Annotated in this window: 63 protein-coding genes (2 of these 63 cut by a window edge); 47 read left to right on the top strand and 16 right to left on the bottom strand. The window is 37.9% G+C overall.

The annotated features are described in order from the left end of the window. The 3 genes in view from B1B04_RS03030 to B1B04_RS03040 are tightly spaced (at most 55 nt apart) and all read right to left on the bottom strand, a layout consistent with a single transcriptional unit that may run on beyond the window. Positions 1-428: the 5' portion of a PTS ascorbate transporter subunit IIC gene (locus tag B1B04_RS03030; protein WP_079559863.1), read on the bottom strand. 841 nt of this gene lie to the left of the window's left edge; only the first 428 of its 1,269 coding nucleotides appear in the window; it begins with the start codon at positions 426-428; its stop codon lies beyond the left edge, outside the window. Positions 429-483: 55 nt separating this feature from the next. Continuing rightward, complete coding sequence (locus tag B1B04_RS03035; protein ID WP_079559864.1) at positions 484-747, bottom strand: PTS sugar transporter subunit IIB; 264 nt, start codon at positions 745-747, stop codon at positions 484-486. Continuing rightward, positions 747-1,202, bottom strand: coding sequence for a PTS sugar transporter subunit IIA (locus B1B04_RS03040; RefSeq protein ID WP_079559865.1), 456 nt, complete (start codon positions 1,200-1,202; stop codon positions 747-749). The genes B1B04_RS03035 and B1B04_RS03040 overlap by 1 nt, the downstream gene beginning before the upstream one ends. Before the next feature lie 401 nt (positions 1,203-1,603). Here B1B04_RS03040 and B1B04_RS03045 point away from each other — a divergent pair, with 401 nt between their 5' ends. From B1B04_RS03045 to B1B04_RS03055, 3 genes are all read left to right on the top strand, one after another. Then, positions 1,604-2,929 (top strand): M48 family metallopeptidase, encoded by a 1,326-nt coding sequence (locus B1B04_RS03045; protein ID WP_079560349.1) that lies wholly within the window; start codon positions 1,604-1,606, stop codon positions 2,927-2,929. Positions 2,930-3,024: 95 nt separating this feature from the next. Continuing rightward, the gene (locus tag B1B04_RS03050; RefSeq protein ID WP_079559866.1) at positions 3,025-3,840 is read left to right on the top strand and encodes a YitT family protein; all 816 of its coding nucleotides are present in this window, start codon (positions 3,025-3,027) and stop codon (positions 3,838-3,840) included. Between the two features lie 131 nt (positions 3,841-3,971). Continuing rightward, entirely contained in the window at positions 3,972-4,340 is a 369-nt protein-coding gene (locus B1B04_RS03055) for an MmcQ/YjbR family DNA-binding protein (protein WP_079559867.1), read from the top strand. A 224-nt stretch (positions 4,341-4,564) separates the two neighbouring features. On the opposite strand, the gene B1B04_RS03060 is transcribed toward B1B04_RS03055, so the two are convergent. The 6 genes from B1B04_RS03060 to B1B04_RS03085 all read right to left on the bottom strand — a co-directional run bounded on the left by B1B04_RS03060 (position 4,565) and on the right by B1B04_RS03085 (position 8,460). After that, positions 4,565-4,906 carry a GIY-YIG nuclease family protein gene (locus B1B04_RS03060; protein WP_079560350.1) on the bottom strand — a complete coding sequence of 114 codons (342 nt, stop codon included), beginning with the start codon at positions 4,904-4,906 and terminating at the stop codon, positions 4,565-4,567. Positions 4,907-4,922: 16 nt separating this feature from the next. Continuing rightward, complete coding sequence (locus tag B1B04_RS03065; RefSeq protein ID WP_079559868.1) at positions 4,923-5,678, bottom strand: DUF2087 domain-containing protein; 756 nt, start codon at positions 5,676-5,678, stop codon at positions 4,923-4,925. A gap of 124 nt (positions 5,679-5,802) precedes the next feature. Further along, positions 5,803-6,678, bottom strand: a complete 876-nt coding sequence (locus B1B04_RS03070) for an ABC transporter permease (protein ID WP_079559869.1) — start codon at positions 6,676-6,678, stop codon at positions 5,803-5,805. Beyond that, positions 6,678-7,598 (bottom strand): ABC transporter ATP-binding protein, encoded by a 921-nt coding sequence (locus tag B1B04_RS03075; protein WP_079559870.1) that lies wholly within the window; start codon positions 7,596-7,598, stop codon positions 6,678-6,680. Before B1B04_RS03075 ends, B1B04_RS03070 begins: the two co-directional genes overlap by 1 nt. 6 nt (positions 7,599-7,604) lie before the next feature. Continuing rightward, positions 7,605-8,009: a DUF3021 domain-containing protein gene (locus B1B04_RS03080; RefSeq protein ID WP_079559871.1), complete on the bottom strand. Its 405-nt coding sequence runs from the start codon at positions 8,007-8,009 to the stop codon at positions 7,605-7,607. Position 8,010: 1 nt separating this feature from the next. Next, positions 8,011-8,460 carry a LytTR family DNA-binding domain-containing protein gene (locus tag B1B04_RS03085; protein WP_079559872.1) on the bottom strand — a complete coding sequence of 150 codons (450 nt, stop codon included), beginning with the start codon at positions 8,458-8,460 and terminating at the stop codon, positions 8,011-8,013. A gap of 223 nt (positions 8,461-8,683) precedes the next feature. Here B1B04_RS03085 and B1B04_RS03090 point away from each other — a divergent pair, with 223 nt between their 5' ends. The 3 genes from B1B04_RS03090 to B1B04_RS25270 all read left to right on the top strand — a co-directional run bounded on the left by B1B04_RS03090 (position 8,684) and on the right by B1B04_RS25270 (position 11,334). Then, entirely contained in the window at positions 8,684-9,712 is a 1,029-nt protein-coding gene (locus B1B04_RS03090) for an AbrB family transcriptional regulator (protein ID WP_079559873.1), read from the top strand. Between the two features lie 419 nt (positions 9,713-10,131). Then, positions 10,132-10,617 carry a YjdJ family protein gene (locus B1B04_RS03095; protein WP_079559874.1) on the top strand — a complete coding sequence of 162 codons (486 nt, stop codon included), beginning with the start codon at positions 10,132-10,134 and terminating at the stop codon, positions 10,615-10,617. Between the two features lie 519 nt (positions 10,618-11,136). Next, on the top strand, positions 11,137-11,334 hold the full coding sequence (locus tag B1B04_RS25270) for a hypothetical protein (protein ID WP_139376936.1): 198 nt from the start codon (positions 11,137-11,139) through the stop codon (positions 11,332-11,334). Positions 11,335-11,531: 197 nt separating this feature from the next. Here the strand turns inward: B1B04_RS25270 and B1B04_RS03105 are convergent, their stop codons facing one another. Further along, positions 11,532-11,825 (bottom strand): hypothetical protein, encoded by a 294-nt coding sequence (locus B1B04_RS03105; protein ID WP_079559876.1) that lies wholly within the window; start codon positions 11,823-11,825, stop codon positions 11,532-11,534. Positions 11,826-12,084: 259 nt separating this feature from the next. On the opposite strand from B1B04_RS03105, the gene B1B04_RS25515 reads away from it, so the two are divergent. The 4 genes from B1B04_RS25515 (at position 12,085) to B1B04_RS03120 (ending at position 15,990) form a co-directional block, all read left to right on the top strand. Further along, on the top strand, positions 12,085-12,225 hold the full coding sequence (locus B1B04_RS25515; RefSeq protein ID WP_166672191.1) for an RAxF-45 family protein: 141 nt from the start codon (positions 12,085-12,087) through the stop codon (positions 12,223-12,225). A 103-nt stretch (positions 12,226-12,328) separates the two neighbouring features. Then, the gene (abc-f, locus tag B1B04_RS03110; RefSeq protein WP_079559877.1) at positions 12,329-14,131 is read left to right on the top strand and encodes a ribosomal protection-like ABC-F family protein; all 1,803 of its coding nucleotides are present in this window, start codon (positions 12,329-12,331) and stop codon (positions 14,129-14,131) included. Then, positions 14,124-14,915, top strand: a complete 792-nt coding sequence (locus B1B04_RS03115) for a GNAT family N-acetyltransferase (protein ID WP_079559878.1) — start codon at positions 14,124-14,126, stop codon at positions 14,913-14,915. Before abc-f ends, B1B04_RS03115 begins: the two co-directional genes overlap by 8 nt. Positions 14,916-15,255: 340 nt before the next feature. Further along, positions 15,256-15,990 (top strand): hypothetical protein, encoded by a 735-nt coding sequence (locus tag B1B04_RS03120; RefSeq protein ID WP_079559879.1) that lies wholly within the window; start codon positions 15,256-15,258, stop codon positions 15,988-15,990. 461 nt (positions 15,991-16,451) lie between these two features. Here B1B04_RS03120 and B1B04_RS03125 read toward each other — a convergent pair whose 3' ends face one another. After that, the gene (locus B1B04_RS03125) at positions 16,452-17,522 is read right to left on the bottom strand and encodes a beta-propeller fold lactonase family protein (protein ID WP_346426980.1); all 1,071 of its coding nucleotides are present in this window, start codon (positions 17,520-17,522) and stop codon (positions 16,452-16,454) included. A 341-nt stretch (positions 17,523-17,863) separates the two neighbouring features. Here B1B04_RS03125 and B1B04_RS03130 point away from each other — a divergent pair, with 341 nt between their 5' ends. Together B1B04_RS03130 and B1B04_RS03135 are read left to right on the top strand one after the other, a co-directional pair. Beyond that, a complete protein-coding gene (locus B1B04_RS03130; protein ID WP_079559881.1) occupies positions 17,864-18,394 on the top strand; it encodes an NfeD family membrane protein in 531 nt (176 codons plus the stop codon). Positions 18,395-18,409: 15 nt separating this feature from the next. Then, a complete protein-coding gene (locus tag B1B04_RS03135; protein WP_079559882.1) occupies positions 18,410-19,975 on the top strand; it encodes a flotillin family protein in 1,566 nt (521 codons plus the stop codon). A gap of 52 nt (positions 19,976-20,027) precedes the next feature. Here the strand turns inward: B1B04_RS03135 and B1B04_RS03140 are convergent, their stop codons facing one another. Both B1B04_RS03140 and B1B04_RS03145 read right to left on the bottom strand, forming a co-directional pair. Beyond that, positions 20,028-20,579, bottom strand: coding sequence for a GNAT family N-acetyltransferase (locus B1B04_RS03140; RefSeq protein WP_079559883.1), 552 nt, complete (start codon positions 20,577-20,579; stop codon positions 20,028-20,030). 17 nt (positions 20,580-20,596) lie between these two features. Continuing rightward, positions 20,597-21,421, bottom strand: coding sequence for a methyl-accepting chemotaxis protein (locus B1B04_RS03145; protein WP_079559884.1), 825 nt, complete (start codon positions 21,419-21,421; stop codon positions 20,597-20,599). A gap of 286 nt (positions 21,422-21,707) precedes the next feature. Between B1B04_RS03145 and B1B04_RS03150 the strand changes: the two genes are divergently transcribed. Both B1B04_RS03150 and B1B04_RS03155 read left to right on the top strand, forming a co-directional pair. Beyond that, positions 21,708-22,913 carry an MFS transporter gene (locus tag B1B04_RS03150; protein ID WP_079559885.1) on the top strand — a complete coding sequence of 402 codons (1,206 nt, stop codon included), beginning with the start codon at positions 21,708-21,710 and terminating at the stop codon, positions 22,911-22,913. A 130-nt stretch (positions 22,914-23,043) separates the two neighbouring features. Then, the gene (locus tag B1B04_RS03155; protein WP_079559886.1) at positions 23,044-23,685 is read left to right on the top strand and encodes a peptidylprolyl isomerase; all 642 of its coding nucleotides are present in this window, start codon (positions 23,044-23,046) and stop codon (positions 23,683-23,685) included. Positions 23,686-23,752: 67 nt separating this feature from the next. Here the strand turns inward: B1B04_RS03155 and B1B04_RS03160 are convergent, their stop codons facing one another. Continuing rightward, a complete protein-coding gene (locus B1B04_RS03160) occupies positions 23,753-24,535 on the bottom strand; it encodes an enoyl-ACP reductase FabI (RefSeq protein ID WP_079559887.1) in 783 nt (260 codons plus the stop codon). A gap of 596 nt (positions 24,536-25,131) precedes the next feature. Further along, entirely contained in the window at positions 25,132-25,380 is a 249-nt protein-coding gene (locus B1B04_RS03165) for a ferredoxin (RefSeq protein ID WP_053584054.1), read from the bottom strand. Positions 25,381-25,489: 109 nt separating this feature from the next. Between B1B04_RS03165 and B1B04_RS03170 the strand changes: the two genes are divergently transcribed. From B1B04_RS03170 to B1B04_RS25275, 7 genes are all read left to right on the top strand, one after another. Beyond that, entirely contained in the window at positions 25,490-26,518 is a 1,029-nt protein-coding gene (locus tag B1B04_RS03170; protein ID WP_079559888.1) for a YpbB family protein, read from the top strand. Beyond that, positions 26,519-27,961: a RecQ family ATP-dependent DNA helicase gene (locus B1B04_RS03175; protein WP_079559889.1), complete on the top strand. Its 1,443-nt coding sequence runs from the start codon at positions 26,519-26,521 to the stop codon at positions 27,959-27,961. Positions 27,962-28,251: 290 nt separating this feature from the next. Then, positions 28,252-29,010 carry a LysM peptidoglycan-binding domain-containing protein gene (locus B1B04_RS03180; RefSeq protein WP_079559890.1) on the top strand — a complete coding sequence of 253 codons (759 nt, stop codon included), beginning with the start codon at positions 28,252-28,254 and terminating at the stop codon, positions 29,008-29,010. A 160-nt stretch (positions 29,011-29,170) separates the two neighbouring features. Beyond that, positions 29,171-29,926: a metallophosphoesterase gene (locus tag B1B04_RS03185; RefSeq protein ID WP_079559891.1), complete on the top strand. Its 756-nt coding sequence runs from the start codon at positions 29,171-29,173 to the stop codon at positions 29,924-29,926. Between the two features lie 510 nt (positions 29,927-30,436). Next, a complete protein-coding gene (locus B1B04_RS03190) occupies positions 30,437-31,402 on the top strand; it encodes a YpdA family putative bacillithiol disulfide reductase (protein ID WP_079559892.1) in 966 nt (321 codons plus the stop codon). Positions 31,403-31,602: 200 nt separating this feature from the next. Then, entirely contained in the window at positions 31,603-31,827 is a 225-nt protein-coding gene (locus B1B04_RS03195; RefSeq protein WP_079559893.1) for a glycerol-3-phosphate acyltransferase, read from the top strand. 220 nt (positions 31,828-32,047) lie between these two features. Then, entirely contained in the window at positions 32,048-32,260 is a 213-nt protein-coding gene (locus B1B04_RS25275; RefSeq protein WP_139376937.1) for a hypothetical protein, read from the top strand. A gap of 65 nt (positions 32,261-32,325) precedes the next feature. Here B1B04_RS25275 and B1B04_RS03200 read toward each other — a convergent pair whose 3' ends face one another. Then, positions 32,326-33,294 (bottom strand): asparaginase, encoded by a 969-nt coding sequence (locus B1B04_RS03200; protein ID WP_079559894.1) that lies wholly within the window; start codon positions 33,292-33,294, stop codon positions 32,326-32,328. 337 nt (positions 33,295-33,631) lie between these two features. On the opposite strand from B1B04_RS03200, the gene prsW reads away from it, so the two are divergent. From prsW to aroC, 26 genes are all read left to right on the top strand, one after another. After that, positions 33,632-34,306: a glutamic-type intramembrane protease PrsW gene (prsW, locus tag B1B04_RS03205; RefSeq protein WP_079559895.1), complete on the top strand. Its 675-nt coding sequence runs from the start codon at positions 33,632-33,634 to the stop codon at positions 34,304-34,306. 97 nt (positions 34,307-34,403) lie between these two features. Further along, entirely contained in the window at positions 34,404-35,225 is an 822-nt protein-coding gene (gene sleB / locus B1B04_RS03210) for a spore cortex-lytic enzyme (protein ID WP_079559896.1), read from the top strand. A 15-nt stretch (positions 35,226-35,240) separates the two neighbouring features. Beyond that, a complete protein-coding gene (locus B1B04_RS03215; RefSeq protein WP_079559897.1) occupies positions 35,241-36,524 on the top strand; it encodes a PepSY1/2 domain-containing protein in 1,284 nt (427 codons plus the stop codon). A gap of 85 nt (positions 36,525-36,609) precedes the next feature. After that, the gene (locus tag B1B04_RS03220; protein ID WP_079559898.1) at positions 36,610-37,269 is read left to right on the top strand and encodes a flagellar brake protein; all 660 of its coding nucleotides are present in this window, start codon (positions 36,610-36,612) and stop codon (positions 37,267-37,269) included. 319 nt (positions 37,270-37,588) lie between these two features. Continuing rightward, positions 37,589-38,263: a (d)CMP kinase gene (gene cmk, locus B1B04_RS03225; RefSeq protein WP_079559899.1), complete on the top strand. Its 675-nt coding sequence runs from the start codon at positions 37,589-37,591 to the stop codon at positions 38,261-38,263. Positions 38,264-38,365: 102 nt separating this feature from the next. Next, entirely contained in the window at positions 38,366-39,502 is a 1,137-nt protein-coding gene (gene rpsA / locus B1B04_RS03230; protein ID WP_079559900.1) for a 30S ribosomal protein S1, read from the top strand. 288 nt (positions 39,503-39,790) lie between these two features. Then, positions 39,791-41,101 carry a ribosome biogenesis GTPase Der gene (gene der, locus B1B04_RS03235; RefSeq protein WP_079559901.1) on the top strand — a complete coding sequence of 437 codons (1,311 nt, stop codon included), beginning with the start codon at positions 39,791-39,793 and terminating at the stop codon, positions 41,099-41,101. 142 nt (positions 41,102-41,243) lie between these two features. Next, positions 41,244-42,260 (top strand): NAD(P)H-dependent glycerol-3-phosphate dehydrogenase, encoded by a 1,017-nt coding sequence (locus B1B04_RS03240; RefSeq protein WP_079559902.1) that lies wholly within the window; start codon positions 41,244-41,246, stop codon positions 42,258-42,260. 531 nt (positions 42,261-42,791) lie between these two features. Next, the gene (locus B1B04_RS03245) at positions 42,792-43,004 is read left to right on the top strand and encodes a DUF2768 domain-containing protein (protein WP_079559903.1); all 213 of its coding nucleotides are present in this window, start codon (positions 42,792-42,794) and stop codon (positions 43,002-43,004) included. 21 nt (positions 43,005-43,025) lie between these two features. Then, positions 43,026-43,805, top strand: a complete 780-nt coding sequence (locus B1B04_RS03250) for a hypothetical protein (protein WP_079559904.1) — start codon at positions 43,026-43,028, stop codon at positions 43,803-43,805. A 91-nt stretch (positions 43,806-43,896) separates the two neighbouring features. Then, positions 43,897-45,375, top strand: coding sequence for a stage IV sporulation protein A (gene spoIVA / locus B1B04_RS03255; RefSeq protein ID WP_079559905.1), 1,479 nt, complete (start codon positions 43,897-43,899; stop codon positions 45,373-45,375). A 199-nt stretch (positions 45,376-45,574) separates the two neighbouring features. Continuing rightward, entirely contained in the window at positions 45,575-45,847 is a 273-nt protein-coding gene (locus tag B1B04_RS03260) for an HU family DNA-binding protein (protein ID WP_004232618.1), read from the top strand. A 560-nt stretch (positions 45,848-46,407) separates the two neighbouring features. Further along, a complete protein-coding gene (folE, locus tag B1B04_RS03265; protein ID WP_079559906.1) occupies positions 46,408-46,977 on the top strand; it encodes a GTP cyclohydrolase I FolE in 570 nt (189 codons plus the stop codon). 63 nt (positions 46,978-47,040) lie between these two features. Further along, positions 47,041-47,259: a trp RNA-binding attenuation protein MtrB gene (gene mtrB, locus B1B04_RS03270; RefSeq protein WP_079559907.1), complete on the top strand. Its 219-nt coding sequence runs from the start codon at positions 47,041-47,043 to the stop codon at positions 47,257-47,259. 82 nt (positions 47,260-47,341) lie between these two features. Then, positions 47,342-47,530 (top strand): hypothetical protein, encoded by a 189-nt coding sequence (locus tag B1B04_RS03275; RefSeq protein ID WP_079559908.1) that lies wholly within the window; start codon positions 47,342-47,344, stop codon positions 47,528-47,530. A gap of 276 nt (positions 47,531-47,806) precedes the next feature. Next, entirely contained in the window at positions 47,807-48,574 is a 768-nt protein-coding gene (locus tag B1B04_RS03280; RefSeq protein WP_079559909.1) for a heptaprenyl diphosphate synthase component 1, read from the top strand. A 15-nt stretch (positions 48,575-48,589) separates the two neighbouring features. After that, positions 48,590-49,294, top strand: coding sequence for a demethylmenaquinone methyltransferase (locus tag B1B04_RS03285; protein WP_079559910.1), 705 nt, complete (start codon positions 48,590-48,592; stop codon positions 49,292-49,294). A 19-nt stretch (positions 49,295-49,313) separates the two neighbouring features. After that, positions 49,314-50,288, top strand: a complete 975-nt coding sequence (gene hepT, locus B1B04_RS03290) for a heptaprenyl diphosphate synthase component II (RefSeq protein WP_079559911.1) — start codon at positions 49,314-49,316, stop codon at positions 50,286-50,288. Positions 50,289-50,374: 86 nt separating this feature from the next. Then, entirely contained in the window at positions 50,375-50,791 is a 417-nt protein-coding gene (gene ndk / locus B1B04_RS03295) for a nucleoside-diphosphate kinase (protein WP_079559912.1), read from the top strand. A gap of 363 nt (positions 50,792-51,154) precedes the next feature. Continuing rightward, positions 51,155-52,303 (top strand): thiolase family protein, encoded by a 1,149-nt coding sequence (locus B1B04_RS03300; RefSeq protein WP_079559913.1) that lies wholly within the window; start codon positions 51,155-51,157, stop codon positions 52,301-52,303. Positions 52,304-52,318: 15 nt separating this feature from the next. Next, positions 52,319-53,080: a 3-hydroxyacyl-CoA dehydrogenase gene (locus B1B04_RS03305; RefSeq protein WP_079559914.1), complete on the top strand. Its 762-nt coding sequence runs from the start codon at positions 52,319-52,321 to the stop codon at positions 53,078-53,080. A gap of 500 nt (positions 53,081-53,580) precedes the next feature. Beyond that, positions 53,581-55,206 carry a long-chain fatty acid--CoA ligase gene (locus B1B04_RS03310; RefSeq protein ID WP_079559915.1) on the top strand — a complete coding sequence of 542 codons (1,626 nt, stop codon included), beginning with the start codon at positions 53,581-53,583 and terminating at the stop codon, positions 55,204-55,206. A gap of 112 nt (positions 55,207-55,318) precedes the next feature. Beyond that, positions 55,319-55,561: a hypothetical protein gene (locus B1B04_RS26010; RefSeq protein WP_240518182.1), complete on the top strand. Its 243-nt coding sequence runs from the start codon at positions 55,319-55,321 to the stop codon at positions 55,559-55,561. Between the two features lie 447 nt (positions 55,562-56,008). Beyond that, positions 56,009-56,239, top strand: a complete 231-nt coding sequence (locus B1B04_RS03320; RefSeq protein WP_079559916.1) for a hypothetical protein — start codon at positions 56,009-56,011, stop codon at positions 56,237-56,239. An 84-nt stretch (positions 56,240-56,323) separates the two neighbouring features. After that, the gene (locus B1B04_RS03325) at positions 56,324-57,094 is read left to right on the top strand and encodes a CheR family methyltransferase (RefSeq protein WP_079559917.1); all 771 of its coding nucleotides are present in this window, start codon (positions 56,324-56,326) and stop codon (positions 57,092-57,094) included. 358 nt (positions 57,095-57,452) lie between these two features. After that, positions 57,453-57,671, top strand: partial view of a chorismate synthase gene (gene aroC, locus B1B04_RS03330; RefSeq protein WP_079559918.1) — the 5' portion only. The gene runs 963 nt beyond the window's last position; only the first 219 of its 1,182 coding nucleotides appear in the window; it begins with the start codon at positions 57,453-57,455; its stop codon lies off the right edge, out of view.

Raw genomic sequence — 57,671 nt, forward strand, 5'->3', positions numbered from 1 at the left:
CCGCTCATACCGCCAACAGAAAGTGATGCTGCAATTAAACACGCCATAAATAATGTATGATGACCAGTTAAAAAAATATATTTTAAAGGCGTAAATCGCGCAAATAAAATGTTCATAATCATACCGAAAACCATGATCATGGCGGTAGCTGTTCCGAAATTAGTTTGTGCGGCTGCTACAATCGCTTCATTATTGGGGATGACCCCTTGGACATTAAATGCATGATCAAACATATGACTAAAGTGATTTAAAGAACCAATTAAAACGGTAGCTCCCGCACCAAGAATTACAAAGCCCATAATCGTTTTTAACGTACCAGAAAGAACGGTTGAAGCTGACTTTTTTTGGATTAATAAACCGACAAAAGCGAATAGGCCGACTAATATAGCTGGTGTTCCCAAAATGTCATTCATCATAACATCTAACATATTAACACCTCATCCTATCCAATTTTTCATTCGTTTTTTCAAAAAATTTAATCCCTCATAACAACGGTTTCAGCTTTACTTTAATTTCTGAAATACTCATCATATTAACAATACTAACGATGTGACCTCTCTCTTCGGGCAATTGATTGACAATATCTTCTGCACCAATATAAATATCCGCTTTCTCGGCCTTGGCAGATGCTAAATCTGTATGAGTTACTTCTGCAACTTTTCCAAGCTCGGTTAATGCTTTTTTTACATTCAGCTCCATAATAAAGCTACTGCCTAAGCCATTCCCGCACACTACTAAAATTTTCATCAAGATGACTCCTTTGCCACAATTTGTTGAATTTCTTTAATAATCTCTTCTTTATACTGGCAGGCTATGATGCTTTCGATTTGTTTTGGTTCTCGCAAAATCTTTGTTAAGTCAACTAATGCTTGTAGATGTGAAGCATGACCGGTCGCAGCTAAGACAATAATTAAGAAAACAGGTTTTTTTGGTCCAAACAAGACAGGTTTTTGTAAGCTTAATAGGCTCATGGCTAGCGCGTTAACTCCTTCCGTGGGCCGTGCATGTGGAATCGCTACTTTTGGTGTAATGACTACATAAGGACCGTGTTTTTCAATGGAATGAATCATTGCCTCAATATAGCGTGCTTCGATTTTATTCTGCTTTAATAGTGGACTAGCAGCTAAATGAATAGCTTCCTGCCAAGTATTTACAAAATTTGCGAGTTGTATAGTATCTTTTGTCAGTAACTCAGTTAGCAAGTACAACCCTCCCTTCATAGGGATAAATAATCCCCATTCCATGTTATTATTGTTGATTACGGAATTATTCATAAGAGGATATATTTTTATTTGGCAAAATAATAAATTGTAATTTTTTACGTCAATATAAGTGAGCATCTACTAGTTATTTACATGATGATCATCGTGAGATTTGTAAAAAAATATAGTCTTAAAAAATTTGCGACATTTTGTGATTAAGGAACAAGCTATGAAGTTATAGCATTTGCATGACTTATCAAAGAAGTGAAGCAAAATATTTCTTGTTGGTGTGAATTATAATAGAAGGTAAATAAAAACAAAGAAAATTTTGTTCTAACTTTTTCAATTTAGCTTACACTTACTATAGGACGAACTTAGTGTTGAACAAGGGAGGAAATGACATAGCGAAAAAAATGGGAATTGTCGCGCTACTTATATTCGGTGTTTATGTGCTGTGTATGTATTGGTATATATTCCATAGCGGTGGTGGTACTATACCACGAGCGATGCAGGGGACAGCCGCAGATCCGGTGATGTTTATGTCTGAAAAAGAATTATATTTAAGTGGTGAATATTCGAAAATACGGAACTTCCTATTCTTTGTTGCTACACCTTTGGAATGGTTAGTCTTTTTCATGATATTAATAATGGGCGTATCACGTTATTTTGAAAAGGTAGCGACGTCACAAACAAAATGGAAGCTGTTACAAAATGCAAGCTACCTATTCTTATTATCATTTTTACTATATGTTGTACTATTCCCACTAAATTATTATCGTTACAATTTAAGCAAAACTTATGGTATTAGTACACAAGCATTTCCCTCATGGATGAGAGATAGTATTCTTGATTTTTGGGTTAACTTTGGCATGAGTTTAATTATCGTGTCTGTCCTTTACTGGCTTATCAAAAAAAGTGCCAAAAGATGGTGGCTCTATGCATGGTTTCTAACGATTCCATTCACAATATTTGTAATGTTTATTCAACCTGTAGTTATTGATCCTTTATATAATGATTTTTATCCGCTCAAAAATAAAGAGCTAGAGGCGAAAATTTTGTCTATTGCTGAACAGGCAAATATACCAGCAGAGCATGTATATGAAGTCAATATGGCAGAAAAAACAAATGCCTTAAATGCTTATGTAACGGGTATTGGCAGTAATTCGAGAATTGTGCTTTGGGATACAACGTTAAATCGTTTAACAGATAACGAAATATTATATATTATGGCTCATGAAATGGGACACTACGTTGAAAAGCATATTTATTTTGGTATTGCGGGATATCTTTTGCTGACATTGCTAGGGTTATGGCTATCAGCGAAATGTTTAAGGTGGTTGATTGGACGTTACGGACAGGTATTAAAAATTAAAAAAATCGGTGATATAAGCTCCTATCCATTGTTTTTACTCATAACATCCGTTTTATTATTTGCTTCAAGCCCTCTGTCGAATTATATTTCGAGGTATCAGGAAACGAGAGCTGATCAATATGCGATTGCATTAACGGGTGATCGAGAGTCCGCAGTTACTGCATTCCAAAAGCTAACGATATCTGGTTTAAGTGAAGTAAATCCACAGTTACTCGTAAAGTGGTTCCGTTATACACATCCACCAATGCTTGAACGTATTTCTAAGGTAGCAGAGAGTGTAGAAGAGAATAAAGAGGAGCCTTTAAAAGAAGTGCCGATAAAAGAGGAGCAGAAAAAAGAATATCAGAAGAAATAAATGTCGATTTTTTAATTGCAATACTCCAGGTTTTTTGAACGAATAAGTTGGGTATTCTAAGATTAAAACTGTTCGTTAATGATAGGGGAATTGTTATGCGTAATATTGTCGTTATTACACTTTCATCGATATTAGTCGCCTTTGCCTATAACTTTTTGTTAATCCCACATGAGATTTTAAGTGGGGGATTAAGCGGGATTGCTATCATGCTTGGTATTATTACGCCTTTAAATACAGGGGTAATAAATTTACTATTGAACTTGCCTTTACTTATTTTAGGGGTCTTAAAGCTGGGAAAACAATTCATAGGATATACCATTCTTTCAGTAGTTGTTTTGTCAGCAAGTTTGTATATTATTCCAATCCATAAAGCTACCCAAGACCCAATTCTCGCCTCATTATTCGGTGGTGTTATTGTGGGCTTAGGGATGGGCATGATTTATCGTGCGGCAGGTTCCTCGGGAGGTTTTGATATTATAGCGATGCTGCTAAGTCGCAAACGGGATTTTCCACTAGGTACATTAATCTCTGCGATGAACGGTATCGTTGTAGCTATCTCCGGATTCGTTTTTAGCTGGGATGCGGCATTACTGACGCTCGTATCGATTTATGCCACAGGGAAGGTTGTCGACACGATTCATACGAGTCATATTAAATTGACACTGATGATTATTACGAGCAAGGGTGAGGATGTCAAGCAGCAACTACTGGAAAAGCTTCATAGAGGTGTAACTATTATGGATGCGAAAGGTGCTTATTCAGGCGAAGGGCGAAAAGTTTTAATTACCGTCATTACGCGCTATCAGCTTGCTGAAGTAAAAGGGTTGATAAAAGAAGCAGATGCCAAATCCTTCGTCAATATATTGCAAACTACCGAGGTCATCGGCATGTTTGATAGGGGTATAAAGTAAAGGGTATTCTGGAAAATACGTTTATCTTACTAGAAGCAAATAAATATGTATTCCATCTACACACGTTGTGAATTATAATTAATATAATCGAACGTGTGTTTTTATATTTTTAAAGGGAGTGGGGTTAAATCATGAACAAAGAAACAATTCACGCATATTGCTTAAAGCTTCACGGAACAACGTATGATTACAAAGAAGAATGGCAGGCGGATCGCTATCATATTGGGGGTAAAATGTATGGGATGATGGGCGGCGATGCTACTGGTAGACCGGTACTTACGTTGAAATGTGAACCGATTCGAGCTGAAGAGTTGAGAGAAGCCTATGAAGGTATTATTCCAGGCTACTATATGAATAAAACACATTGGAATTCAATTTATATGGATGTAGATGATGTACCTATGGATTTAGTTGAAAATTTAATCAAACATTCTTATGAGCTAGTTTTCGGAAAGTTAACAAAAAAAGCTCAACTGGAAATTCAGTTATTGAAGAATTGAAGTGATAAATACCGGTGCGTCAAAGTAATGCCCTAGGCAAAGGAATGGGTGTAGAATCAGCGAAGAAATACTCCGATCCAGCCGATATTTACTCCACCGCCTAAAAGGAATAGGTGAATACCCGTGCGAACCAACACTATATATGAAATAAAAAAAGAATCTGTAAGTTTCTCCAGCTTAACTGCGAAAGAAAGCAGATTCTTTTTTGTAGCTTCCATGCATACTTAGTTATACCCTAGTTCACCAAATGGCTGCAGCTTGTCGAGCCATTTTTGTTCTAGTTTTTCTAGCTCTTTTTTGGCATCGAAATAACCTTCTTCTTTTTTCTTCAAATATTCCACAACTTCAATATCAAAAGCATCGTTGCCGAAAGTGTTGTAATCGGCTTGTAGCTCTTTATTAGTATGTGTATTTGTTTTTAACATAAACTGAAAGCCGTTTAAGCGTTTTAAATTATTGAAGCTACCTACAAACACTTTACCATTTTGTTTATTGGTCATTGTGAAAACACCAGCTTCAATTTTTATTTCTTTATACAGTTCCTTTAATTCTTTTTTATGGTCCATTGGTAACCCTGCTTTCTTATTTTTTGATCCAGTAAGCACTGCCATCCTCTTTTCGATCCATGAAGCCGTATTCGATTAAATAGCGACGTATTTGCACATAGTCCTCATATATTGGTTGAATCATTTCGTTTAATTCTTTTTCTGAATAATGTGTTGTTTCATCGAAAATCTTTGTGATTGCACGGAGGATGACAATTTTGTGCTTTTCACGTTTTGGGAAGCGGACAAGCTCCTTGCCGATGCCGTTTGGAAAGTACTTTTCAAGTAATTGCTGTTCTTCAGAAATTGTAATGTTATAGCGATCGTCGACCATCGTTGCCGTTTTGTGGATAGGTACAAAGCTATCTTCCTTTTCATTTTGTTCTTTTAATAGCTCCATCATTGCAAGAAAGGTTTTCGCTTGACGTTCCTTTTCTTTAAGAGTAAAGCGATGGTGACGTATCGTTGTTGCACTACCAATTTCCAGCTCTTCTTTAATTTCTTGATCGGTTTTTCCTTCATAAAATAAGCGTGAAATATGACTTTGATGATCAGTTAGACCTGTCATTTTTTTATGAAGGCCGTTTAAATAATGAAATACTGATTGATGTGCAGCAGTAATATGATGTTGCATAAATTTTTCTGCCTCGAAGAGAACGCCTTCATGTGGATAAATAATACCCTTTTCAATTTTTTCTCCGCAAAGTAAACAAGTGAAATGTGTTGCTTCATCATGGTAGCCTTTTTTTATGTCATGGATTGAAGCTTGCCAAAATAATTCATTTACATCCATTGGATATCCTCCTAGAAAAACAAACGATTTATAATTTTGTTTGCTTATTTATTATTAAGATAACAAATTGTTTAGGAGAAATCAATAAAAAACACATCGTTTTGTAAACGATGTGCGAAAATGTTTATTTATTTTTCTTTTTAAAAATAATGATAGATAAGATGGCTAGTACAATAATTGTTACGACAATAATGATAATGCTTGTTGAGGTACTTAGTATATTTCCGTGAAGGTCATAGACAATCCCATACATTATTTTATAATCCTCTACCTGTGAAGCAGGCGCACCTTCGAAAACCTTGGAAATTGAGTTGTCCATAAAGGCATTACGTAGTAGTAGCGTTGTATGACTGATAGGGAAATACATAATAAGATTTTGAGCAAAGGATGGAAGTGCACCAACAGGTACATAAACACCACAAAAGAAACCGAGTGCTGTACCGACGATTGTACTAAGAGTTGAAAATGAATGTTGGGTATTAGCAAGTAATACAAGGAACAGGTTAAAAACACTGGCCAGTAACACGGATATAAATAGTAATCCTACTACTTTGATGAAAGCCTCAAAGCTTAATAGCTGACCGCCAGTTGTTGCGATAAAAATTTCACAGCCAATAAGGGCGATAAAGGAAAAGATACAGCCAATGATAAAGGCATTTAATACATAGCTAAATTGAATGGTTGCTCGAGAGATCGGTGCTGTTAAAAAATCAGCTTGCGCTTTTGATTCAAGGTCCTTAACAGCAATTCCATAAGCGGCAAGTGTAGTCGAAACAGCTGTCATCGAGAGTAAACCAGCGACAATCCATTCATTGACCATCGTTATCAATTCGGGAGTAGACTTTGTCACTTGTTCTATTGCATTTACTTGCATTTTTTGAAGAAATACTGCGTAAAGGATAATTACGATAATGACGGAAAGCAGCGAGTAAAAGACTTGTGTTTTATCACGTCTAAAAACCTTGTTATTTCGTTGTACTAAGCTAAATAATGCTTCCATTAAGCTGCGCCTCCCTCGGCCATAATATGAAGAAAGACATCGTCCATCGTACCTTTGATGACTTCAAACGAAGCAATAAGCGACTCGGCTTGTTTTAATAGCGATAAAGCATGGAGTGTCGAGTCGACTCGGATGGAGAAGATACCTAGCTTTTCTGTATAAGAGATTGCATTGTCTTCGAGCCATTGTATTCCTTCCGAACTATTATGAAAAACAATTGCCATTGAATCATAGGCGTATTTTGTTTTAAGAGTATCTGGTGTTCCTTCTGCAACAATTTCTCCTTCTTTTAAGACGATGACTTGATGAGCGACAGCCGCTTCTTCCATATAATGCGTTGTTAAAAAAACAGTCATGTTTGTTTCGAGCTGAAGCTGCTTAATGGCTTGCCAAACGAATTGACGCGTTTGTGGATCAAGTCCAGTTGTTGGTTCATCTAAAAACAATATTTTTGGTCGATGGATAAGGGCTCGAGCAATATCAGCACGCCTTTTTTGACCACCCGATAAAGTCCCATACTTGCGCTTTTCTATATCAGCTAAATATAAATATGTTGAAACGAATTGATAGTTTTCGGTTAATTGTTTTTTCGATAAGCCATATGTTTTACCGCGGTGAAGTATATTTTCCTGCACTGTTAATCGTTCATCTAGTAAACTTTGTTGGAATACAACACCGATGGATTTTCGAATTTCCGCATTGTCATTGCTTGCATCAAGTGTATAACCATTAATGTTTACAGTACCGCTTGATTTTTTTAGCAATGTACAAAGTATTTCAATAGTCGTTGATTTCCCTGCACCATTTGCACCTAAAAAGGCGAAGAGGGAACCTTGCTCAACCGTAAATGAAATACCTTTTACGGCCTGATGATTGCCATATTGCTTACATAGATTTTCAACTTGTATAGCAAAGGTCATATTGTTTTATTCCTTTCTTTTTTGAATTACTTGATTGATTTTTGCAATATCATTTTTCTGGATTACATAAATAATGCACCAAGCGAAAAAGAAAATAATAGCTTCGCTTATAAAAATAGACGTAATGCTTGAATGTTCAAACCAGCGCCCGAAATAGCCTGCAATCAACACACACAGCGTAACTGTAAGTACATGTAAAATAAACTGAGCAATAAAAGGTAAACGCTCTATATCAAAGATGATGGACAGCAGACCTATTACAGCTCCAAGTATGGCGGCGATTATTATTTGTTCAAGTAATTCCGGCCCTGTGATCACAGCGTTATTAGATATGACACTTAATGTTACTAAGACGTAGGAAGAGCTAAGTGATATGAGTATTCCGATTATCATCATGCGAATAAATTTCATATTATGAGTCCCTCCCAATACCTAAGTGATGTTTTAGTTCTTTTAAATATTTGCGACTAACATGGACGGACACATCGTTTTCTAAAATCAGTTCTGTTGTACCGATTTTACCCATTTGAATAGAGGCAATTTTGTTAATGTTGACAAGTGTTGATTTGCTGACTCTGGCAAAGTCTTTCGCTAATTGCGCTTCTAGCTCATATAATTTACGCTTCGTTTCGAATTCCTGTTCCTCTGTCTGCAAAAAAACTTTTGCACCCTCTGCATAAATGGAGTAAATATCCGAAATTTTTAGCATATGAATTTCCTGTTGAAAGTAGCCATCTAGCATCGTTGTTTGTGAAGTTTGTAGCTGCTTCATCAGTCGTTCAATTTGCTCGGTGTATTCCTTTGCATGTATATGAACCTCAGTTTCTTCTAGCTCACTATTGATTGTTAAATGAATTTTCATTGGAGGCCTCCTTTACATATCTCCGCTTGGAGAAACACTGAATCAGGTAATAATAATGTAGCATAGAAAATTTTGGCTTGGAGAAAATCTTGGATAAGAGGTTAAATTTTGTAGATAACAGGTTCAATTTGAACGTTATATGACCTTGCAAAAAAGTGATGATGTAGAAAAATAGGCAGGTTCACGGCATAATAGAATGATACAATCATGAGGGGTTGCTTCTATGTTTATTTTTGACAAGCACATGTTCATTACATTATATATAGGGTTAACAGGTGCAGTTTTATTTAATTTATTACATATTCCAATGCCTTGGTTACTTGGAGCTATAGCAGCGGTGCTAATAGTTCAGTTATCAACAAAAGTACAATTGAAATGGCATAAATATTTTCGTAATTTTGGTTTAATCGTTGCGGGCTATTCCATTGGTTTTGCGTTTACGCCAGAAGCGGTGCAGGATATTAAACAATTTATAGGAAGTATAATTGTTTTAAACGTATTATTTATTGTATTGTTTTTTGGTGTTAGTTATTTAGTGGCCAAACGTGCGGATTTAGATTTTTCGACTGCGTTGACTTGCTGTGTCCCTGGTGGCATGTCTCAAGTAGTTGCCTTTGCCGAGGAGCAAGGGGACATGGATATGGTCGTGATTACGTTTTTCCAAATATTAAGGGTTCTTTTAATAGTCGGCTTTGTGCCATTAATGGTGTCAGGGGCTGGGGGAACTGGTGTAGTTGTCAGCGGAGCGTATTCATGGAGCTTAATAGGATTACTTGCTGTCTGTGGAGGAGCAGGTTGGCTAGCGCAAATGGCAAGAATTCCGACAGGCTTTATGCTTGGCCCAGTGTTTTTATTGATGGGTATCAATATAGCAGGGATTGACGTACCGAAATTGCCGTTGTCACTACTTCATATTGCACAGCTGATGCTTGGCATTTACATCGGACTTTTATTGAAAAAAGAGGATTTACATTTATCGAAGAAGCATGTGTTTTACGCATTTGTATCGGCAGGTATCTTTATTGGTGCAGCTTATGGTTTAACATTTGTTATGAAGAGCTTTTACAGCCTAGATTTTCGAACAGGCTTTTTAAGTATTGTACCAGGCGGACTTGATCAAATGGGGATTATCGCGGCTTCCGTGCATGCAAATGTCACGATCGTCACCGCATTTCAGCTGTTCCGAGTGCTTGTCGTATCCGTTTTCCTCGTACCGTTTGTGAAAACGTTTGTGAAAAAAGTGAAAACGTAGAGTACAGGTGGATATCACCAGTTTATTGTGTGGAAAATTTATGAAATATAAACACTGTATGTATATAAGTTGATCTTCGTTCTGGCTGTGAGACTCCTTGGGGATCAGCAATAGAGGAACGAAGGCTAAAACCATCACATTCTGTGATAACACCTTCGTGACCAACATTCTGTCGATGCCGCTACGTTAGCACTACGCTTTCGCACAGAAAACATTTGTTGCCCCAAGCGGCTCATCGGACGCCCACAGGAAGCTTTGCTCTGTGCGAAAGCGAAGCGTCAGTAACAACAAAAAGCCTAGCCGGAACGGAAATCAACCACACATTATGGTATCGATCCTAGTATTGTAATGTTTGTTGGTTTTGGAAACTAAAAACTTATTCTAACGTCTTTACTTCGAAGGGTGAAGGGAGAAGAACATTGTTTAAATATGTTATACAACCAATACTTGGTTTCTTGACTTTATTAATGTCAACAGCTATTTCTTGGTATGAGGGAAGTGAAATCATAGACGATTCAGTGGAATGGAAGTATTCAACACCATTTTCTCAGTTATTTAATATTGAGATAAACAATGGTCGGGATATTAGCCAGCTTGATTACTTTGTCTATGCGGCTAAATTTCAACCATTTTTTCCTACTATTATGACCGTAAGTGTTATTTATATTTTTGCAGTTCTTATTTTTTTCATTTACCAACTAAATCGTCAATTAGCCATTATCATGTCAGGAATTATAAGTTGTGTAGTTATTATTAGTAGTGGTATATTTCTTAACTCTACAACCAGTGGAGGGAATATATTCTTTTGGATTACAGCTGTCGGTGCATTAATTTTTATATGTATTACAATAAGTTTATGGTACAAGAAAAAATTACATTGTTTGCGTGCGAACACTAGTAAATAAGTATTTGTACTAGAGCTCGCATTTTTTCAATCTTATAGCTACTCAATTTAATATTGAACAAAATGAGGATATGATCGTGTTAAAAGCATTTTGTGTATGTAATGGGATACCGATAGCCTTAAAAGAAATGGGATGACGAATAAAAAAGATTGCCCATTAGATATTATCCTAATGAACAATCTTTCGAGCCACAAAGCCCTTACCATCTCTCCAGCACGTGCTATGTTGATTGATCAATGAGTGCCAATAAATTGTTTGATCAGCTAGCATGAATACTATCCTGCATAGCTTCCGCGTTTCACTAGCACTATGTTTTTGTGCTTGCGCTACTCGCTAATTCTTGCATATTAGCTGTAATAATCGCTATTCATCCAAACTCATTTAGAAATTTTTTGTTTTACACATCGTTTTATTATAAAACTTACTAAAACACTTATAAAAAGTATTACTAATGGAATGGATTGAATATTTAAAAATCCTTGAATAAAAGCAAGGGACCCTTTACTGGGGTCATCTGTTGTGAAGATGCCAATAAAGAATGAAATTGGAGCAACAGCTACATTAATTACTAAAGCAATACCGATGAAGAAAAATGAGAAACTCTTCTTTCCAACCGATATGATAATTACTACTACAATTAAAAATGCCAATACTAATACGAAAAGTTCTGATATATCTAAACACCTCTTGCCGTTAAAATATGTATATCTGAATTAATAATTCAAAGTATTTTTCATTATATATCATTGATCTATTATTATGTTAAAAAAGTTACTATCATAAGGCAATGCTTATAATTATATTAATACTATCCTTGCATAGCATCTGTATTTTTTACTGGTAATAAGTTTCGTGTGCTTGCGCTACTCACTAATTCTTGCATTGTCGCTGTGAAAATCGCTTTTATTTCAAACTCATTTATAAATAGTTTGGTTGACACCTTTCATTATAAAAGTTACTACAACACATATAAAAAGTATTAGCAATGGAATGGATTGAATAAATAAAAAGCCTAGAATAAAATCAAGTAATCCTGAACTGGGGTTATCTGTTGCCATAATGCCAAAAACTAATGAAATTGGAGCAATAAATGCATTAATTGCTAAACCGATAAAGAGAACTAAATAACCCTTTTTTCTAACCGGTTTGATACATCCTAGTACAATGAAAAAAGATGCCAGTACTCCTGAGAGGATAAAAATTATCAACTAAACACCTCTTTCTTTTAATAATTTAATTCAAAGTATTTTTCATTATATATCATTTATCTATTATTATATAAAAAAGTTACTATCTTTTTTGGTTTCATTGTTATAAAAAAGATAATAATAGCATCCTTATTAAATGATGATTCTTTATCTGCTTTAAAAAAAACGCAATTATCTTAAACTTTGAAATTTTTTCTTTTCCAATTTATCGGAATTATGGTATTATAAAGTTAACTATTATGAACGGAGGTGAAAAGGAATGAATAAAAACGCTACGAAAACATGTGTAAAAGTGGATACAGCTATGTATTTTGCACGTGTGATTACTTTCGATTTTGCGAACAACGGGATAGGTCTGTCCATTTTTAAGCAAAATCAAATATCAAACGTAGCGAATTAACCATTCTTTTTCACAAACTAATGAGGAAAAGACTGCTTGTTAATCGAGCAGTCTTTTTTGTGTCTAAAAATGTTTTTCGCACGTTTCTTTGGAGGAGAAAACGATGCAAATTAAAGCTGAGCAAATACAAAAAATTATTGGTGGAAATGTTTTATTTGAAGGACTTCAATTAGAAGTTAATACTGCGGAGCATGTTGCCATTGTTGGCGTGAATGGCTGTGGAAAAACGACTTTATTACAGTTACTAGCTGGTTCGGATACACCGGATAAGGGTCGAATCATAAAAAGCAAGGAAGCAACAGTTGGGTATTTACATCAAATTCCACATTATCCTACGTACTCAGTAAGAGCAGTACTGGAGGAGGCATTTGCGGAAATATATGCATTGAAGGCACACATGACAAAACTGGAGCAAGAGATGCTGTCAGCGGTAACAGATAAGGTACTCCAGCAATATGGTCATGTGCAGGAACAGTTTATGCTGCAGGGTGGCTATGAGATGGATGCCCAATTAGCCATGATTGCAAATGGCCTAGGTATTACACCATTACTTGAGCAGCGTTTTAGTAGCTTAAGCGGTGGGGAGAAAACAAAGGTGATGCTTGGGCAAATCTTGTTAAGCAATCCTTCTATTTTGCTATTAGATGAACCGACTAACCATTTAGATATGCAGGCAATTGAATGGCTAGAAAATTATGTCCGTAACTTTGTTGGAATTGTTATTGTAGTATCACATGATCGTCAATTTATGAATCAGATGGCTCACAAAATAATTGAGATTGAGGATGGAGAGGCATTTTCGTATATCGGTAATTACGATGCATTTGTAGCGCAAAAAGAAGCAAAGGTTGAACAGCAGTTTGCTGAATACGAAGAACAGCAAAAGAAAATTAAAAAAATGCAGGAAACAATAAAGCGTTTAAAGCAATGGGCAAATGAAGCGAATCCGCCAAATGCAGGGCTGCATCGACGCGCAAAAAGTATGGAAAAAGCACTAGCCCGTATAGAGCGTGTGAAGAAGCCTACAACGAAAAAGAAAATGAATTTAGCTTTAACAATGGCTGAGCGTAGTGGTAAAGAGGTTGTACAAATGAAGGGCATTAGCCATGCATTTGAAAAACCATTATTTAAGGAAAGTGATTTATCGGTTTACTTTGAAGAACGACTGGCGATTGTGGGTGACAATGGCAGTGGAAAATCAACGTTATTAAAAATGATGCTAGGTGAAGTAGAACCAAATGAAGGTGTTTGCCATGTCGGCAGTAGTGTTAAAATTGGCTACTTATCGCAACAGTTTGAGCATAAAAATCCTGCCATTCGTTTAATAGATGCCTTCCGTGAGACCGTCTCTGTGTCAGAGGCTGAAGCACGTCATATTCTTGCTCAGTTTTTATTTTATGGTTATGACGTCTTTAAAAAAGTGAAGGATTTAAGTGGCGGAGAAAAAATGCGCTTACGTCTAGCGCAGTTAATGCATGAGGATATTAATTTATTGATACTGGATGAGCCGACTAACCATTTAGATATTGAAGCAAGAGAGGTATTGGAGGATACACTGGAATCCTTTGAAGGGACTATTATTGGTGTTTCGCATGACCGCTACTTTCTACAAAAGATTTTTACGAAAGTTGCATGGATTGAGCATGAAACGATTCAAGTGTTTGAAGGGGATTATGAATGGGCAAGACAGAAACGTCGCTTAGAAATAGTAAATGAACCAGTTATAAAAGAAGCTCCTGAAAAGATCTACGCGACTAAAAAAGAGATATCCATTGAAGAACAAATTGAAAAGCTTGAAATGAAATTAAAGGAGCCGCTACTTGCTAAGGAGCAACGTCAAAAGCTTGAACAGCAGTTAGAGGGTTTATATGAAAGATGGATTGAGGGAGGAACAGAGCATGCATAAAATTGAACATATCATGCAGTTAGATATTGATTATATTAAAAGTTTTAGTGAGATAGAAACATGTAAGGAAGGAGTATTATTTTATAATAAGGAAATGCCAACCTATTACGACGCCAATCATGCACACATTTGGAAGAAGATAACCGAACCAGATATGTTTTTAAAGGAAATCAAGAATTTCTATCAGTCGAAATCTCTTATCCCTAGATTGTATTTATACAACGTGGAGGAAAATCAGTCATGTATAGAGGCATTGGAGCATCATGGCTTTCAATATGAAAGTTTTACAGATGATGTACAGTGTTGGAATGGTGAATACGCGCTATTATCACATAATCCAGCCATACAAATTGAACGTGTAACAGATGCCAATATGGAGGAAGCATTAGCCGTTGAAATGAGTATTTCTACATTTGGGGAGCCTGCATTAATCAAACAAGCTTTTGAGAAAACCTATCATTCTCCGCATTTTACGTATTATTTATTAAGAGTGGATGGCAAAGCATGCTGTACTGCCAATATTTTCATCTCAGGGAATCAAGGGAGAATTGAGAGTGTAGCGACGGTTGAAAGTTACCGAGGACGAGGATTGATTGGATATATTCTGCAACACATTCAGCGAGAGTCGGTAAAACAGGGGTTAGAATATCTCTGGATCTTGCCAATCAATGAGCAGGTTGCAAAGGTCTATGACAAGGCAAATTTCAAATCAATAGGTAAATTAAAATCGATTCATGCCTTTACTGAAGGAAAAAGCATTCATCAAATACGACAAGATGCTTAATTAGGATGAAAAATAAAAATGCTAGGTTCTAATTTGGGAGATCAATTAGGAATGTCTATTAGTCGTGTAAGGCGAGAGCCCCTTTTAGGGGGAGACAATTGTGCTTATTTTAGTCGTAGAATATGTTTCAAACCACGTGAGAACAGCTTGTAAAAGATAAAGTGGTAAAATCGCCCGTTTAATAAATATTGCAATCCTGAACAGTAACGACTACTCGGAATTTTCTGATAATTGTTCAAAAGAAGGATTTTTAATCTTTAAAAGTTTTTTACTTGAAAAAATAGCGTATTCGATTTATTGTCTTTAGAGATACTTGTTTAATGGACTTGGAGGATATGGAATGCACGGAATTTATATACGCTATAATGTCTCAGAAGAAACCTCAGCAGCACAATGGCCCCAAAAAATGGATGCATTTGCGTATGTTCAACGAGGAAAGCCACAACAAGATAATGACAACTTGCTGTCGATGGAAGAGCTAAAAAGCCACGCAATTCGCTATATTAAAAGCTTAAAAGACAATGCAAGCGACCATTTAGTAGAGCAACGCAACGGTGAAATTGAACACTTTGATCGACGCTATATAGAATCCTTAAAGTTAAAGGAAAGCATCGATTCACAGCTTATTAATCTAGAAGAAATTCGTCTACTTTTACAGTTAATGAATGTACTAAATTTATCACATGGTTTTGGAGAAAATGCTGGGAAGCTACTACGTCAAATTACCCCATATGCAAAAGAGGTAGAGCATCCAACATTCCAAACAACTCGTGTTGAGCGACATTTTTATTCAGAATTAATAGAACAAATTGAAGCTGTATATGCACGAATTATGCGTCAACACAACCCATCAACGACTGAAATGCAGCAATCAGAAAAGCTATGGACAACAGTTTGTGAGCAAGCTATAGAAAAGGTAGAATCACGAATTGAACGCTTGTCTTCTATCAAATTAAAGCATGAGAAAAATTTGCTAGAGTTTAATCAATTAAAACAGCAAAATATCGATGCAAAGGAACGCCTAGATATTGCTGTCAATGATCTCGATGCTATTTTAAATGTATTAGAATCTTAAAGGCATTGTGAATGTCTATATAATTTGTTTTGAGTGGGGGTAGCTATGAGCTAGCCCCACTTTCCATAGCGAGGTCAAATATGTCAGATTGACTCAGAAGAAATACCTATATATTTAGAAGGTAGTGAACAGCAAGGGACTGATAATCGCTAGGTGAAACACATAACAATATCAAAAAGACATACTTCAATTGCGCAAATGGCAATAGAAAGTATGTCTGCTTTTAAGCAGATGAACTAGGGATGCTTGTTTTAACTTCTTTCAGCAAATGTCTTTGGTAGCGTCAACTACAAATGTCTTTTGTGCCGATAGTGAAGCTCCAGGTAAAGAAGTCTACCGCCTCTATAAGTGGTGAGATGAATGTGGATTTAAGTTACTTTTCAGCGGGTGTTTAAACACCCGCTGAAAGAAGTTAAAGTCGATTCCGGATGCAATTATGCCGAGGTATATTTGATTTAACTCTAGAGCTCCGAAACTAGGCAGATTGTCCCTGTGTCTATGCCAGTTGGACCATTAAACCCTGGAATTGTATCGATTACTGTATTTGTTTCAATGTCTATGACAGAGACAGTATTGTCAAGTTGATTTGTGACATAAGCAAGTGTACCATCCGGCAAGATAGTTACTTGGTCAGGAGATAACCCTACTGGAATTATATCAACCACAATATTTGTTACTGTACTTATGACAGATACAGTATTATTACCTTTATTTACAATGTAAACAAATGTTCCATCAGGTGTAATGGCTGTTCCAACAGGTCCTGTTCCCACAGGGATTGTAGTAAATACCGTATTTGTAGCTGCTACAATTACAGATACGTTGTTACTACTTTCATTTGTAACGTAAGCAAATTGTCCGTTCGGTGTGAAAACGATTGATCTTGGGCGAGTTCCCACAGGGATTGGAGGACCAACCGTGGAATTTGTTGCTGTATTTATAACTGATATTGAATTTGAGTTTTCGTTCGCAACGTAAGCAAACGCACTATCCGGAGTAAAAGCTATGCCCTGAGGTTGGAGCCCTACTGGAATAGTGGCAATTACGGTATTTGTAGCTGTGCTAATGACAGATACAGAGTTAGCTCCAGCTCCATGATTTGATACATAAACAAGTGTTCCATCTGGTGAAACCGCTACACCAAGAGGTTGAAATCCTACTGGAATGGTAGTGACTACAGCGTTTGTTGCAGTATTAAAAACCGTTACATTATCAGAGAAGAGAGCTGGAACATAACCAAATGCTCCATCTGGTGTAATCGCTACTTCTAGTGGAGCCGTTCCTACTGGAATGTCAGCGACTATCGTATTTGTCGCCGTATCAATTACTGATACCCTTTTATCAGGAGTAGCTAACTGACCAGCGTCTGTAACATACACTAAAAAATGACAAGGTGGAGTTGGTGGTGGCTCAGGTATAAATGGTGGCTTACAACGACAAGGGCAACAAAAACCACAACAATGACAACGACAACTTGGGTTTGATCTAAACTTGAACCTGAACGTTTTATTATTTTTATGTTCGTTTTTCACGATACACACCCTTTCTATCATATATTGACACTATATGCAAATAGATTTATGTTGCTTGTGTGTTTTACCTAAACCAAATATTTCTGTGTCGAAAGGTTGGTCATATGAGTTGCCGAGCATTCTTCGAAGGGTTCTTTAACCACATTAATGTACTAGAATATAAGAAAAGTATGTCAGCCGATTGGAGCTTCTAAATAAAGCTAATCAGGGACATGCTTTTTATTTTGTAAAGAACATATTTCGCAACCTATCATTCAAAATTAAGAAAATATAAAAAATTACGAAACCTTTTGTAAGTTGCATCCGTATAGTAGGTAATACAATGAAAAGGGGTGAACAACTTGACGCTATTTGGCTATTCACTCGAGCAGATCTTTTTAGTGGTATTAATTTTCGGGGGTCTTGCAACTCTTTTAATTATGTTTTTTGGTGATGCTGTCGAGGGCATTGGAGAGGGGCTACCGATTTTTAATCCGAGTGTCATTCTATCTTTCATTACGTTGATGTCAGCAACAGGGTTTATTTTAGAAAAATTAGCCTTCTTCCCTAGCGTTTGGAACATTGTTGCTGCTTGTATCATCGGAGCTATTTTAAGTGCACTATTTTATTTATTCGTTCTTGTTCCGCTACGATCGGCCGATGTTTCTTTAGCTTATACGGAAGAATCGCTTGGTGGCCAGTTAGGAAAGGTCATTGTCCCAATCCCGACAGACGGTTTTGGAGAAGTAGTTATTGAAACGACTAGCGGTATGATTTCGAAGCGAGCAACAGGTTTTGACAATGAGGCTATCGATTACGATACGACAGTACTTGTTGTAGAAGTAAAGGAAGGAACACTCTTTGTGAGATCTTATGATAAGAAATTTTTATAAAGGAGCGATATTTATATGTCAATGGAGATTTTAATTGTATTAGGGATTGTAGCCTTTGTTTTAATCGCATTAGTTGCGCTTTATGTGACAAAGTATCGTACAGCGGGTCCTGATGAAGCACTGATTGTGACAGGTAGCTATCTTGGCTCAAAAAATGTACATAAAGATGAGTCAGGAAATCGTATAAAAATTATTCGTGGTGGCGGTACATTTGTATTCCCGATTTTCCAGCAAGCACGGCCATTAAGCCTATTATCTAGTAAACTTGATGTGACTACACCTGAAGTGTATACGGAACAAGGCGTACCGGTTATGGCAGATGGAACAGCAATCATTAAAATTGGTGGTTCTATTTCTGAAATTGCTACGGCAGCAGAACAATTTTTAGGGAAGCAAAAGGATGAGCGTGAAAATGAGGCACGTGAAGTGTTAGAAGGCCATTTACGTTCAATCTTAGGTTCAATGACGGTTGAGGAAATATATAAAAACCGTGATAAATTCTCTCAGGAAGTACAGCGTGTTGCGTCTCAGGATTTGGCGAAAATGGGTCTGACGATCGTTTCGTTTACGATTAAAGATGTTCGCGATAAAAATGGCTACTTAGACTCGCTTGGTAAGCCACGTATTGCACAGGTTAAACGTGATGCGGATATTGCAACTGCAGATGCAGAAAAGGAAACACGTATTAAGCGTGCTGAAGCATCGAAAGAAGCACAAAAGGCAGAGCTTGAACGTGCGACTGAAATTGCAGAAGCGGAAAAAGAAAATCAATTAAAGGTAGCAGAATTCCGTCGTGAGCAAGATATCGCTAAAGCACGTGCTGACCAAGCATATGAACTTGAAACGGCTCGTGCAAAACAGGAAGTAACAGAACAAGAAATGCAAATTCGCATTATTGAACGTCAAAAGCAGATTGAATTAGAGGAAAAAGAGATTTTACGTCGTGAGAAGCAATATGATTCAGAAGTTAAGAAAAAGGCTGACGCTGATCGTTACGCTGTCGAACAAAATGCAGTTGCGGCTAAAATGCGTGAACTAGCACAGGCAGATGCGGAGAAATACCGTATTGAATCATTAGCACAAGCCGAAGCAGAGAAAATTCGTTTGGATGGTCTTGCAAAGGCGGATGCTGAGCGTGCAAAAGGGGAAACAGATGCGGATATTATTCGTCTTCGCGGTCTAGCAGAAGCCGAGGCAAAACGTAAAATTGCGGAAGCCTTCGAATACTATGGTCAAGCAGCTGTTCTTGATATGATTGTACGTATGATGCCAGAATATGCGAAAGAGCTTGCGAGTCCACTTGGCAATATTGATAAGATTACTGTTGTTGATACTGGCGGTGGGGAAGGAAGCGGCGGTGCCAATAAAGTAACTGCCTACGCAACTAATTTAATGTCAACATTACAGGAATCGTTGAAGGAAACTTCAGGGATTGACGTTAAAGAACTAATTGAAAGCTACGCAGGGAAGCATACATTACGTCCTGAATTAGAGCAAATAGCAGTAGGCTTAGGAAAGCAAGCGCAAACTACAGATCATGAAATGCAAGAAGAAGTAAAAGAAACAGTTGAACAAAAATAAAATTTTAGCCGCCTGATATTTGTAAAATCGGGCGGCTATTTTTGAGAAGCTTTTATTTTTCTTTCATTTGTTTCCATTCACTAGCGAGTATACCGTAAGCAACATGGTCGACATAATGATCATAAAGCCATTCTGCCGCTCGAATCGTTCCCTCTTTTGTAAAGCCTAGGCGCTCAGGGATGGCACGGCTTTTTTTGTTGCCCACAGCAGCACGGATTTCGACCTTATTGAGCTGTATATCCTCAAAAGCATATTGTAATAATGCCAGTACGGTTTGCGACATAATACCATGCCCTTGAGCTCCTTCACTGAGCCAATAGCCAATAGCAGCGATTTTATTGCTATGATTTATCGTGTTGAAGCCAGCGACGCCAACAATTTCATTTCGAAAAATGATAACAAGAGAGAGGCTACTTTTAGCTTCATGTCCTTTTATGCAGCCCTCTATATATGCTGTTGTATCGGCTATTTCTTTTGTGAAATCTAACCACGGCAACCATTCACGTAAATATGCTCGTGATGCATCTGTTAAGGCAAAAACAGCATTAGCATCTTCTAATTCGATAGTACGTAAAGATAATTCTGGATTAATAATAATTTGCAATGTTATTCCCCCCTTCATTATTTTAAAGCATCATGCATAAAGCCCTTCATTTCACGACTAAGAACTGTTAACTCCTCGATAATTTCACTGAAATCTTGAACGAGTTGAGCCTGTTCGTTTGTAGCGTCATTGATTTGCCCCATATTTTGCTTTAGGTTATCAAGGTTTCTATTTATATTTCTTAGGGATGCTTCAATGTTTTCAGTCGCGCTTGATGTTTCGGAAGATAGCTTTCTAACTTCCTGCGCTACGATGTTAAAGCCAGCGCCATGCTGACCAGCACGAGCCGCCTCAATAGATGCATTTAAGCCGAGTAAATTGGTTTGGCGAGAAATGCTTTTTATTAAATCTGTAACTTCATTTGTTTTCTCTGAATCTTCAAGGGCGTGCTGTGCTTGTTTGTTAATTTCCTCACTTGTTGCTGCCAATTCCTCTGAATGTGAGGCGATCGTATGTACTTTGTCCTGTAGGCTGTTAACGATGCTATCCATTGTTCCCATATAATCCTCGAGTTTAAGTTCATTGTCGATTGGCAGTCCAAACGCTAGAGCTCCTACAACTTTCCCATTTTCACGGATTGGAAAAGAAAACGCATTGATGGCAACTCCGTATACGTCCTCTGGTATAACGACATCAGCATTTTTTCCACTAAAGGCAATGAAAACATTTTGGTCATTAGCATTTACCTTTTGACCATCTAGATAGCCTGAATCTACACGTTTGCCAGCTAAGTATTTTACAACTGTTTCACTTTCCTTCTCAACGACAGCCACGATTGCTTCTTCCTTTAATGCAAGGTGGATATAGGGTACTGAAAGGGCTAAAGCTTCAATAATCTTCATGAAAATTCCTCCAAATCTGTGCAACGAAAATAGTTTAGTCATCGGAGCCTAATTACCAATGATTGCTAGATGATTACTTTCACTGTAACACAATATTTGCCAACTCAAAATAGATAAAAACTAAATTTATATGTAGAAAATGTGACTATAGTCATGGATGGAGTGTCAAATGAAATCGTGCATACAAGAGATGGTTTTGTCTATTTTATGACAAATAATCGTGAGTTTTGAAGATTATTGTATTAGAATAATAGTAGCATTGGAAGTACGTTAAGGAGAGAGAGAAATGGATTACATTCAAAAAGGGACAAAGGCGTTTCATAAAGCAAACTGGGCTTTATTTTTAGCGGGCTTTATTACCTTTGCCAACTTATATGTGACACAGCCATTATTGCCAACATTTGCGAAGGAGTTTCATGTATCACCAGCCATTGCGAGTTTAACACTTTCTGTGACAACCTTTGCGTTATCCATCAGTATGATTATTGTTGGCTCATTATCAGAGGCATGGGGCAGGAAGTCCTTGATGACGGTTTCTATTTTTGCGGCATCTATAATTACGCTTGCCCTTGCCTTTTCTCCAAATTTTGAAACGTTATTAGTGTTACGTGTTATACAGGGTGTTGTTTTTGCAGGGTTGCCAGCAATTGCGATGGCTTATTTAGGGGAGGAAGTGGATCCATCTAGTTTAGGTATAGCAATGGGCTTATACATAAGTGGTAATTCGGTAGGTGGGCTTAGTGGTCGAGTTATTATAGGGACATTAACGGATCTTTACAATTGGCAAGTGGGGATGATTGTACTAGGTGTTATCAGTCTAATGATTAGTGTGTTATTTATCTGGATGCTTCCTAACTCCAAGCATTTTACAGCTCGACCATTACAGATAAAATCATTGGCGACATCTCTTTTACAACATGTAAAGGACCCATCCATGCTTTGTCTTTTTGGTATTGGCTTTGTATTAATGGGGAGCTTTGTGACTCTTTATAACTACATTGGATTTAAATTGATGGCGCCCCCTTATAATTTAAGTGCCACAATAGTTGGTTGGATTTTTGTTATTTACTTAGTAGGTACTTTTAGCTCTGCTTGGTTCGGTAGTCTAGCTGATCGATATGGCCGTCAAAAGATGCTGTTATTGTCTATTTCGATCATGTTTACAGGGGCGATTTTAACATCAAATGGGCTACTTAGTTTAAAAATTTTAGGGATTACAATCTTTACATTTGGCTTCTTTGCAGCACATTCGATTGCTAGTGGCTGGGTAAGTAAACGAGCCACTCATGATAAAGCACAAGCTTCTTCTCTCTATTTATTTTTCTATTATTTCGGTTCAAGTGTTGGAGGAACTGTAGGGGGTGTGTTTTGGATGTACTTCGGCTGGGGAGGCGTTATTAGTATGATTGCGGTATTTTTAGTCATTGCATGCTTACTTTCATTTTTATTAAAGGGGATCATTACTAAACAACGCATTGTAGCAGGGCGCTAGGAACCTTATTTATTTGTGGAGGGTTATTGAGCTTATTTCCTTCATTTGCATGATCTTCATAAAAAATGATTTGTCGTAAACTATCTGATAGTATAATGAGTAGACTGGATATAAAGAGGAGTTGAAAGATATGTGTGCACGTAATAAAGGATTTTCTTTTGTCTTTGCTTTGCTGGCGGTAGTTTTAGTTTTGACAGGTTGTGGAGCCACTAAAGAAAAATCGGAAGACAATGTAGATTATTCATCAAAGGTGAAGGAAAATCCAATTGTGACGATTACGATGGACAATGATGAAAAAATCGTCATCGAATTAGAGCCTTCTACAGCGCCGAATACGGTAGCAAATTTTATTTCCTTAGCTAAAAAAGGCTTTTATGATGGTCTTATTTTCCATCGAGTTGTCCCTGATTTTATGATTCAAGGTGGAGATCCTTCAGGTAATGGTACAGGAGGACCGGATTATTCGATAGAAGGTGAGTTTACATCAAATGATTTTAAAAATGATTTAAAGCATGAACGCGGTGTTATTTCAATGGCTCGTTCAAATGATCCGAATTCTGCGGGATCTCAATTTTTCATTATGGTAAAGGATACTTCGCAACTAGATGGCCAATATGCTGCTTTTGGGAAAGTAATCGAGGGGATGGAAACAGTAGATGCTATCGCTGCTGTTGAACGAGAAGGTGAAAAACCAATCAAAGACCAACAAATGAAAAAGATCGAAGTAGATACAAAGGGCTTTGATTACCCAGCTCCAAAGGTAATAAAATAACAGATTTATAAATCCGAAACAAAAAAGCATGAGAGATCAATTTTGATCTTCCATGCTTTTTTTGTATTTAACCCATAATATTGTAGCCTGCGTCAATGTAAATCGTTTCGCCTGTTACACCGCGAGATAAGTGAGAAAGCATCACGATTGTCATATCTGCTACTTCATCTTGTTGAACATTACGTTTTAAAGGAGCTGTTTCTTCGATTTTGTGTAAAATTGTATTGAAAGAAGGAACCCCTTTTGCAGCAAGTGTGCGAATCGCTCCAGCTGAGATTGCATTAACGCGAATATTATCTTTACCAATATCTGCAGCAAGATAGCGCATAGATGCCTCTAATGCAGCTTTTGCTACACCCATAACATTGTAACCATCAAGGACACGCTCTGCTCCTAAGTAACTCATTGTTACGATAGAACCACCTTCAGTCATATAAGGATGTGCGGCCTTTGCTGCTGAAATAAGAGAATAGGCGCTAGTGTCTTGCGCAAATGCATAGCCATCACGAGTTGTATTTAAGAAACGATTGTGTAAATCTTCTGCATTAGCAAACGCTACTGAGTGGACAATCCCGTGGATTACGCCTACTTTTGTACCGATTTCTTCGAAAGCGGCTTTTGTGCCCTCGTCGCTGTTAACATCACATTGTACGATCAGTGAATCAGATTGTCCGATTTTCTCTAATTGCATTTGTAATTTTTTTAATGAACGTTCTTGACGGTATGTGAAAATAACATTTGCGCCTACATCAAATAAACGTTTTGCGATACCCCAAGCAATACTTCGATCGTTTGCCACGCCCATTACGACAATATTCTTATCTTTTAATTGTAATAAATTATCCATCATCTAATAAGAACCCCTTTATGTTTATGAAATAATATCTGTTATTAGTACCAACTACTAAAATCTTATCATACATAAAAAATGGTTGCAATAATAAGATGAAAAGAGTGACCAACTTTACGTTGAAAAGTACAAAAAAATTCATCTCTACTATGTTAGAGATGAACCTGAAGGGGGTTATTTACATTTTTGCTGCAAGATTATTTAATTGATTAATCTGGTATAAGCAAGAATCTATACGAATCTATTAATTAAATTATGGATCATCACCAAACAAAACGTGTGGTTGATTTCCGTTCCGACTGGGCGCTTTGTAGCTGCCGCTTTGCTTTCGCACAGATAAAACATTTGCTGACGCTTCGTTATGCTACAGGGTCTCACGCCAACAGATGTTTTTTTGCGAGAAAGTGTAGTGGCAATATGGCGGCAGCGTCGATGTTGGCCGCGAAGGCGTTATCACAGGATATGATGATTTTAGCCTTCGATCCTCGATTGCTGATCCCAAAGGAGTCGCCCATTCTCCGCTCCAATCAACTAATACATGAGGAGATAAAAATAAAGGCACCCAGTTAAGGGTGCCTTTAAAGATACAATTAAAACTATTCGAATTTTAATGAGTCGCCATCGAAAGTCTCATCTGCTACTTTGATTGAGTCAGTTGGGCAGCCTTCGAAAGCATCTTGCATGTCTTCTAGTAGATCTTCTGGAACTTCAGTTGTTCCCATGTTATCATCTAAAATAACGAAGGCGATACCTTCATCATCATAATCATAAATATCTGGTGCTGCGGCTCCGCAAGCGCCACAAGCGATACATGTATCTTTATCAACAATTGTGTATTTAGCCATATTTTTTTTCTCTCCTTTTACATGTTCCTATCAAAGCTTCATACTCATTTTAAAGATGTTTATCTTACATTTCAACATAAATACTATTAAATTGGAGGAATTTGCGTCTATGTTTCATCAAATTTTATTGCAAATCTTTCAAAAACTAAATAACGAACGAACTATTTCTGCTGCTTATCATGTATTAAGAGGAAAGCGCTCAGGTCAGACTATTCAAGACATTGGCCTATTTAAGTTACATAATTATTTTGGGTTATTACCTAAGTTACCTCGGAAGACATTTGATGAAGCTGTATCATTATTTTTGCAGTATAGTTGGTTAACAATACAAGAATCTGGTCACTATTCCATGACAAAGCTAGGTTTACAGCGAGCGGAGCAGACGCCTGACTTTTTATTTGACGGATGGCACTATAGGGGAAATGAGCATATATTTTTTGCAAGGTTCTCGTTAATTGTACAAAGTTTATCTTATCAAAATGCTGGGGTTCGTTCGTTTTCTCCTATTAGTAGGGATACGAATATTCAATCCTGGGTGCGAACTTTTTTAGTCGAGCATCACTATCAAGATGGACATTTACAGCAACAATTATTACAGGAATGTGAACAGGTACTGTCTGTGTTACCCTTGTTAGATGCTAATAAGCAACTCGTTCTCTATCGGTTAAGTGGTCATAGATTACCAGGGTGGACGTGGCAGCAGCTTGCTAGTCAACGACAGGAAACAGTTTTAGATTGTCAACTAGCGTTTATAGAATTGCTACATACGTTATTAAATGAAGTTCATCAGACAAATGATTGTCCCTTGCTCGGTAAAATAACTGAGGGATTAAGAGTAAAAGCATTATTAACTGATTCAGCACAGCAAACAGCACATTTATATGAGCAGGGCTATTCAATTGAACAGATTGTGCGAATAAGGAAATTAAAACAAAGTACAATTGAGGATCATTTGGTAGAATTAGCTATGAATGAACCGAACTTTTCGATTGGTCCTTTCGTCTCTTATGAAGAAGCGGAAAAAGTTTGGCAGGCATCGAAACATTATCAAACTAAAAAATTAAAAACATTGCATGAAGTAGTTGAAGGTATGAGTTATTTTCAGTTAAGGCTTGTCCTTGCGAAAGGAGAAGTATAAATGGAACTTGAACAAACGTTAGCAAAGTATTTTGGCTATACAACATTTCGTCCAGGCCAAAAAGAGGTCATAGAAGCAATTTTAGAAAAAAAAGATGTAATTGCTTTATTACCAACAGGAATGGGGAAATCACTTTGTTACCAGTTGCCAGGATATATTTTGCAGAAGCCGGTTTTAATTGTTTCTCCTTTGCTTTCTCTCATGCAGGATCAAGTAGAGGAGCTAAAACGCTTTGGTGAAAAGAGGGTAGTTGCCTTAAATTCATTTTTAACCGTAAGTGAAAAACGATATGCGTTACATTTCTTAGAGCAGTTTCGTTTTATCTTTACTTCGCCAGAGATGCTTTTACAGCAACAGGTTCAAGATAAGCTTTCACAAATGCAGCTAGGTCTTATCGTAGTGGATGAGGCACACTGTATTTCACAGTGGGGCTTTGATTTTAGACCAGATTATTTACGAATTGGACAATGGTTTTCACAAGTGAATCGGCCACCTGTTTTAGCTTTATCAGCGACTGCGACGAATAAAGTAGTCAATGATATACGAGATACATTGTCGCTGGATACGCCATTTGAGTTTTTGTACAATGTGGATCGGCCTAATATTCATCTTGGGCGTGTTGTATTTGAGGATAGGGCAGATAAAGCACATTGGATTATGCAGCATGTTAAAGAGACTGCAGGACCGGGTATATTATATATGTCCTCGCGGAAGCGTGCTGAACAATATAGTGCGGCGCTTATACAGGCAGGTATAAGAGCGGCAGCGTATCATGCAGGATATATTGCTGAGGACCGTCAGTTTATTCAGCAACAGTTTATTGACGGAGAGCTCGACTGGATTGTGGCTACGAATGCTTTTGGAATGGGTATCAATAAGTCTGATATTCGTCAGGTCATCCATGAAACGATGCCTGCTAATGTAGAAAATTACATGCAGGAAATTGGCCGTGCAGGGCGTGATGGTCAACCAGCGCTCGCTATATTACTATATAGTGATGGCGACGAGGAACTTGCGAAATTTGTTGTAACAGGCGATTTGCCAACAGCTGGTCATGTTGATCGTTATCAGGAACTGCTAAATCAACAAGTACACCCTTCTCAAATGTTGAAAAATGGAGAACTAAGTGAGACCGCTTTTCGTGTGCTTGATTTCTGGCTGCAACAAGAAACGATGGAACAAGTGAAAGTGCGTTTAAATCATTTGGCACTAGAAAAATATCATGCTGTCGATAAAATGCATAAAATGACTCAGACAAAAGACTGTATACGCACTAAGTTAGTCGGGTATTTTGGGCAAAAATTGCTGAAAAAACCGGAAAACTGTTGTGAAAATTGTGGAATCCATTATGATGAAATCAATAAGGTACGCTTGACGGAAGAGAAGAAAATAGAAATGATTCCATGGAAAAGTCGGTTAAAACAACTTTTAATTGGTTTATAGAGGCTTATCACCAAAAGTTGTGGATGATATTTGTTAAACGTATGCATATAAGTTGATCTTTGTTTCTACTGGGCGGCCGCTTGGATAAGCGCCACAGATGTGACACAGGGCAAGTCTTGCGAGAGAAGTGGCTCAGCGGATGTCCTCCGGAAAGTGTCCAGTCGGAACGGATCGACCCCAAGCTATGGTGATAAACCCTTTTTAGACTATAATTTACGGTCATTTACTTTTTTCGCAAAATTCGTCATAATAGAATGATAGAAAGCGTAGTGAGGTTGGAGGAAAGACGAATGAGTAAAGAAGATTATCGCGATAAAATCGAAGAACATCGTCAATCTTTTGAAGAAGAACAAAAAGAACAGGAAGCTTTATCTAGAGTTGCAAGAATGAATAAAAATGGAAGTAATAATAAAAAGCCAAAAAATACAAAACGAAAAACGCCATTAATGACGATTCTTTTTGTGATTTTTATCTTAATTCCATTATCTATATTAGTCTATTTCTTAAAATTCTATGAACCTGGATCAACGATTGAAGAGGCTGAAAAAAATTCTTCAGAGGAAATTGTAGAAATTGACAATTCGGGGAATAAAACTGTACCTGTGTCAACTGACAAAAACAAAGATGGCGATAAAGCAGACAAAGAAAAGGGAACGTCTAAGAAAGACACTGAAAAATTAGCAGCAGAACAGAAGGCAGCAGAGGAAGCGAAAAAAGCCGAAGCAGCCAAGAATGCAGAAGAAGCTAGAAAAGCCGAAGTAGCTAAGAATGCAGAGGAAGCTAGAAAAGCCGATGAAGCTAGAAGAGCACAAGCCGAAGCGGATAGAAAAGCTGAACAAGCACGTAAGGCTGAGGAAGCACGAAAAGCAGAAGAAGCAAAACAATCTGCAAAAGCAAGTACACATACTGTAAAAACAAATGAAAACCTATATCGTATTGCATTGAATCACTACGGTGATGGCAGTGAAGCAACACTAGCGAAAATCCGTGCAGCCAACGGTATGTCTTCTAATAATATATCAGTTGGGCAAGTGATTAAGTTACCATAAGAAAACAGATGTCATTCTTTGGCAATGATGTTTTTCGAGTATAAAATAATGGACAAACGTTAACACCAAATATGGTTAAGGCGTACGTCTTATTTAGTGAAAAGGCGATTCTTTATTTTAAATGAATCGTCTTTTTGTTTTCGTAGGGAGAAGTGGAAGAATGATTTATTTTGGACTATTTGTTTTAGTAGTCATCGCGTTCGGACTTTATATGTTGAAGGTTGCACATGAAAATAATGTTTTACATCATCAATTGCAATTAAAGGGTGAACAGGAAAAGATCCGATTATTTTTTATCTCGGATACCCATTTACGCAAAATTAACCGACAGATGATTGAGCAGTTAGATGGTCCATTTGATGCTGTTATTATTGGTGGAGATTTTGCAGATGGACGTACACCTATTCAACGTATTCATGACAACCTAAATTTATTAACGCCTTTAGGACCAACTTATTTTATATGGGGTAATAATGACAGAGAAGTAGGCGAAGAGCAATTTCGAAGTATTTTACAGGACCATGGTGTTCAGATTATTGCCAATGATGCTGTATTACTCCCTAAAAAAAACCGCTTTTGGCTTAATGCAATTGAAGACACGTCTATAATGAAAAGTAGGTTTGATGAAGCATTTGCAAAGGTTGAAGAGAAAGACTTAGTTGTTTTCATCGCACATAACCCTGGTGTTTTTGCAGAAGTCCGTGCAAAATTTAAAGCAGATTTAATGATGGGCGGGCATTTACACGGTGGTCAAATTAGACTTGGCCCATATGGGGTGCATCCTAAAGGCTCATATCGAGAGCGTGAAGGTGTGATGACGTTAGTAAGCAACGGCTACGGTACTACATTATTACCTTTCCGACTTGGTGCGAGACCGCAGTGTCATATTATTGACATTGAAGTTTCGGATAAATAAACAACCAAAAGTCGTTAGAAGGCGTATAATGGAAGCGATAAGGATTTATTCGGTAAAAGCCCGATTAATCAATTATGCCTCGGCATAATTGCGTCCGGAATCGGCTTTGTGCATAGGGCTGCAGATGTTTTTTGTGCGAAAGCGCAGTGCTAACGTAGCGTCAGCAACACGAGGGCCGACACGATGTCGATCATTTCGGTAATGCCACAGGACGTGGCGTTTTTACCGATGCGGGTCAGTTAGCCGTTATCGCATGGATGCGATGGTTTTAGGCTAACATCCCCTCAGAACTCCTTTCCGATTTCCGTGACATCCGCCGGAGGCTTTAGGCCAACAAATGTTTTCTGTGCGAAAGCGCAGTGCTAACGTAGCGACAGCAACAACATGAAGTTGGTCACTGGGTCATGTGTTGCTGTCGCTTCGCTTTCGTTACAAAAGATATTTGCTGAAAGAAGTTAAAAGTAAAGTATTAGTATATTGCTAATACAAAGTTGATAGGAGTGTCAAGAAATGCAGCAAGTAGATGCAATTATTGTTGGAGGAGGCCCATGTGGTTTAGCAGCAGCAATAGCCTTGCAAAATATTGGTTTAAAGCCAATTGTCATTGAAAAAGGAAATATCGTAAATGCGATTTATAATTACCCTACACATCAAACTTTTTTTAGTACGAGTGAACGACTAGCTATCGGCGATGTCCCTTTTATTATTGAAGGACGTAAACCAAAGCGAAACCAAGCACTTGTTTATTATCGAGAAGTTGTGCGTTTGAAGGATATCCAAGTAAATCGCTTCGAGAAAGTAGATAGCGTTGTGAAAAATGGAGAGATGTTTACAGTAACGACAGATAAAGAAGTTTATACAACAGCTTATGTTGTGATTGCAACAGGCTACTATGACCATCCAAATTATTTAAACATTCCAGGTGAGAAATTACCGAAAGTCTACCATTACTTTAAAGAGGGACATGAATTTTTTGATACTGATGTTCTTGTAATAGGCGGAAAAAATTCGGCAGTAGATGCAGCGCTTGAGTTGAATAAGGCAGGAGCTCGCGTTACTGTTGCCTATCGTGGTAGTGAGTATTCACCTAGCATCAAGCCATGGGTTTTACCAGAATTTGAAGGACTAGTACGAAATGATGAAGTCCAAATGCATTTCAATACAAATATACTGGAAATCCGTGAGCAGGAGGTCGTAATAGAAATTGATGGCAGCAAGAAAACTATAAAAAATGATTTTGTTTTTGCGATGACAGGCTATCATCCTGATCATTCATTTATTCGAGCAATGGGTGTCTCTATTGATGATGAAACGGGTCGTCCGTTCTTTAATCCGGAAACTATGGAAACAAATGTAGAAGGATTATTCATTGCAGGAGTTATTGCAGCTGGAAATAATGCCAATGAAATTTTTATTGAAAATGGTCGTTTCCATGGCGATTGTATTGCGAAGACAATTGTAGAAAAAGAAAAATAGCAATAGGAGCTGTATAGGCAAGTAAGCTGCTTATACAGCTTTTTTTCGGAAAGAGGAGCCGAAGTGACGGATATAGATAGAGGTGGCTCATCCAACGCTCCCTATGAAAGGCCCACCAGAAACGGAAATCAACCCCACGTTATGATGATGATAAGTAATTTCTCTAATCAAATCGAAGTTGATAAAAAAGGTGTGAAGGAATGATTGAATTATATTGGTTGATAAGTTATTTTGTAGGGAACTTTATGAGGGCCTGTTTTGTTGGAAAAGTATATGGTGTTAATTTACAGGAAGAAAGAAGTAAAAACCTAGGGGCTAGAAATGCAGGTAGTGTGATTGGAAAAGGTGCTTTTTGTTGCAGCATTACAAGCTTTTCCAAAAAGATATGGACAGTTAAAGCTTCCGGCGGATGTCACGGAATCTGAAATGAATTCTTAGGGGATGTTAGCCGTTATCGCATCCATGCGATAACGGCTAACTGACCTGCATCGGTAAAAACGCCACGTCCTGTGGCATTACCGCAATGACCGACATCGTGTCGGCCCTCGTGTTGCTGACGCTACGTTAGCACTGCGCTTTCGCACAAAAAGCATCTGCAGGCCAAAGCACAAAGTCGATTCCGGACGCAATTATGCCGAGGCATAATTGATAACATTGCAGCAGCTATCATTCATGCACTATCACGTTTCAACTATGCTCATCACTTTACAGCTTCCTAAGGATTTAGCAAATCTGCAGAGAGATTTAAATTTAAATGGTTTTTATGTTCATGCGGATAGCCAATACTTACGTCGAAGAAAAATCGTACAGCTGTCTGTTATTCAGCCGGATTTTTATAGCAATCAATCGGTTACATAATATTTTAGGTTATGATAAGCAAATTATAGATGCATAAGCCAACGTGAATATCGAATACATTAGCCTTACATGAAAAATTCTTTTAAATCAATAGGCGCTCCAACTTTATTGAGCCCAATTAATAATTTTAATCGAGCCTTTTGACCATTAATGCCGGTTGCAAATATAGCTCCTAGATCTTCGAGCATTTTGCCACCACCATCATAGCCGTAGACACCTTCTGCGATACCATTAAAACAGCGGGATACGAGTATAACTGGAATACCGCGCTCTATAAGACTTTCAATACCTTTCACTACTGATGGAGGGACGTTGCCTTGTCCAAGGCCTTCTAATACAACGCCATCATATTTACATGCTAATACTACATCAAGTAAATCAGCCTCCATGCCAGCGTACACTTTCAGCATGGCTACTCGTTTTGATAATCCATCAATATCTACATGTTGACGGCCGATAGGAGCATGATGAAATAAAATTCTTGATTTTGTAATAAGTCCGATCGGGCCATACTGAGGTGACTGGAAGGTATTTACTGAACTAGTGCTTGTTTTTGTAGTATTAACAGCAAGGTGGACTTCGTCATTCATGGCAACGAGAACACCTTTCTCGCGAGCTTCTTCATCTACAGCTACACGAACGGCTTCTACTAAATTATAAACACCATCTGCACCAAGTTCGTTTGAGGAGCGCATGGCACCTGTTAAAACAATAGGAATTGATAAATCGGTCGTTAACTCTAAAAAGTATGCTGTTTCTTCTAATGTATCAGTACCATGGGTGATGACAACGCCATCAATTTTCTCCTCTGCAACTTTTTCGATAATAAGATTACGTAATTTAAGCATTTCTTTTTGAGTAATATGTGGTGATGGGAGGTTAAATGCCTCCATTTCAATAATTGTTGCGAGCGCATCAAGTTTACTACTTTCCTTCATAAGAGGATTTTCCTTGTTAGGCATAACGGCACCTTCATCGCTCATCGCCATAGATATTGTTCCACCTGTATGAATTAATAAAATTGTTTTTTTCATAAAAAATAATATCTCCTTTTAAAAAGTTTTGTGTCATAACATGGTATAATAATAGCAGTTTATCTTCATGTAACAGATGTTTTTTGTCGGAAAATGTCACAATAGTTTTCCGCCTATGACATACGATATACTTTTTGTCTAATAACCGACAGAATAAATAAACATAGGCTATGAAATTTTACATCCTGCAAAATGCTAAAGTTAACCAACATTGTGAGGCGGACGCTTCACTTTCGTATAAAAAACATTGTTGGGAAAGTCAGAAGGATGTCACGAATTTTAAAATCTTAACATCATTATGTCAAGGTGAAATTGATTTTTGAAAGGGGCCGGCATCATGATCATCTTATTATCAGCTGCCATTGCTCCCGGTTTAGCGCTTTTTAGTTACTTTTATTTGCGCAATCAGATGGCAACGGAGCCAAGAAGAACCTTACTTCAAACGTTTTTGTATGGCGCATTTTTAACGTTCCCAATCTTGTTCTTACAATATGTACTAACAGAGGAAGGGGTCTTTCGATATCTTTATCTACAAGATGTAGTTTTTTCGAGTGTAGTTGAAGAGTTTTTTAAATGGTTTATTCTGTTAATCGCAATCTACAATCATGTAGAATTCGATGATCCTTATGATGGCATACTGTATGGTGCAAGCATATCTCTTGGTTTTGCCACGATTGAAAATGTGCTTTATTTATTTTCTTTCGGTTTAGATACTGCTTTTATGCGTGCATTATTACCTGTATCGAGTCATGCTTTGTTCGGTGTTGTAATGGGCTATTATTATGGACGTGCCAAGTTTTCAAAGTTTGCAAAGACGAAAGAAATGATTGCTATGGCGCTTTGTGCACCGGTAGTATTACACATTTTATATAATACAATTTTATCATTTAAAGGCTATTGGGTATATTTAATGATACCTTTTATGCTATTTTTGTGGTGGTTTGGGCTACGAAAAGTCAAGCTTGCTCACTATCACCTAGTACAACATTTGCATATGCACAAAAAAATATAAAGCGTAGAAATCTAAAAAAGATTTCTGCGCTTTTCTATTTTTTAAATGTATAAAAAGTGTCGTTTGTTTCAAGCTATGAAAAAAAGGAGTGATGATAGTGCGTTTAGTAAGCATAATTTTTGCTTTGATGTTGGGGATTAGTATATTCGCTATTCCGCAAAATGACGCCATTGCATTTACCGAGCAACAGATTTCTCGTGGTGCTTATGGAGATGATGTAATTGAGCTACAGGCAAGGCTACAATACTTAGGGTTTTATAAAAGTAAAATTGATGGCAAATTTGGCTATAACACATATTGGGCTTTACGAATTTTCCAAGAGAAATATGGTTTACCAGTAGATGGAATAGCCGGTGCTAAAACTAAAAAAACTTTATCAGGTTATTCAGATTACGATGAAGGATGGGTCAAAGCGCAATTAAATGCAGGAAATCAATTCACCTATTATGGTGGTACGCCACTTGAACAGCAAGTGAAAACAAACACTGGCGGCGGTGGAGGTGGCGGTAAAAGTAGTGGTAGTAGTAATAATAATGGGACTAAAACTCAACTACCTCCAAAGTATACTGACAGAGATGTACAGTTAATGGCGAATGCGGTTTATGGTGAAGCTAGGGGAGAACCTTATGAAGGTCAAGTGGCTGTAGCAGCTGTTATTTTAAATCGTTTGGAAAGTCCTGAATTCCCAAATACTATTTCAGGTATTATTTTCCAACCGCTAGCGTTTACTGCGGTGGCAGATGGACAAATTTGGCTTGAACCAAATGAACGTGCAAAAGAAGCGGTTCTTGATGCTATGAATGGATGGGATCCTTCAGAAAATGCACTTTATTATTTTAATCCGAAAACAGCTACAAGTAAGTGGATTTGGTCACGAGCTCAAATTAAACGAATTGGAGAACACATTTTCTGTTCATAAGAAAGGAGGAAAAAAATGAGAACTATGCTCGTTATACTCACTGCGGCAGTTATTGGCTTAGGGGCATATAGCATTAATATGCACGGAAAAAATGCAAGTTTACAACGTACTGTGCTAGCTCAGTACACGGATAATTTAACGGATGCATCTGAGAAATTATCGCATCTACAAAGAGCTGTTTCACAATCTCTATTGTTTCGAGATGATCAAGCGATTCACAATGAGTTAGATTCTGTTTGGCGACTAAGCTCTGACGTTCGATCTTCTATGTCGAATATTCCTATCGGGCAAGAAATGTCGAACGACTGGCTAAGTTACCTAGGGCGCCTAGGAGATGAGGCTAAGAAAACATCTAAAACAGGTGATTACCAAGCTTGGCGAGAAAAAATGCCACAAGTCTCTACAAATTTACAATCACTTTCAGATGAGTGGTCAGCTGCAACAGTAGATTTTTATAAAAATAACGGTAAAATGGATGTCTGGTTACGACAAGTAGATACGAAGAACCCTAATACAACATTTGATAATGTACAAAAGACATTAAAGGATTACGGCGAAAAAGATTTCCCACTTACATTAAGTGAATCGGATTGGCAGAAAAAAATAGAGCTTAAAGCATTACAAGACTCAGTCATTACTGAAAAAGAAGCATTGGAAAAAGTAAAACAATTATTCCCTATCATAAAAGATGCAACATTTACTGTTACAAAAAGTAGCGATACTGCACCATATCCGTTTTATCACATCCAATTCCACCAAGGCATTCGTTTAGGATATGTCGATCTAACAGAAAAGGGTGGGCATTTAATTTCCTACTTAGTGGAACGTCCGGTAGATGAAGCTAGGGTATCGCAGGATGAAATTATGAAAAAAGCTGAAGAATATGTAAAGCGACTTGGAATGAATGACGTTGCGTTTGTGGAAACTCGTGAAAATCATCAAGCATGGCATGTGACATTTGCGCGGGTTCACCCTGGTGATAATGCATTGGTTTATGCGGATGGGGTGCAATTAAAACTTGCTAAGGATACAGGCGAGTTACTTGGTGCAAATGCGATGGAATATATTCAGGAAGAGACGATTAAGCAACAAACAGCAAAACCAATTGATTGGAAAACTTTCTTTGATGCCGACGTGAAAGTAGAAGAAGTAAGAAAAATTTATACAGATAATGGTCAATTTGAACAGCGCCTTTGTTATGAGGTAATTGCGGTACGTGATAAAAATACGCAAGAAACGTTCAGAATTGTTATTGACGCAGAAAATCACAATGTTTTGAAAGTGGAATATTTAACGTAACATAAGAAAAAACTACCAGTTTTTATATAGCCAGAATGGGCATCTCATGCGATAATAAAGTATATTTGTGTTCGAGGAGATGCTCATGGAAATAAAAATTGGTACTCAATTAGAACTTGAACCAACTTATACAGAGAGTGTTGAAAAATTTCGCTGTAAAGTTGTAGAACAAACTGAAAATATTATTTACATCGATTATCCAATAAATGTTGCCACAAACAAAACAGCTTTTTTAATAGATGGATCTGAGTTTAGAGCAACTTTTCGCACGGATGATAAGCAATCATTTGCTTTTAGTACTGAAGTGGTTGGGCGTAAAGCTGGTAACATTCCTATGATTATGTTGCATTGTCCAATGGAAGATGACTTTATTAAAATTCAGCGTCGTGAATATGTACGTGTGGAAACGCCTGTAGATATAGCGATACAGTTTCAAGATGCCAAATATCAGCTAGTAACAACGGATATTAGCGCAGGTGGTCTGGCAGTTCTCTTGAAAGGGGCAATTAAATTTCAAGCTGGTGATGATGTTCAGTTAACAATCGTTTTACCATATGCCAACGGAGATGTTAAATACGTGATTACGAATGCGACGGTTGTTCGTATATTCGAAAAAGATGCCCAAAAAATGGCCACTATACAACTATCAGATACTGATGATGTAGACCAACAGCATATTGTTCGTTTCTGCTTTGAACGTCAGTTAGTGAATCGTCGTAAAGAAATAAATCCTTTTGATGATTGATTTTTTCGCTTATTAATTGATCAGTGAGATGAATGCAGATTTAAGTTGCTTTTCAGCGGATGTCCAAAAACCCGCTGAAATAGAGGAACTCGGTCTAAGAACGCCACGTCCTGTGGCATTTTTACCGAAATGACCGATATCAGTCGTCCCTCGTGCAGGACAAATCACAAAGTAGATTCTGGACGCAATTATGCCGAGGAATAATTGATAGGAAGTTTACACACCTTCAACTCGAGTAGTAATTAGATTTTAGAAAGCCCTCTCCTTGAAGAGGGCTTTTTTATGATACAATATGGTGTGATAGAAAGTAGGGGGAAATATGAAGAAAAACATTCAAATTGCGATTGACGGACCTGCTGGCGCTGGGAAAAGCACAATCGCAAAAATCGTTGCAGAGGCACTTAAATTTACTTATATCGATACAGGTGCTATGTATCGTGCTGTCACGTATAAAGCAATGCAACAAAACATACATTTAGATGATGAAACAAAATTAGCAGAAATGCTTGCATCTAGCACAATTGACTTAAAGCCTTCTTCTCAAGGACAATTAGTCTTTTTAGATGGAAAGAATGTTTCTGCTGAAATTCGATCAAATGAGGTAACTTCATCTGTTTCACAAGTAGCAGCTCATGCTAAAATACGCGAACTATTAGTAAAGCAGCAACAAAAGCTTGCAGCTAATGGCGGTGTAGTGATGGATGGGCGCGATATTGCTACACATGTATTAAAAAATGCAGAACTAAAAATATTTATGTCTGCAACTGTAGAAGAGAGAGCAAGACGTCGTTTTATTGACAATCAAAAGCGAGGAATTGAATCTACCGTTGAAAAGCTTCAAGAAGAAATTGCCCTGCGCGATAAAATGGATAGCGAGCGTGAAGCATCACCACTAATTCAAGCAGAAGATGCCATATTTTTAGACACGACAGCATTGTCAATTGATGATGCAGCACAGGCCATTTTAAAATTAGCGCAAGAAAAAATGCTGTAAATCCAAAAATTTCAGACATTTTTTGAATTTAAAGGATTTATTTTTGTCTTTGTCTTCAATATCGAATAAAATAGTAAGGGAAGATGCGAAGGAGGGTTACATATGTCTGAAGAAATGAACAATGTAGAACAAACGTTTAACGAAGGTGATATCGTCAAGGGTATTGCTGAGCAGGTTGATGAAAAAGCGGTAACTGTTTCAATCCCAGGTGCACCATTTGACGGTATTGTACCGATAAGTGAGTTATCAAGCTTACACATTGAAAAAGCGTCTGACGCCATCTCTGTCGGAGATGAGTTGGAATTGATGATTACAAAAGTTGAAGAAGAAAACTATGTATTATCAAAACGTAAAGTAGATGCTTTAAAAGCATGGGATACACTCGAGCAAAAATTCAACGCTGAGGAAATTTTCGAAGCGGAAGTAAAAGATATTGTTAAGGGTGGTCTTGTCGTAGATTTAGGAGTACGTGGCTTCGTTCCAGCATCCCTAGTAGAAGACTACTTTGTTGATGATTTTGAAGACTATAAAGGTAAGTCTCTTAACTTTAAAATTGTTGAGCTTGATAAAGAAAAAAATCGCTTGATTTTATCACATCGTGCTGTAGTGGAAGCTGAAAAAGCTTCTCAAAAGAAAGATGTTATTAACCAAATTAAAACTGGCGATGTTTTAGACGGTAAAGTACAGCGTATTGCATCATTTGGTGCCTTTATTGACCTTGGTGGTATTGATGGCCTTGTGCATATTTCACAAGTGTCTCATGAGCATGTGAGTGATGTGAGTGAGGTTTTATCAGAAGGACAAGAGGTGAAGGTGAAAGTCCTTTCTGTAGACCCAGCAAATGAGCGTATTTCGTTATCTATTAAAGAAACGATTCCTGGTCCTTGGTCGAACATTGAAGAGCGTGCAGCTAAAGGTACAGTGTTAGATGGAAAAGTAAAACGTCTTACTTCTTTCGGAGCATTTGTGGAAGTTTTCCCAGGTGTAGAAGGTTTAGTGCATATTTCGCAAATCGCGCATAAGCACATTAATACGCCTCATGAAGCTTTAAAAGAAGGACAAGAGGTACAGGTGAAAGTGCTTGACGTAAATGCTGAAGATGGCCGCTTAGCATTAAGCATTAAAGATTTACTTGAAAATCCTGAGGCAGAGGAAGTAATCGACTATGAATTACCAGAAGAAAACACAGGTTTCTCTTTCGGTGATGTCATTGGCGATAAGCTGAAAAACTTTAAATAAACATGACAAGCGAGGATACAGTTTGTGTCCTCGCTTTTTTATGGAGGAAATGGCTAGAAAAGCCAAAGCGACGGAAAGAACAATCAAAGTAAAACGGATACAATAAATCAGACTCGAAGATAATTACATCACATCGAACATTCAAATAGCTCAGCCGAAATGATATAAAAATTTCTAAATAGACGGAAAGAACGGTACATAGCGCGCACATTCATGGATATGATATGATATAATGGCATTTTTCGTGTATAATAGCGAAAGACAAGAAGTTGGAAGGATGAAGTACAGATGACGAAACCAGTAGTAGCCATCGTAGGTCGTCCGAACGTAGGTAAGTCGACGATTTTTAATCGTATCGTTGGAGAACGTGTTTCGATTGTGGAAGATATTCCAGGCGTTACACGCGACCGTATTTATAGTTCGGCAGAGTGGTTAACACATGACTTTAATATTATTGATACAGGTGGTATTGAGATTGGGGACGAGCCGTTTTTAGAACAAATTCGTCAACAAGCGGAAATCGCCATTGATGAAGCGGACGTTATTATCTTTATGACGAATGGTCGTGAAGGTGTAACAGCTGCTGATGAGCAAGTAGCTAAAATTTTATACAAAACAAAAAAACCGGTCGTTTTAGCAGTTAATAAAATTGATAACCCGGACATGCGCGAAATGATTTATGATTTCTATGCGCTTGGCTTTGGTGAGCCTTGGCCAATTTCTGGTTCTCACGGCTTAGGCTTAGGGGATTTATTGGACGAATGTGCTAATCATTTCCCTAATGAAGATGAAGAGCAATATGGAGACGAGGTTATTAAATTCTCGTTAATTGGTCGTCCAAATGTGGGGAAATCTTCATTAGTAAATGCATTTTTAGGCCAAGATCGCGTTATTGTGAGTAATATCGCGGGGACTACTCGAGATGCTATTGACACGCCGTATGAGTATGATGATCAGGAATATGTCATTATTGATACGGCAGGTATGCGAAAAAAAGGGAAAGTATACGAAACGACAGAGAAATACTCTGTATTGCGTGCGTTACGAGCAATTGAACGCTCTGATGTTGTTTTAGTCGTTCTAAATGTGGAAGAAGGTATTCAAGAACAAGATAAAAAAATTGCAGGCTACGCGCATGAAGCAGGAAAAGCTGTTGTCATCGTAGTTAATAAATGGGATGCTATTGAAAAAGACGAAAAAACAATGAACGTCTTTACACAACAAATTCGTGAGCATTTCTTATTCTTAGACTATGCACCGATTATTTTTGTATCGGCTAATACAAAGCAGCGTGTACATCAAATTTTACCGATTATACAACGTGTAAGTGAAAACCACGCAATGCGAATTCAATCATCTATCCTTAATGAGGTGATTGAGGATTCTGTAGCACGTAACCCTGCACCAACTGATAAAGGCCGCCGTCTTCGCATCTACTATGCTACCCAAGTTGCGATCCAGCCCCCGACGTTTGTGGTGTTTGTTAATGAACCAGAGCTAATGCATTTCTCTTATGAACGATTTTTAGAAAACCGTATCCGAGAAACATTTGATTTTGAAGGAACGCCAATTCGATTAATTACCCGTGCACGTGCTTAGGAAAAATATACACATACAATACGCCAGCCCGACAATATTGTTGGGTGGCGTCTTTTTACAAGAGAGGAAAGTATAATTTTCTCTAGCATTTTTCGTAACTAATAAGAGTGAATTGTCTTTTCTTAACAAGGGAGGATTTTGAATGGAAAAAGTTTGTGTGTTAGGGGCAGGCTCGTGGGGGACAGCACTTGCGATGGTACTTGCAGAAAATGGGCATGATACACTTCTTTGGACTCATCGAACAGATCAAGCTGAAGAAATTAACAACCTGCATACTAATAGAAAGTATTTGCCTGAAACTGTACTGCCGACAAATTTGTATGCGACAAGTGATATTGCTAAGGCAGTTGACCATTCGGAAACAATTATCGTAGCAGTGCCAACTAAGGCTATTCGAGAAGTATGTGAAAAAATGTGCGTAACACTCGATAAAAAAATACTGTTTGTGCATGTATCGAAGGGAATTGAACCCGATACATTAAAACGAATTTCGGAAATTTTAGAAGAAAGTCTACCTGCAAAATTTGTAGAAGAAGTTGTTGTACTTTCGGGTCCAAGTCATGCAGAGGAAGTTGTCTTACACCACCCGACAACGGTCACAGCAGCTTGTGCAAACATTGAAGCCGCAGAAAAAGTGCAAGATTTATTTATGAATCAATATTTCCGTGTCTACACAAGCAAAGATGTGATTGGCGTAGAAATAGGTGGCGCATTAAAAAACGTAATAGCATTAGCGGCAGGTATTTCAGACGGCTTAAATTATGGTGATAATGCCAAAGCGGCACTTATTACTCGAGGTTTAGCTGAAATTTCACGTCTTGGTGTTGAAATGGGAGGGAATCCATTCACATTTTCAGGACTTTCAGGCATGGGGGACTTAATTGTAACATGTACAAGTGTACACTCTCGTAATTGGCGCGCAGGTAATTTATTGGGGCAAGGAATGAAACTACCAGAGGTACTCGATCAAATGGGCATGGTTGTTGAGGGAGTACGCACAACAAAAGCGGCCTATCAGCTAGCAGAGAAATATAACGTTGCTATGCCGATCACAGCGGAGCTTTATAGTGTTCTATTTAATACTATCGAACCTAAAATAGCGGTTGATACATTAATGATGCGTATGAAAAAGCGAGAAATCGATGACATGATATACTAAATTAATGAAAATGGATAAATAAGGTTAATCGACATACCTAATCTATTTGATTAGTTATGTCATAAAATGGACATAAATAAGGTGTCTCAGAGAATATCTGAGACGCCTTATTGTGTGCTTTTAATTAATTATTTAATAAAGGTTGTCCATTTAACTTCTAGAAAAAGTCTCCTACCTCTATAGGCGGTGGTATGATGCGGTCTTTAAGCTGCTTTTCAGCGGGTATCCAAACACCCGCTGACATAAAGGAACTCAGTCTAAGAAACGCCACGTCCTGTGGCAATGACTGAGTGTCCAACATCATGTTGTTGCTGACGCTTCGCTTTCGCACAGGCAAAAACCTTTGCTGACGCTTGTTAGCACTGCGCTTTCGCACAGAAAACATTTGTTGGCCCAAAGCCGATTACGGACACAATTATGCCGAGGTATAATTGATTGATAGTTATTGGACAACTATTTCTTTTTAGTGAAAGCACATAGTATAATATATTTTGATTGTTTCGTGACGTTGTAGAAAGGTGGTTGTTTTAAATGGGTCCGTTAGCACATTTACCTGCGCTTGATGTAATGTGGGTATCGTTTTATTGTATTGGCTTTTTGATTATATCTATAGGTTTAATTTATCTCGGTCGTAATAAGATTTCGAACGTTTTTTTACGTACAATCGTAAATTTAATTGCATACATACTGTTTGGACTTGGCACATTTTTAATGGTTCTAATTGTAGCCACATGGCCAGCATAAAAATGATGAGGTGGAAGTGACATGAAAAAACTAAGTGCTTTTCTTTTGGTAATTGTAACCGCTGTACTTCTAGTAGGTTGTGCATATCCAGAAGACGAGAAAAGGGCAAAAGTAGTGCCGGATGCTGATAATTTAGCTGCGGTTCAGCGTGCGGTTGATGAATATCGTGAAGCAACTGGTGGACTAGTTCCAATTAAAAATAGCGAATTAGATACAGATATATATATAAAATATTTAATTGATTTTGAAAAACTAATGCCTAAATATCTTGCGCAAATTCCTGGGAACGCCTATGAAAAGGGTGGGATTTTCCAGTATATTATTTGGGATCCTGAGAATGAAGCTAAAGTAAAATTGGTAGATTTAAATGCCGCAGAGCGAATTCGTGAAATTAATATTCGCAAACTTTCAACCGAATATTTACCAATAAAGGGTGTAGATTCTGATAATGTATTTAAAATTAACTTTGAAAAATTGGGCTATAAAACAGAAGTAACTGTGAAGAGCCCCTATTCTGGTACCGAATTACCAATATTTATGACAGGCGATGGCGAAATGCATGTCGACTATTCAGTTGATTTAGGGCAACTACTAAAAGAAGATAAGCCTGATGTAAAACCTGGAGATGATATTCGTCAGCTACTTATCGATAAATATCCAGTAGTGCCAGCTTATTCTTTACCATATACAGTAGATGAAAAAGGTGAGCCGATTTATTATATGGACGCCTATAATAGTGACGCAAAAAAAGCTAGAGAAAAATTAATTCAAGAGTATGAATCCAAAAATAAAAAAGATTAGTCAATAAGCTCCTTACATTTGTGAGGGGCTTTTCATATTTATCTAACCGCTCGCATATAGTGAAAAAGCGTAGATAAAGGAGGCAGAAACCTTGAGTGAAGCAGTATTTAGAGAAATTGCAGAGCGCACAAATGGCGATGTTTATATTGGTGTTGTCGGTCCAGTACGTGTAGGTAAATCAACATTTGTAAAAAAGGTTATGGAATCGGTCGTGTTACCAAATATTGTGGATGATACAGAAAGAATGCGAGCACAAGACGAGTTGCCACAAAGCTCGCCGGGGCCAGTCATTATGACTGCTGAGCCGAAGTTTGTGCCTGCCCAAGCAACACGTATTGCGGTCGGTGAAGATGAAATGACATTCCAAATTCGTTTAGCAGATTGCGTTGGTTATGTCATTGACGGTACAAAGGGCTATGAGGATGAAAATGGTCCGAAATTTGTGCATACACCTTGGCATACAGAGCCTATCCCTTTCCAAGAAGCGGCGAAAATAGGTACGGATAAAGTAATTCGTGACCATGCCAATATTGGAATTGTTGTAACAACAGATGGCACGGTCAATGGTATAAGTCGTCGTGCGGCAGAGAAGGCTGAAGAGGAAATCGTAGAGCAATTAATGGATATTGGAAAACCTTTTGTTATTGTATTAAATTGCCAAATGCCGGCGCGGGAGGAAACGGTGCAGCTCCGAAATGAGTTATTTGAGCGCTATAATGTTCCAGTAATTGCTATTTCGATTGATCAAATGCGCGCATCTGATATTCAGTATATTTTGCAAGAAGCATTATTTGAATTTCCAATTCGAACAATTGAGGTGGAAAAACCAGATTGGTTAGATGTTTTAGATGCAACACACCCATTAAATGTTGCACTAATCGATTCGATGGAAGAAGTGCTGTCATCTATTATGAAAATTAGAGACGTGCAGCAGGCGTCAGATGCTTTTAAAGCTATTGATTTTATTGATCAAAGTGAAGTGGTACATGTGGATGCTGGTATTGGAACTGCAGTCATTCGAGTATCATTACAAGGCGAGCTATATAAGTCGGTGTGTAATGAATGGCTAGATGAACCAATTGAGACGAAGCGTGATTGGCTACTCTTTATTAAAGAGGCGGCAGAAGCAAAAGAGGCACAAAAACGCTTTAAAACTGCTATTAGTCAAGCAGATTCGACTGGTTATGGTGTAACATTGCCGATGATGCAGGAGTTTGAGCCAACAGCTCCAGAACTCATTAAACAAAATAATTTTTATGGTGTGCGTATGAAGGCAAAAGCGCCATCATATCATATTATTCGTGTAGATATGGAATCCGAATTCGCGCCACTAATAGGCTCAGAATTCCATAGTCAACAATTGCTTAAGGATTTAAATCATGCTTATTTACATGATCGTGAAGCTTTATGGAACACGCAGCTTTTTGGAACTCCATTACATGAAGTGTTAAAAGAAGGAATACGCTATAAAATGGATGCAGTTCCAAATACAGCTAAAAAACGGATGCGACAAACAATTGAACGTATGGTGAACGAAGGCGATAGAGGATTAGTTACATTTATTTTGTAGTGATAAAAAGAAAAATAAAGCGCAAAAAAATACTACAGGTCTTTTCGTTTTTATGCGAAAAGTCCTGTTATTTTTGTTTTTTGGGTGAAAAACTAATTTTTTGGTTATAATCATGAATGAATACAGTTGCGTAGCGGTTTTCTATGTGTTAATCTTTTTACAGAATTGGTTCATGACCCTTTGAGAGGAGGTGAATGGTGTGAATAAAACAGAATTAGTAAACTCTGTTGCTGAAGCTGCAGGTCTTTCTAAAAAAGACGCTTCTAAAGCAGTTGAAGCTGTATTTGATACAATTCAAGATGCTCTTGCAAAGGGTGACAAAGTACAATTAATTGGTTTTGGTAACTTTGAAGTACGTGAACGTGCGGCTCGTAAAGGTCGTAACCCACAAACTGGTAAAGAAATCGAAATCGCTGCTAGCAAAGTACCTGCTTTCAAACCAGGTAAAGCGCTTAAAGATGCTGTAAAATAATACACGTCTAGTAGTTACATAGAGCAGTCTTCATGTATACGAACATGGAGGCTGCTCTTTTTAACTTATTTCAGCGAGTGTTGCATAGTTAACTGTACATAGAAAGATGACATAAACGTCAGTGTAAGCAATATAGATTTCCTATGCACAATTTAGGTATATCGATGAAAGTCGAGATTTATTTTTGAAACTTGTAGATATATTTAGTTGGTTGGGGTGGAGATAGGGCATCTCCATTAGAGGGTCACCGTCACTGGAACGCTAGCGAGTAGGGGACGAATGCTAAAATCATCATATTTGTCATGACCTTTCGCAGAATAAAACTGTCACCACGACTCCTCAAGAAAGAAGCGCCCTGTTGGGATGGTCAGCCTGACGTCCTTGTGATGAGCTAAAATTTACAAAATATACTACTGATTAGTAAGTGTGAAGTAGCGATTTTGCTTATATAGTGTTGAATTTCTTTTGAATCAAGTAAGTCATTTTGCGCTTACCTTTTGGATATGCTACGATGCATAAGGAAATGTGTAATGTATTGATACGCAGGAGGGTTTTTACGGATGTCGAATGTTGATTTATTGAAAATAGAAGAAGCAGTAAAAATGATATTAGAGGCGGTAGGCGAAGATGTAAATCGTGAAGGTTTACTCGATACACCAAAACGTGTAGCAAAAATGTATGCAGAAATGTTTAGTGGCTTACATGAAGACGCAAAAGATTATTTTAAAACAGTGTTTCATGAAGACCATGAGGAATTAGTACTTGTAAAGGACATTCCATTTTATTCGATGTGTGAGCATCATCTAGTACCTTTTTACGGAAAAGCGCATGTCGCATACATACCAAACGATGGCATTGTTGCTGGACTAAGTAAATTAGGACGCGCAGTAGAAACTATTGCTCGTCGTCCGCAATTACAAGAACGTATTACCTCTTCAGTAGCAGAGACAATTATGGAAATGCTCTCTCCGAAAGGTGTTTATGTAGTGATTGAGGCGGAGCATATGTGCATGACGATGCGAGGGCTTAAGAAGCCGGGGTCTAAAACTGTGACATCGGTTGCACGTGGTATTTACGAAGAAGATGAAGTAAAACGTAGAGAAGTTTTATCATTTATTCAAATGTCTTAATATGCATGTCTAATTATGTTATGATGGACTAAGAATTTGTCGGATTTAAGGAGTGTAAAGACAATGTCACAAGATTATATTGTTATTCAAGCAGAGGAAGATGGCGTGCATGTAATCGGTTTAACGCGAGGTACAGATACAAAGTTCCATCATTCTGAAAAATTAGATGCAGGCGAAGTTATGATTGCTCAATTTACTGAACATACATCTGCAGTGAAAATTCGTGGAAAAGCACAGATTCATACAGCTCATGGTGTTATAAATAGCGAATCGAAAAAGTAATGAAGAACAATGATAGGCAAAAGTGCTTTAAAAATGGTTTTGTGTTGATGGCAAATTAGTGATGCACATATAAATCGACTAAATGTGTAAAACTGTTTTTAACTTCTTTCAGCAGATGTTTTTTGTAGCGAAAGCAAAGCGTCAGCTTCAAATGTCTTTTGGAGAAAGTGCAACGGCAGGTACAGAAACGTTAAAGCTTCCGGCGGATGCCATGGAATCGGAATGGAGTTCAATACAGGCTGTTAGCCCTAAGGTCATCGTATTCATGTGATAACGGCTAACTGGCCTGCATCGGTAAAAAACCACGCCCTGTGGTATTACCGAAATGATCGACATCGTGTTGGACCTCGTGCAGGACTAAGTACAAAGCCGATTCTGGAATCAATTATGCCGAGGCATATTTGATTGGGAAGCTCTACTGCCTATCATGTTGAATAAAGCAAAAAATTTTTATTCCGAATCGTCGCGTGTGCTATAATGACTCAGTAAGCAAGCGTTAGATCCATGAAGTGGCTAACGTATTTGAAAGTGAAATGGAGTAAGGTCTATGAATGCAACATACATTCAAAATTCAATTGCACAATTAAAAACAGAGATTTTCATGGATGTTCGTCATAGAACTTTGCAAAAATACACAGGAGTGCCTGTGCTCGATGAAAATCAATTATTTTACTTGTTAGTTCCCTTTTTGAATGGTGAAGAGTGGCAACAAGAGGAAAGAGAAGCTGCAATCACGGTTGGGATTGTATACGCAGCTTTAGCGGCGCACGATCATATTAAAGAATTAGATGCCACATCAAAAGAACAGCAGCTAACCGTTTTAGCTGGGGACTTTTATAGTGGTCGTTATTATGAGATTTTAGCGAAGTCGGGAAATGTCGCATTGATTAGAAATTTGTCGCAAGGGATTGTGCAACGTTGTGAACACCAAATTAAAGTATATGAGGCAGAAAAACGAACACTCGAACAATGGTATACCTCAATTACTAACATTGAATCGGGATTAATCTCAAAATTTTTTGAGCTATATTCGTTTAGTAACTATATTCCAATTGTGGAGAAGAGCTTATTAATCTTGCGTTTAGAAAGAGAATGGGCGACATATCAACGTAGACAAGTAACGATAATGAGTAGGGTTCTTGAAGAAAGTGCGAGATATGCTGGAGTGACCTATGGCAACGTTATACAGGACAAAATTGTGCAATTAAAAACAGAGCTGTTACAGGTGATAGACGAGGCATCATTTTTACAAGTTGATGTGAAACAAGCTCTACAAGCGCATGTAGAGGCATCCATTGCTTCTACTAATGGATAAGAGAGGTTTTTCGAAATGGCTAAAACGAAAGAAGAGCACGTGCACGAAGTATTTGAAAGTATTTCGCAAAGCTATGACAAAATGAATGGTGTTATTAGCTTCCAGATGCATGTTGGCTGGCGCAATGATACGATGAAGCGTATGGCAGTAAAACCTGGAGCGAAAGCACTGGATGTTTGCTGTGGTACGGCAGATTGGACAATTGCCTTAGCTGAAGCAGTTGGTGAAAGCGGAGAAGTAAAAGGGGTAGACTTCAGTAAAAACATGCTGAAGGTTGGCGAACAAAAAGTAAAGCCATACCCACAAATTGAACTAATACATGGAAATGCTATGGAATTACCTTTCCCAGACAATACATTTGATTATGTAACAATTGGTTTTGGTCTTCGCAATGTACCAGATTATTTACAAGTTTTAAAAGAAATGAATCGTGTTGTAAAACCTGGGGGAATGGTTGTTTGTTTAGAAACATCTCAATCTGAAATTCCCGGCTATCGACAATTATTCCGTTTTTATTTTAAATATATAATGCCGGTATTTGGTAAAATATTTGCGAAAAGCTTTAAAGAATATTCTTGGTTACAGGAATCAGCAAATGATTTCCCAGGTATGAAGAAGTTAGCGGCAATGTTTGAACAGGCAGGTTTAGAAAAAGTAACGTACAAAGCATACAGTGGCGGTGCTGCGGCAATGCATATAGGCTTAAAAAAGGTACGTTAATGGGGGAAGGTTTTCACAAGTGGAAAAGATGAAGTTAAAACTACTCTATTCCGATTTGAAATCAGATATCGAAATCATTGAAAAAGAATTAGAAAGAGCAGTGAACTCTTCTTCAGGTTTAATCAATGATGCTTCTCTCCATTTATTGCAAGCTGGTGGTAAACGGATACGACCAATTTTTGTGTTGCTTGGCGCGAAATTTGGCGACTATAATATCGAAAAGATGAAGGATGTAGCCGTGCCAGTAGAGCTTATTCATATGGCATCACTTGTGCATGATGATGTAATTGATGATTCCAATATGCGAAGAGGACGCCCGACTGTCAAATCACAATGGAATAATAGAGTTGCAATGTACACGGGCGATTTTATTTTTGCGCGTGCACTTGAATATATTACAAAGCTTGAAGACCCATTAGTTCATCAAATTTTAGCACGTACGATGGTGGAAATTTGTAACGGTGAAGTCATTCAAATCGAAGATAAATTTAGACTAGATCAAGGCTTAAAGGATTATTTTAGACGAATCAAACGCAAGACGGCATTACTAATTTCTTCTAGTTGTGAACTTGGTGCAGTAGCAGCAGGTGTCGATCCCAAAACAGTGAGACATTTGAAACGCTTCGGCTATTTTGTAGGCATGAGCTTCCAAATTATCGATGATGTTTTAGACATAATGGCAACAGATAAAGAATTAGGGAAGCCAGCCGGTAGTGATTTATTGCAGGGGAATATTACATTACCGATTCTACTGTTAAAAGATGATCCTGGAATGCAACCTTATTTGGTAAAAGTGTTTGCAGGTACTTTGACAGAGGTAGAACGTCAAAATATGTTGCGCTATGTGCGTAAATCCGACGCGATTGAGCAAGCTAATATAATGAGTGATAAATATTTGAAAAAGGCATTACAGGAAATAGATGCATTACCAAAACATCCCGTCAAGAAAAAATTACGTGATGTTGCTTTATTTATGGGTAAGCGTAAATTCTAGCTTTTTGTTGTACAAAGCCCGATTTTTTGTTAATATTTATCGGTAGGTGTAAAACCTGTTATACGAATTTAAGGAGTGTTTTAAACATGGCAATCGAACAAACTTTTTTAATGGTTAAGCCTGATGGCGTAGAACGTCAAGTAGTAGGAGATATCGTAGATCGTTTTGAGCGTCGCGGTTTTGTATTGAAAGGTGCTAAATTAATGGTAATTCCTACAGAATTAGCAGAAAAGCACTACGCTGAGCATGCTGAGCGTCCATTCTTTGGTGAATTAGTTGATTTCATCACTTCTGGTCCTGTTTTCGCTATGGTATGGGAAGGCGAAAACGTAATTAAGCTTGCTCGTACAATGATGGGAGCAACTAAACCTGAAGAATCTAACCCAGGTACAATCCGTGGTGACTACGCAACAACTGTTTCTCACAACATCATCCACGGTTCTGACTCACTTGCTTCTGCTGAGCGTGAAATCGCTTTATTCTTCGGTGAAGATTTAGTTTAATTTCTTTCAGCGTTTATCTCTGACTTAGTGAGATGACAATTATGCTAAGGCATAGTTGAATTTGCAAATAGATTAAGCAATCTCAATTCAATTTGAGATTGCTTTTTTTATTGCTCTGAAAATGGAGTGCGGTTACTCAATAAATAGAAGCCTATAACAAAAATAGACATATAAAATCAGTGGCGGAAATTTTCTAGATACATATAGAATTGTTAAATACTTCTTAGTCATGTAAAATAAAAGATGTAATATTCTGATAATTATAGTTTTTGAATAGCTTAATAATCAAGAATATATTTCATAGCATCTAAATACATTGGATGATAGGAAATGAGAGAATTGACAGCGCAAAGGGGTTTTTTTATGAGAGAAGTGGTAATTGTATCAGCTGTTCGTACAGCAGTTGGCAGAAGTAAAGGGGCATTAAGCAATGTTCGAGCAGATGACTTAGCGGCAGATGTACTGCAAGAAGTGGTACAACGAGCAGGTATCAATAAGGATCAGGTGGAGGATGTTATTTTTGGCTGTGTGACGCAAACTGCTGAACAGGGAGCAAATATAGCCCGTACGGCCCTATTAATGGCAGGTTTTCCGGAGAGTGTCCCAGGTGTGACAATTGATCGTCAATGTGGATCAAGTCAGCAGGCTGTTCATTTCGCAGCACAGGCTATTTTAGCAGGCGATATGGACATTGTTATTGCTGGTGGAGTTGAAAGCATGACGAGGGTGTCAATGGGTTCTAACATGAAGGGGGCTCACGCGGGTAAACGATTACAAGACAATTATACAATTATTCATCAAGGGTTATCAGCCGAAAAAATAGCGGAAAAATGGAACTTGTCGAAGGAACTGCTCAATAACTTTGCTTACAATAGTCATAGACGAGCATTAGGTGCAATTGAAGCAGGCCATTTTAAAAAGGAAATACTGCCTGTCCAAGTTACGCAAGAAGACAGCACAGTGACAACGTTTTCTGTTGATGAGGGACCACGGCCAGAAACGACAGTTGATAAATTAAATGGACTAAAAACCGTTTTCCAGGAAGATGGTGTGATAACAGCCGGTAATGCAAGTCAAATGAGTGATGGTGCCTCAGCTGTAGTTATTATGTCTTTAGAAAAGGCGCAAGAGCTTGGCATCCGACCGCTTGCTAAAATTGTTACAAGAGTTGTTGTTGGCTCAGATCCGACGTTAATGCTAACTGGTCCAATTGAGGCAACTAGACAAGCGCTAGAACGTTCAGGTCTTACGATCGAGGAAATTGACACGTATGAAGTAAATGAAGCTTTTGCGCCAGTACCACTTGTTTGGCTGCATGAAATTGGAGCAGATCCAAATAAATTAAATCCAGATGGTGGAGCAATTGCTTTAGGGCATCCACTAGGAGCGACGGGCACAAAACTGTTAACAACGATGCTATACAGAATGGAACGAGAAAATTTACATTATGGCTTACTCGCAATTTGTGAAGGCATGGGAATGGCGAACGCTACTATCATTGAAAAAATGTAAAAGGGGTTGTGTTTGATGAATGAAGTAAAAGCAGTTGTAACAGGGGGAGCATCTGGTTTAGGAGAGGCGACTGTTCGTAGAATTGTTGCTAACGGTGGCAAAGCAGTTATTTTTGATCTTAATGACGATCGAGGGCATGCACTAGTAGAGGAGTTAGGGGAGAATGTCCAATATGTACGCGTTGATGTGACAAAAGAAGCTGATGTAGCGGCAGGGCTTGAGCAGGCAGTAGCAACATTGGGCTCCATTAATGTCACAGTGAATTGTGCCGGAATTGCCGATGCAAGTAAAGTACTTTCAAAACGTGGTGTACATGCTCTTGGTTTATTTGAAAAGGTGATTTCTGTCAATTTAATTGGTACGTTCAATGTAATTCGTCTAGCAGCCGAGAAGATGCAACTGAATGAGCAAAACGAGGATGGTCAGCGTGGCGTTATTATTAATACCGCATCTGTTGCGGCTTTTGATGGGCAAATAGGACAAGCAGCATATAGTGCCTCAAAGGGTGGTGTGGCAGCGATGACGTTGCCGATTGCTCGAGAGCTTGCTGAAATCGGTGTACGTGTCATGACGATTGCTCCAGGATTAATAGAAACACCAATGTTTGCGTCGTTGCCAGAGCCAGCAAGAACAGCACTTGCTCAAATGACGCCTTTCCCTAAACGACTTGGAAAACCAACAGAATATGCGTTGCTGGTCGAAAGTATTATCCAAAATGGTTTGTTAAATGGTGAAGTCATCCGCTTGGACGGCGCGATTCGTTTGCAGCCAAGGTAATGGTATCTCGAAGGTGCTTGCCTCAAATTCAATAAGCTAGACTGTTCATAGAGTGAAGGGTATGAGCAAAAGCTCCTGTAATTACGCATTTGTGAACCTCATAAGTGAAAAGGAGCTTGTCTGCGATTAGTGAGGGGGAAATTAACTTATTTTATATGGTTCATCAACAAAAATTGTGATGACTTTTGTTAAAACGTCTACTATGTAAATAAGTTGATTGGAGTGGAGGCTGGGCGACTCCTTGGGGATTAGCGATAGGGGAACGAAGGCTAAGAGCATCACATCCTGTGATAACGCCTTCGTGACCGACGTCGTGTTGGCCCGAGACCCTGGAGCGAGCAGAGCGAGTGAAGCGGCTCATCGGACGTCCCCCAGGAAAGCGCCCCGCCGGAACGGAAATCAACCACACGATATGGTAATGATCCTTTTATATGTAATTATTGGTAGTAGCAGAAGCCTTGGACGATTCAAAAATTATATAAACAAAGGGGAGCGTTGTTATGCATATGATGGATACACCTTTATTATTAACAAGTTTTTTGGATCGAGCAGAACGATTTTTCCATGCGAAAAAAATATATTCGCGGACAAGCACTACAACAATTCATGAGTTTACTTATAAAGAATATGTAAAACGAACTCGTAAACTAGCAGATGCCCTTACAAAGCTGGGAATGGAAAGAGGGATGAAGGTAGGTACCTTCGCTTGGAATCACCACCGCCATTTAGAAGCATATTTTGCAGTGCCATGCGCAGGAGCTGTATTGCATATGATTAATATTCGATTAGCGCCTGAGCATATTGCTTATGTTATTAATCACGCAGAAGATGAAATATTACTAATTGATGATAACTTAGTTCCACTTATTGCACCAATTGTCTCACAGCTTAAAACAGTCAAGCACTTTGTCGTAATGGGAGATGATATCGTGCTAGAAAATATCCCACTACCGAATGCTCTGTCTTATGAGGCATTAGTCGATGAGGCGAATGAAGACTTTAAATTCCTAGATGATTTAGATGAAAATACACCTGCTGGTATGTGTTATACAAGCGCAACTACAGGAATGCCAAAGGGTGTTGTGTATACTCATCGTAGTATTGTCCTCCATACTATGGCAGCAGGACTTTCTGATAGTATAGCTATCAGCGAGACAGACGTTGTATTACCTGTTGTACCAATGTTCCATGCGAATGCGTGGGGATTTCCGTTTGCTGGTGTATTATTTGGAGCCACACAGGTGCTCCCTGGGCCAATGTTTACACCACAGCTATTACTTGATTTATTTGAAACATATAAGGTAACGCTGACTGCAGGAGTACCTACGATTTGGCTTGGGCTATTACAGGAGCAACGTAAAAATCCTCGTGATTTGTCTTCAATACGGTTGATTGTTTGTGGTGGTTCAGCGTCGCCGAACGGTCTAGTTCGTGGTTTTGAGGAGGAGCTTAAAATTCCTTATATGACGGGCTACGGTATGACCGAGACATCGCCGCTTGTTAGTATATCGACGTATTTAACTCATATGCAAGATTATACGTTGGATGAAAAAATAGATGTTCGCACTACGCAGGGAATAACAGTGCCACTCATTGAAACACGTGTAGTCAATGAAAACGGTGAAGTACCCTGGGATGGAAAAACAATGGGTGAATTGACAATTAGGGGTCCATGGATTGCTGCTGAGTATTATAACGATGAACGAACAAATGAAGCCTTTAAAGATGGTTGGCTTTACACGGGTGATATTGCGGTAGTGACAGTGGATGGTTATATTAAAATTACAGATCGTACGAAAGATTTAATAAAAAGTGGTGGCGAATGGATTTCTTCGGTAGACCTAGAAAATGCCTTGATGTCACATCCTAAAGTGTTGGAGGCAGCTGTTATAGCTATTCCTCACGAAAAATGGATAGAACGACCTCTAGCGTGTGTTGTACCGAAGCCTGAATGTAAAGATTCTATTACGAAATCAGAGCTACTAGAAGATTTACAATCGCAATTCCATAAAACATGGATTCCTGATGATGTTGTATTTTTAAATGAGATACCTAAAACTTCTGTAGGGAAGTTCATGAAGGTAAAATTGCGAGAAGATTTAAAGGATTATCGTGTAGAGGTTTAGGAGCCTAAAAAAATGAAGGTGGTGACTGACTACCTTCATTTTTTTATTTGAAATATAGGAACATCTCCATAGCGTAGGGTGTGGAAAAAGTATTGGGAATCATGCCCCTGACATGCTAGTGGAAATCATCAATCAAAAATTAGGTTACACAAAGCTAACTATATGGAAAGTAAATACGATAACCTTTAGAGCCAGTCAGTATAGTCATGTGACGGGTCGTTATGAAAAGAAAAAACTACATCAACGTTGGAGTCAAATTGGAAGTCATCTCGTACACCGAGATTTATATAGTGCGTTTTTACTGATGAATAGTGATACAAGCTTACAAAATACTAATCAAGACTTATGCAATTAAACGTTTACTACCTTTTTAGAGTTACACAATCAACATATAGAAGACTTGAAACAAGTAAAGAAAACATTCCCTCTTAGCATGGGTATGGGTATCAAACAAATAAAGTGAAGAGTATCCCCCGCAGGTAGAGCTACCTACTTTCGTTAAAACTCATTGCCAACACAACTTCGGTTGTGTAGATTAGAAAGTTTTATGGAACAGAAGATAAATCAAAGATGTTTTACACAGGACATGGCAACACCATCTGTGGAGAGCTTTGTAACGCTTCTCTTAAGTATATAAGAACCCCGCTGCTGTAGCTGTGGGAGTAGTCAGAAATGAGTTATTCAAGAACATGATACAAATAATGGAATATTTTTTCTGAAATAGTGAAAGAATGAAAAGAAAAGTGAAACTATTTTTTCCATTTTACCGTATAATCATTATTAATGAGAGGATGTGGACGTATTGTCAATTGCAATAGTTGCTATTATTGGTGGAGTAGTTATTAGTTTAGCAGGGATTTTTACTGATGCTCATACAAGAAAGGAAAAAATTAGATTAAAGGCTATTGAGAAAGAGACGGAGTTAGAAAAGCTTCGATTAGAAACGTATACGATGGAAACAGAAAAATTACGTCTAGAATTAGAGCAATCCAAAGTGTTATTATTAGAGGAAAAACAAAACTCAACTAAGTAACTTGGATTACATGTGAAAGAGTATTTCAGGAATGGCACTTTTCCGCTATAATGGAAATACGACGCTAGAGGGGAAGAAGACCGCATGTCTGATTATGAACAGTTTATAGAAGGTATAAAGCGCAAAACAGGAATAGATTTAGCGCTATATAAAGAAGCGCAAATGAAAAGACGATTAACATCTCTGTATGAGAAAAAAGGATATCGTAATTTTGTGGACTTTCTAAAGGCACTTGAACAAGATCGTGATTTAATGAATGAGTTTTTAGATCGCATGACGATCAATGTTTCCGAATTTTATCGTAATGGGAAGCGTTGGGAAGTGTTACAGAAAAAAATATTTCCGAAATTACTGCAATCTAATAAGCGTTTAAAAATTTGGAGTGCTGCTTGTTCAACAGGTGAAGAACCTTATTCTTTAGTTATGGTATTATCTCAGCTAGTGCCATTATCTCAAATTCAAATTGTTGCTACTGATTTAGATGAGAATGTCATTCAAAAGGCGAAATTAGGTGTGTATCCAGAGCGCTCATTAGCAGAAGTGCCGAGTGATATTAAAGCTAAGTATTTTGAGCAAGAAGGTTCCTTTTATAGGGTCAAGGATGAGATTAAACGTTGTGTGACGTTTAAGAAGCAGAATCTACTAAATGACAATTACGATTCTAATTATGATTTAATTGTTTGCCGCAATGTGATGATTTATTTTACTGAAGAAGCGAAGGATCAGATTTATACGAATTTTAGTAAAGCATTGCGCAAGGATGGGGTTTTATTTGTTGGATCTACTGAGCAAATTTTTAACCCATCTCGTTATGAGTTTGAAGTCGAGGATACATTCTTCTATAGAAGGACCTAGTAAATAATATGAGAAAAGCATTCGTACAAAAAGGCAGTATAAATGGCGTGTACATATTTTTAAAAAGCTTTAGACATAGATGAATCGTACGCTTTTCGCTTTGCCATAAGCAAAAAGCGTATTTTTTATTAGTTATCGTAAAAGCATGGTTGGTGAAGATTAATGATTAGTGGAGATTTTTCTATGTACATCATTCAGAATATTCTAATTTAAAAACGGATAAAGTTGCTGGGTAATTCGGAATTTGCAAACAATTGAAACGAGTCTTGAAAGACATTTGCAAAAGAACTGTTTTTTTAGAGAATATATGTTATAGTGAAAAATACATACTTTAGCGAGTTGAAGGGAGAAAGTGTTTATGCGTTACTTAACAGCGGGAGAGTCACATGGCCCCCAATTAACAACAATTATTGAAGGTTTACCATCGCTCTTACCAATTACAGCAGAAAAAATTAACCACGATTTAAAGCGTCGTCAAGGAGGACATGGGCGAGGTCGCCGTATGCAAATCGAAACGGATACAGTAGATATTGTTGCTGGTGTTCGTCATGGACAAACACTTGGTTCTCCCGTAGCG

This window comes from Lysinibacillus sp. KCTC 33748, assembly GCF_002237755.1.
GTDB lineage: Bacteria > Bacillota > Bacilli > Bacillales_A > Planococcaceae > Lysinibacillus.

What these genes read in the sequence shown, in the direction of transcription:
- B1B04_RS03035 (WP_079559864.1), bottom strand. Translation starts at nt 747, where the DNA reads ATGAAAATTTTAGTAGTGTGCGGGAATGGCTTAGGCAGTAGCTTTATT.
- B1B04_RS03050 (WP_079559866.1), top strand. Translation starts at nt 3,025, where the DNA reads ATGCGTAATATTGTCGTTATTACACTTTCATCGATATTAGTCGCCTTT.
- B1B04_RS03055 (WP_079559867.1), top strand. Translation starts at nt 3,972, where the DNA reads ATGAACAAAGAAACAATTCACGCATATTGCTTAAAGCTTCACGGAACA.
- B1B04_RS03060 (WP_079560350.1), bottom strand. Translation starts at nt 4,906, where the DNA reads ATGGACCATAAAAAAGAATTAAAGGAACTGTATAAAGAAATAAAAATT.
- B1B04_RS03065 (WP_079559868.1), bottom strand. Translation starts at nt 5,678, where the DNA reads ATGGATGTAAATGAATTATTTTGGCAAGCTTCAATCCATGACATAAAA.
- B1B04_RS03070 (WP_079559869.1), bottom strand. Translation starts at nt 6,678, where the DNA reads ATGGAAGCATTATTTAGCTTAGTACAACGAAATAACAAGGTTTTTAGA.
- B1B04_RS03075 (WP_079559870.1), bottom strand. Translation starts at nt 7,598, where the DNA reads ATGACCTTTGCTATACAAGTTGAAAATCTATGTAAGCAATATGGCAAT.
- B1B04_RS03080 (WP_079559871.1), bottom strand. Translation starts at nt 8,009, where the DNA reads ATGAAATTTATTCGCATGATGATAATCGGAATACTCATATCACTTAGC.
- B1B04_RS03085 (WP_079559872.1), bottom strand. Translation starts at nt 8,460, where the DNA reads ATGAAAATTCATTTAACAATCAATAGTGAGCTAGAAGAAACTGAGGTT.
- B1B04_RS03090 (WP_079559873.1), top strand. Translation starts at nt 8,684, where the DNA reads ATGTTTATTTTTGACAAGCACATGTTCATTACATTATATATAGGGTTA.
- B1B04_RS25515 (WP_166672191.1), top strand. Translation starts at nt 12,085, where the DNA reads ATGAATAAAAACGCTACGAAAACATGTGTAAAAGTGGATACAGCTATG.
- abc-f (WP_079559877.1), top strand. Translation starts at nt 12,329, where the DNA reads ATGCAAATTAAAGCTGAGCAAATACAAAAAATTATTGGTGGAAATGTT.
- B1B04_RS03115 (WP_079559878.1), top strand. Translation starts at nt 14,124, where the DNA reads ATGCATAAAATTGAACATATCATGCAGTTAGATATTGATTATATTAAA.
- B1B04_RS03120 (WP_079559879.1), top strand. Translation starts at nt 15,256, where the DNA reads ATGCACGGAATTTATATACGCTATAATGTCTCAGAAGAAACCTCAGCA.
- B1B04_RS03135 (WP_079559882.1), top strand. Translation starts at nt 18,410, where the DNA reads ATGTCAATGGAGATTTTAATTGTATTAGGGATTGTAGCCTTTGTTTTA.
- B1B04_RS03145 (WP_079559884.1), bottom strand. Translation starts at nt 21,421, where the DNA reads ATGAAGATTATTGAAGCTTTAGCCCTTTCAGTACCCTATATCCACCTT.
- B1B04_RS03150 (WP_079559885.1), top strand. Translation starts at nt 21,708, where the DNA reads ATGGATTACATTCAAAAAGGGACAAAGGCGTTTCATAAAGCAAACTGG.
- B1B04_RS03155 (WP_079559886.1), top strand. Translation starts at nt 23,044, where the DNA reads ATGTGTGCACGTAATAAAGGATTTTCTTTTGTCTTTGCTTTGCTGGCG.
- B1B04_RS03160 (WP_079559887.1), bottom strand. Translation starts at nt 24,535, where the DNA reads ATGATGGATAATTTATTACAATTAAAAGATAAGAATATTGTCGTAATG.
- B1B04_RS03165 (WP_053584054.1), bottom strand. Translation starts at nt 25,380, where the DNA reads ATGGCTAAATACACAATTGTTGATAAAGATACATGTATCGCTTGTGGC.
- B1B04_RS03170 (WP_079559888.1), top strand. Translation starts at nt 25,490, where the DNA reads ATGTTTCATCAAATTTTATTGCAAATCTTTCAAAAACTAAATAACGAA.
- B1B04_RS03175 (WP_079559889.1), top strand. Translation starts at nt 26,519, where the DNA reads ATGGAACTTGAACAAACGTTAGCAAAGTATTTTGGCTATACAACATTT.
- B1B04_RS03180 (WP_079559890.1), top strand. Translation starts at nt 28,252, where the DNA reads ATGAGTAAAGAAGATTATCGCGATAAAATCGAAGAACATCGTCAATCT.
- B1B04_RS03185 (WP_079559891.1), top strand. Translation starts at nt 29,171, where the DNA reads ATGATTTATTTTGGACTATTTGTTTTAGTAGTCATCGCGTTCGGACTT.
- B1B04_RS03190 (WP_079559892.1), top strand. Translation starts at nt 30,437, where the DNA reads ATGCAGCAAGTAGATGCAATTATTGTTGGAGGAGGCCCATGTGGTTTA.
- B1B04_RS03195 (WP_079559893.1), top strand. Translation starts at nt 31,603, where the DNA reads ATGATTGAATTATATTGGTTGATAAGTTATTTTGTAGGGAACTTTATG.
- B1B04_RS03200 (WP_079559894.1), bottom strand. Translation starts at nt 33,294, where the DNA reads ATGAAAAAAACAATTTTATTAATTCATACAGGTGGAACAATATCTATG.
- prsW (WP_079559895.1), top strand. Translation starts at nt 33,632, where the DNA reads ATGATCATCTTATTATCAGCTGCCATTGCTCCCGGTTTAGCGCTTTTT.
- B1B04_RS03215 (WP_079559897.1), top strand. Translation starts at nt 35,241, where the DNA reads ATGAGAACTATGCTCGTTATACTCACTGCGGCAGTTATTGGCTTAGGG.
- B1B04_RS03220 (WP_079559898.1), top strand. Translation starts at nt 36,610, where the DNA reads ATGGAAATAAAAATTGGTACTCAATTAGAACTTGAACCAACTTATACA.
- cmk (WP_079559899.1), top strand. Translation starts at nt 37,589, where the DNA reads ATGAAGAAAAACATTCAAATTGCGATTGACGGACCTGCTGGCGCTGGG.
- rpsA (WP_079559900.1), top strand. Translation starts at nt 38,366, where the DNA reads ATGTCTGAAGAAATGAACAATGTAGAACAAACGTTTAACGAAGGTGAT.
- der (WP_079559901.1), top strand. Translation starts at nt 39,791, where the DNA reads ATGACGAAACCAGTAGTAGCCATCGTAGGTCGTCCGAACGTAGGTAAG.
- B1B04_RS03240 (WP_079559902.1), top strand. Translation starts at nt 41,244, where the DNA reads ATGGAAAAAGTTTGTGTGTTAGGGGCAGGCTCGTGGGGGACAGCACTT.
- B1B04_RS03245 (WP_079559903.1), top strand. Translation starts at nt 42,792, where the DNA reads ATGGGTCCGTTAGCACATTTACCTGCGCTTGATGTAATGTGGGTATCG.
- B1B04_RS03250 (WP_079559904.1), top strand. Translation starts at nt 43,026, where the DNA reads ATGAAAAAACTAAGTGCTTTTCTTTTGGTAATTGTAACCGCTGTACTT.
- folE (WP_079559906.1), top strand. Translation starts at nt 46,408, where the DNA reads ATGTCGAATGTTGATTTATTGAAAATAGAAGAAGCAGTAAAAATGATA.
- mtrB (WP_079559907.1), top strand. Translation starts at nt 47,041, where the DNA reads ATGTCACAAGATTATATTGTTATTCAAGCAGAGGAAGATGGCGTGCAT.
- B1B04_RS03275 (WP_079559908.1), top strand. Translation starts at nt 47,342, where the DNA reads ATGTGTAAAACTGTTTTTAACTTCTTTCAGCAGATGTTTTTTGTAGCG.
- B1B04_RS03280 (WP_079559909.1), top strand. Translation starts at nt 47,807, where the DNA reads ATGAATGCAACATACATTCAAAATTCAATTGCACAATTAAAAACAGAG.
- B1B04_RS03285 (WP_079559910.1), top strand. Translation starts at nt 48,590, where the DNA reads ATGGCTAAAACGAAAGAAGAGCACGTGCACGAAGTATTTGAAAGTATT.
- ndk (WP_079559912.1), top strand. Translation starts at nt 50,375, where the DNA reads ATGGCAATCGAACAAACTTTTTTAATGGTTAAGCCTGATGGCGTAGAA.
- B1B04_RS03300 (WP_079559913.1), top strand. Translation starts at nt 51,155, where the DNA reads ATGAGAGAAGTGGTAATTGTATCAGCTGTTCGTACAGCAGTTGGCAGA.
- B1B04_RS03305 (WP_079559914.1), top strand. Translation starts at nt 52,319, where the DNA reads ATGAATGAAGTAAAAGCAGTTGTAACAGGGGGAGCATCTGGTTTAGGA.
- B1B04_RS03310 (WP_079559915.1), top strand. Translation starts at nt 53,581, where the DNA reads ATGCATATGATGGATACACCTTTATTATTAACAAGTTTTTTGGATCGA.
- B1B04_RS26010 (WP_240518182.1), top strand. Translation starts at nt 55,319, where the DNA reads ATGCTAGTGGAAATCATCAATCAAAAATTAGGTTACACAAAGCTAACT.
- B1B04_RS03325 (WP_079559917.1), top strand. Translation starts at nt 56,324, where the DNA reads ATGTCTGATTATGAACAGTTTATAGAAGGTATAAAGCGCAAAACAGGA.